This is a genomic window from Bradyrhizobium neotropicale, assembly GCF_001641695.1.
GTDB classification, from domain to species: Bacteria; Pseudomonadota; Alphaproteobacteria; order Rhizobiales; family Xanthobacteraceae; genus Bradyrhizobium; species Bradyrhizobium neotropicale.
The window spans coordinates 1-56,799 of sequence record NZ_LSEF01000063.1 but is presented as its reverse complement, the minus strand read 5'-3'; the positions used below and the strand labels follow the sequence as shown (position 1 = coordinate 56,799).

At 64.8% G+C, this 56,799-nt stretch carries 52 protein-coding genes (1 of these 52 only partly in view); 31 read left to right on the top strand and 21 right to left on the bottom strand.

Going from position 1 to position 56,799, the window contains the following annotated elements; genetic code table 11:
- Both AXW67_RS21625 and AXW67_RS21620 read right to left on the bottom strand, forming a co-directional pair.
- Positions 1–1,157, bottom strand: partial view of a sensor histidine kinase gene (locus AXW67_RS21625; protein WP_245315667.1) — the 5' portion only. Its footprint begins 844 nt before the window's first position; 1,157 of the gene's 2,001 nt are visible here — the first part of the coding sequence; it begins with the start codon at positions 1,155–1,157; the stop codon falls past the left edge of the window.
- Positions 1,158–1,241: 84 nt separating this feature from the next.
- Positions 1,242–2,237, bottom strand: coding sequence for a TRAP transporter substrate-binding protein (locus tag AXW67_RS21620; protein WP_063679580.1), 996 nt, complete (start codon positions 2,235–2,237; stop codon positions 1,242–1,244).
- Positions 2,238–2,452: 215 nt separating this feature from the next.
- On the opposite strand from AXW67_RS21620, the gene ugpB reads away from it, so the two are divergent.
- The 11 genes from ugpB to AXW67_RS21565 all read left to right on the top strand — a co-directional run bounded on the left by ugpB (position 2,453) and on the right by AXW67_RS21565 (position 14,470).
- On the top strand, positions 2,453–3,799 hold the full coding sequence (gene ugpB / locus AXW67_RS21615; protein ID WP_063679467.1) for a sn-glycerol-3-phosphate ABC transporter substrate-binding protein UgpB: 1,347 nt from the start codon (positions 2,453–2,455) through the stop codon (positions 3,797–3,799).
- Between the two features lie 172 nt (positions 3,800–3,971).
- A complete protein-coding gene (locus AXW67_RS21610) occupies positions 3,972–4,931 on the top strand; it encodes an aminoglycoside phosphotransferase family protein (protein WP_063679466.1) in 960 nt (319 codons plus the stop codon).
- Between the two features lie 323 nt (positions 4,932–5,254).
- Positions 5,255–6,877 (top strand): ABC transporter substrate-binding protein, encoded by a 1,623-nt coding sequence (locus tag AXW67_RS21605; protein WP_063679465.1) that lies wholly within the window; start codon positions 5,255–5,257, stop codon positions 6,875–6,877.
- A 317-nt stretch (positions 6,878–7,194) separates the two neighbouring features.
- A complete protein-coding gene (locus tag AXW67_RS21600; protein WP_063679464.1) occupies positions 7,195–8,208 on the top strand; it encodes an ABC transporter permease in 1,014 nt (337 codons plus the stop codon).
- Between the two features lie 65 nt (positions 8,209–8,273).
- Entirely contained in the window at positions 8,274–9,173 is a 900-nt protein-coding gene (locus AXW67_RS21595; RefSeq protein ID WP_063679463.1) for an ABC transporter permease, read from the top strand.
- Positions 9,174–9,537: 364 nt separating this feature from the next.
- A complete protein-coding gene (locus tag AXW67_RS21590; protein WP_063679462.1) occupies positions 9,538–11,424 on the top strand; it encodes a dipeptide ABC transporter ATP-binding protein in 1,887 nt (628 codons plus the stop codon).
- Positions 11,425–11,441: 17 nt separating this feature from the next.
- Positions 11,442–11,621, top strand: coding sequence for a DUF4089 domain-containing protein (locus AXW67_RS21585; protein WP_027549821.1), 180 nt, complete (start codon positions 11,442–11,444; stop codon positions 11,619–11,621).
- A gap of 7 nt (positions 11,622–11,628) precedes the next feature.
- The gene (locus tag AXW67_RS21580) at positions 11,629–13,023 is read left to right on the top strand and encodes an AtzE family amidohydrolase (RefSeq protein WP_063679461.1); all 1,395 of its coding nucleotides are present in this window, start codon (positions 11,629–11,631) and stop codon (positions 13,021–13,023) included.
- Position 13,024: 1 nt separating this feature from the next.
- Positions 13,025–13,417, top strand: coding sequence for an oxalurate catabolism protein HpxZ (gene hpxZ, locus AXW67_RS21575; RefSeq protein WP_063679460.1), 393 nt, complete (start codon positions 13,025–13,027; stop codon positions 13,415–13,417).
- Between the two features lie 4 nt (positions 13,418–13,421).
- Entirely contained in the window at positions 13,422–14,144 is a 723-nt protein-coding gene (locus AXW67_RS21570; RefSeq protein ID WP_027549818.1) for a GntR family transcriptional regulator, read from the top strand.
- Between the two features lie 110 nt (positions 14,145–14,254).
- Positions 14,255–14,470 (top strand): hypothetical protein, encoded by a 216-nt coding sequence (locus tag AXW67_RS21565; RefSeq protein WP_063679459.1) that lies wholly within the window; start codon positions 14,255–14,257, stop codon positions 14,468–14,470.
- Between the two features lie 71 nt (positions 14,471–14,541).
- On the opposite strand, the gene atzF is transcribed toward AXW67_RS21565, so the two are convergent.
- Positions 14,542–16,350: an allophanate hydrolase gene (gene atzF / locus AXW67_RS21560; RefSeq protein WP_063679458.1), complete on the bottom strand. Its 1,809-nt coding sequence runs from the start codon at positions 16,348–16,350 to the stop codon at positions 14,542–14,544.
- A 193-nt stretch (positions 16,351–16,543) separates the two neighbouring features.
- Entirely contained in the window at positions 16,544–17,050 is a 507-nt protein-coding gene (locus tag AXW67_RS21555; RefSeq protein WP_063679457.1) for a MarR family winged helix-turn-helix transcriptional regulator, read from the bottom strand.
- A gap of 161 nt (positions 17,051–17,211) precedes the next feature.
- Between AXW67_RS21555 and AXW67_RS21550 the strand changes: the two genes are divergently transcribed.
- Positions 17,212–19,065, top strand: a complete 1,854-nt coding sequence (locus AXW67_RS21550; RefSeq protein ID WP_063679456.1) for a feruloyl-CoA synthase — start codon at positions 17,212–17,214, stop codon at positions 19,063–19,065.
- A 469-nt stretch (positions 19,066–19,534) separates the two neighbouring features.
- On the opposite strand, the gene AXW67_RS21545 is transcribed toward AXW67_RS21550, so the two are convergent.
- Positions 19,535–20,041: a MarR family winged helix-turn-helix transcriptional regulator gene (locus tag AXW67_RS21545; RefSeq protein ID WP_027549813.1), complete on the bottom strand. Its 507-nt coding sequence runs from the start codon at positions 20,039–20,041 to the stop codon at positions 19,535–19,537.
- An 83-nt stretch (positions 20,042–20,124) separates the two neighbouring features.
- Between AXW67_RS21545 and AXW67_RS21540 the strand changes: the two genes are divergently transcribed.
- The 3 genes from AXW67_RS21540 to AXW67_RS21530 are packed head-to-tail and all read left to right on the top strand — an operon-like array spanning position 20,125 to position 22,951.
- Positions 20,125–21,345, top strand: a complete 1,221-nt coding sequence (locus AXW67_RS21540) for a cytochrome P450 (RefSeq protein WP_063679455.1) — start codon at positions 20,125–20,127, stop codon at positions 21,343–21,345.
- Positions 21,346–21,357: 12 nt separating this feature from the next.
- A complete protein-coding gene (locus AXW67_RS21535) occupies positions 21,358–21,681 on the top strand; it encodes a 2Fe-2S iron-sulfur cluster-binding protein (protein ID WP_063679454.1) in 324 nt (107 codons plus the stop codon).
- A 58-nt stretch (positions 21,682–21,739) separates the two neighbouring features.
- Entirely contained in the window at positions 21,740–22,951 is a 1,212-nt protein-coding gene (locus AXW67_RS21530) for an ABC transporter substrate-binding protein (protein WP_063679453.1), read from the top strand.
- 181 nt (positions 22,952–23,132) lie between these two features.
- Here AXW67_RS21530 and AXW67_RS21525 read toward each other — a convergent pair whose 3' ends face one another.
- Complete coding sequence (locus tag AXW67_RS21525; protein ID WP_063679452.1) at positions 23,133–24,395, bottom strand: NAD(P)/FAD-dependent oxidoreductase; 1,263 nt, start codon at positions 24,393–24,395, stop codon at positions 23,133–23,135.
- 299 nt (positions 24,396–24,694) lie between these two features.
- On the opposite strand from AXW67_RS21525, the gene AXW67_RS21520 reads away from it, so the two are divergent.
- Entirely contained in the window at positions 24,695–25,867 is a 1,173-nt protein-coding gene (locus tag AXW67_RS21520) for an ABC transporter substrate-binding protein (RefSeq protein ID WP_063679451.1), read from the top strand.
- A gap of 310 nt (positions 25,868–26,177) precedes the next feature.
- Here the strand turns inward: AXW67_RS21520 and AXW67_RS21515 are convergent, their stop codons facing one another.
- The 10 genes from AXW67_RS21515 to AXW67_RS42050 all read right to left on the bottom strand — a co-directional run bounded on the left by AXW67_RS21515 (position 26,178) and on the right by AXW67_RS42050 (position 36,186).
- The gene (locus tag AXW67_RS21515; RefSeq protein WP_063679450.1) at positions 26,178–28,049 is read right to left on the bottom strand and encodes a bifunctional sugar phosphate isomerase/epimerase/4-hydroxyphenylpyruvate dioxygenase family protein; all 1,872 of its coding nucleotides are present in this window, start codon (positions 28,047–28,049) and stop codon (positions 26,178–26,180) included.
- Complete coding sequence (locus AXW67_RS21510) at positions 28,046–29,104, bottom strand: Gfo/Idh/MocA family protein (RefSeq protein WP_063679449.1); 1,059 nt, start codon at positions 29,102–29,104, stop codon at positions 28,046–28,048. The genes AXW67_RS21515 and AXW67_RS21510 overlap by 4 nt, the downstream gene beginning before the upstream one ends.
- Positions 29,101–29,835, bottom strand: coding sequence for an ABC transporter ATP-binding protein (locus tag AXW67_RS21505; RefSeq protein WP_063679448.1), 735 nt, complete (start codon positions 29,833–29,835; stop codon positions 29,101–29,103). Before AXW67_RS21505 ends, AXW67_RS21510 begins: the two co-directional genes overlap by 4 nt.
- Before the next feature lie 11 nt (positions 29,836–29,846).
- A complete protein-coding gene (locus tag AXW67_RS21500) occupies positions 29,847–30,590 on the bottom strand; it encodes an ABC transporter ATP-binding protein (protein WP_063679447.1) in 744 nt (247 codons plus the stop codon).
- Positions 30,587–31,585, bottom strand: coding sequence for a branched-chain amino acid ABC transporter permease (locus AXW67_RS21495; RefSeq protein ID WP_063679446.1), 999 nt, complete (start codon positions 31,583–31,585; stop codon positions 30,587–30,589). The genes AXW67_RS21500 and AXW67_RS21495 overlap by 4 nt, the downstream gene beginning before the upstream one ends.
- On the bottom strand, positions 31,582–32,457 hold the full coding sequence (locus AXW67_RS21490; RefSeq protein ID WP_063679445.1) for a branched-chain amino acid ABC transporter permease: 876 nt from the start codon (positions 32,455–32,457) through the stop codon (positions 31,582–31,584). Before AXW67_RS21490 ends, AXW67_RS21495 begins: the two co-directional genes overlap by 4 nt.
- A gap of 162 nt (positions 32,458–32,619) precedes the next feature.
- A complete protein-coding gene (locus AXW67_RS21485; protein ID WP_063679444.1) occupies positions 32,620–33,750 on the bottom strand; it encodes an ABC transporter substrate-binding protein in 1,131 nt (376 codons plus the stop codon).
- Between the two features lie 54 nt (positions 33,751–33,804).
- A complete protein-coding gene (locus AXW67_RS21480) occupies positions 33,805–34,683 on the bottom strand; it encodes a shikimate dehydrogenase (RefSeq protein ID WP_063679443.1) in 879 nt (292 codons plus the stop codon).
- A 132-nt stretch (positions 34,684–34,815) separates the two neighbouring features.
- Positions 34,816–35,754: a LysR family transcriptional regulator gene (locus AXW67_RS21475; protein WP_027549799.1), complete on the bottom strand. Its 939-nt coding sequence runs from the start codon at positions 35,752–35,754 to the stop codon at positions 34,816–34,818.
- A gap of 255 nt (positions 35,755–36,009) precedes the next feature.
- Positions 36,010–36,186 (bottom strand): hypothetical protein, encoded by a 177-nt coding sequence (locus AXW67_RS42050; RefSeq protein WP_145927762.1) that lies wholly within the window; start codon positions 36,184–36,186, stop codon positions 36,010–36,012.
- A gap of 167 nt (positions 36,187–36,353) precedes the next feature.
- Here AXW67_RS42050 and AXW67_RS21470 point away from each other — a divergent pair, with 167 nt between their 5' ends.
- The 7 genes from AXW67_RS21470 (at position 36,354) to AXW67_RS21440 (ending at position 41,945) form a co-directional block, all read left to right on the top strand.
- Positions 36,354–37,082, top strand: a complete 729-nt coding sequence (locus AXW67_RS21470) for a helix-turn-helix transcriptional regulator (RefSeq protein WP_063679442.1) — start codon at positions 36,354–36,356, stop codon at positions 37,080–37,082.
- 86 nt (positions 37,083–37,168) lie between these two features.
- A complete protein-coding gene (locus tag AXW67_RS21465) occupies positions 37,169–37,828 on the top strand; it encodes an acyl-homoserine-lactone synthase (RefSeq protein WP_063679579.1) in 660 nt (219 codons plus the stop codon).
- Between the two features lies 1 nt (position 37,829).
- Positions 37,830–38,048 carry a hypothetical protein gene (locus tag AXW67_RS21460; RefSeq protein ID WP_027549796.1) on the top strand — a complete coding sequence of 73 codons (219 nt, stop codon included), beginning with the start codon at positions 37,830–37,832 and terminating at the stop codon, positions 38,046–38,048.
- Between the two features lie 572 nt (positions 38,049–38,620).
- Positions 38,621–39,538 (top strand): branched-chain amino acid ABC transporter permease, encoded by a 918-nt coding sequence (locus AXW67_RS21455; RefSeq protein WP_063679578.1) that lies wholly within the window; start codon positions 38,621–38,623, stop codon positions 39,536–39,538.
- Positions 39,535–40,479, top strand: a complete 945-nt coding sequence (locus AXW67_RS21450; protein WP_063679441.1) for a branched-chain amino acid ABC transporter permease — start codon at positions 39,535–39,537, stop codon at positions 40,477–40,479. Before AXW67_RS21455 ends, AXW67_RS21450 begins: the two co-directional genes overlap by 4 nt.
- On the top strand, positions 40,472–41,239 hold the full coding sequence (locus AXW67_RS21445; protein WP_063679440.1) for an ABC transporter ATP-binding protein: 768 nt from the start codon (positions 40,472–40,474) through the stop codon (positions 41,237–41,239). Before AXW67_RS21450 ends, AXW67_RS21445 begins: the two co-directional genes overlap by 8 nt.
- Positions 41,232–41,945 (top strand): ABC transporter ATP-binding protein, encoded by a 714-nt coding sequence (locus AXW67_RS21440; protein WP_063679439.1) that lies wholly within the window; start codon positions 41,232–41,234, stop codon positions 41,943–41,945. The genes AXW67_RS21445 and AXW67_RS21440 overlap by 8 nt, the downstream gene beginning before the upstream one ends.
- A 165-nt stretch (positions 41,946–42,110) precedes the next feature.
- Here the strand turns inward: AXW67_RS21440 and AXW67_RS21435 are convergent, their stop codons facing one another.
- The 3 genes from AXW67_RS21435 to AXW67_RS21425 all read right to left on the bottom strand — a co-directional run bounded on the left by AXW67_RS21435 (position 42,111) and on the right by AXW67_RS21425 (position 45,740).
- On the bottom strand, positions 42,111–42,452 hold the full coding sequence (locus AXW67_RS21435) for a hypothetical protein (protein WP_063679438.1): 342 nt from the start codon (positions 42,450–42,452) through the stop codon (positions 42,111–42,113).
- Between the two features lie 290 nt (positions 42,453–42,742).
- Positions 42,743–44,179: a glutamine synthetase family protein gene (locus AXW67_RS21430; RefSeq protein WP_063679437.1), complete on the bottom strand. Its 1,437-nt coding sequence runs from the start codon at positions 44,177–44,179 to the stop codon at positions 42,743–42,745.
- 202 nt (positions 44,180–44,381) lie between these two features.
- The gene (locus AXW67_RS21425; protein WP_063679436.1) at positions 44,382–45,740 is read right to left on the bottom strand and encodes an aromatic ring-hydroxylating dioxygenase subunit alpha; all 1,359 of its coding nucleotides are present in this window, start codon (positions 45,738–45,740) and stop codon (positions 44,382–44,384) included.
- A 116-nt stretch (positions 45,741–45,856) separates the two neighbouring features.
- Here AXW67_RS21425 and AXW67_RS21420 point away from each other — a divergent pair, with 116 nt between their 5' ends.
- Both AXW67_RS21420 and AXW67_RS21415 read left to right on the top strand, forming a co-directional pair.
- The gene (locus AXW67_RS21420) at positions 45,857–46,642 is read left to right on the top strand and encodes an IclR family transcriptional regulator domain-containing protein (RefSeq protein WP_063679435.1); all 786 of its coding nucleotides are present in this window, start codon (positions 45,857–45,859) and stop codon (positions 46,640–46,642) included.
- 143 nt (positions 46,643–46,785) lie between these two features.
- Positions 46,786–47,118 (top strand): PRC-barrel domain-containing protein, encoded by a 333-nt coding sequence (locus AXW67_RS21415; protein ID WP_027549787.1) that lies wholly within the window; start codon positions 46,786–46,788, stop codon positions 47,116–47,118.
- Positions 47,119–47,199: 81 nt separating this feature from the next.
- On the opposite strand, the gene AXW67_RS21410 is transcribed toward AXW67_RS21415, so the two are convergent.
- Positions 47,200–47,595, bottom strand: a complete 396-nt coding sequence (locus AXW67_RS21410; protein WP_063679434.1) for a group II truncated hemoglobin — start codon at positions 47,593–47,595, stop codon at positions 47,200–47,202.
- 252 nt (positions 47,596–47,847) lie between these two features.
- Positions 47,848–48,756: a helix-turn-helix transcriptional regulator gene (locus tag AXW67_RS21405; protein WP_063679433.1), complete on the bottom strand. Its 909-nt coding sequence runs from the start codon at positions 48,754–48,756 to the stop codon at positions 47,848–47,850.
- 136 nt (positions 48,757–48,892) lie between these two features.
- Between AXW67_RS21405 and AXW67_RS21400 the strand changes: the two genes are divergently transcribed.
- The 6 genes from AXW67_RS21400 to AXW67_RS21375 all read left to right on the top strand — a co-directional run bounded on the left by AXW67_RS21400 (position 48,893) and on the right by AXW67_RS21375 (position 56,791).
- Positions 48,893–50,434, top strand: a complete 1,542-nt coding sequence (locus AXW67_RS21400; protein ID WP_063679432.1) for a benzoate-CoA ligase family protein — start codon at positions 48,893–48,895, stop codon at positions 50,432–50,434.
- A gap of 85 nt (positions 50,435–50,519) precedes the next feature.
- Positions 50,520–51,338 (top strand): alpha/beta fold hydrolase, encoded by an 819-nt coding sequence (locus AXW67_RS21395; protein WP_063679431.1) that lies wholly within the window; start codon positions 50,520–50,522, stop codon positions 51,336–51,338.
- Positions 51,339–51,359: 21 nt separating this feature from the next.
- Positions 51,360–51,881: a DUF309 domain-containing protein gene (locus AXW67_RS21390; RefSeq protein ID WP_063679430.1), complete on the top strand. Its 522-nt coding sequence runs from the start codon at positions 51,360–51,362 to the stop codon at positions 51,879–51,881.
- A 122-nt stretch (positions 51,882–52,003) separates the two neighbouring features.
- Positions 52,004–53,692 carry a 2,3-epoxybenzoyl-CoA dihydrolase gene (boxC, locus tag AXW67_RS21385; protein WP_063679429.1) on the top strand — a complete coding sequence of 563 codons (1,689 nt, stop codon included), beginning with the start codon at positions 52,004–52,006 and terminating at the stop codon, positions 53,690–53,692.
- Positions 53,693–53,815: 123 nt separating this feature from the next.
- Positions 53,816–55,267 (top strand): benzoyl-CoA 2,3-epoxidase subunit BoxB, encoded by a 1,452-nt coding sequence (gene boxB / locus AXW67_RS21380; protein ID WP_063679428.1) that lies wholly within the window; start codon positions 53,816–53,818, stop codon positions 55,265–55,267.
- Between the two features lie 156 nt (positions 55,268–55,423).
- The gene (locus AXW67_RS21375) at positions 55,424–56,791 is read left to right on the top strand and encodes an IS30 family transposase (RefSeq protein ID WP_201723621.1); all 1,368 of its coding nucleotides are present in this window, start codon (positions 55,424–55,426) and stop codon (positions 56,789–56,791) included.
- Positions 56,792–56,799 lie beyond the last annotated feature (8 nt).

Sequence of the window (56,799 nt, the reverse complement as noted above, 5' to 3'; positions counted from 1 at the left end):
AGCAGCGCGCTCTCGGCCTTCTCCTTGGACGCGCGCAGCTCGTCCTCGGCCTTGCGCTTGGCGATCGCGTTCTCGCGGAACACCTCCACCGCGCGCGCCATGGCGCCGACCTCGTCGCGCGCCTTGATGCCCTGCACCTCGCGGTCGAGATCGCCCATCGTGATCGCGCGCATCGCGGTCATGATCTGCTGCAGCGGCAGCCGGATCGACAGCGCGATCAGCACGCCGGCGGTGAGGATGATGCCGAGGAAGATCACGGCGATCGACAGCACCCGCCGCGAAATGTCCGCCAGCGTGCGGTCGAAGGTCTCCTGTGCCTTCTGCTCGCGCTGGCGCATCTTGGTCGAGAGATCGTCGATGGCGCCGATCGCCTCGGCCTGGCTGGCGTCGATCGTGTTGCGGAGCAGCTCGGTGCGGCTCGTGAGCTGCTCGGACAGCTTGGCAAAGCCCTCGCGCATCGCGGTGGTGCGCGCCGCCAGCTTCTGCAGCGCCATGCGCTGCAGGTCGTTGTCGGCGAGATCGATCATCACCGGGATGGTCTTCTCGATCGTCTCGGTGTTGCGGCGCGCGTCGTCGGCGGCGGCCGGTGACAGCGACAAATAATATGAATTCGCCGCGACCAGCATCGCGGTGAAGGCCTCGCGGGATTTGCCGAGCGAGGGCCAGATCAGCGCGTCGCGGTGACCGGTGGCGCCTTCTATGATGGAATAGAGGCCCGCCATGTCCTTGGCCGGACCCTGCACCTGCTCCTCATAGGTCTTGGCAATGGTCGCCTGCACGCTGCGCAGCTCGCCGAAGCCGTTGAGGAAGCGCTCGGTGGTGCGCTCGAGCTCCTCGACCGAACCAGCCAGCATCGGGTCCTTGGCGGCGCGGTTGGTCAGCGTGCCCAGCACGGCCTCGCGCAGCAGCAGAATTTCGGCGAACAGGTCCGGGCTCGGCTGGTTGATGTAGCGGTGGATCAGGTTCTGCAGCCGCCCGGTCTCGCTTTCGAGCAGCGCCAGGATCTTGTCGGACTCGCGCACCTGGCGCACGTCGTCCCAGGCCGAGCCCAGCACCTGCGAGCCGTTCCAGATCAGCCCGACCAGCACCACCACCACGGCGGAGTTGAGCCCGGCGATCGACAGGATGCGCCAGCGGATCGGCACCGCCCGCAGCATGCCGACCAGGCGCGCGCGCAGCCGCCCGATCGGGCCGGGTAGCCTGTCCGCGTGCTCGCTGTGTCCGGGCTCAGCCAAAAAGCCTCACTCCACCTTGCGAATGCGTTCGATCAGTGCAGCCGCGGCGGGATCGCGCGCGGCCTTGGCGTAGATCGGAGCCATCGCGTCTTCGAACGGCTTGCGGTCGACGTCGCGCACGATGGTGACGCCGGCAGCCTCCGCCTTGTGCTGCGACTGCTCCTCGAGGTCGCGCCATTTCTCGCGCATGAAGCGGCTGGAGCGCAGCGCGGCCTCCTTGAAGATCTTGCGGTCGTCGGCCGTCAGGCTCTGCCAGGCCTTGAGGGAGATCACCAGCACCTCCGGGCTCATGGTGTGTTCAGTGAGCGTGTAGTAGCCGGCATATTTGTAATGATCCGTCGTCACGAAGGAGGGCCAGTTGTTCTCCGCGCCATCGAGCAGATGGGTCGCAAGCCCGGTCAGCACCTGCCCATAGGGCAGTTCGACCGGCTCGGCGCCCAGCGAGCGGATCATCTCGCTCATCAACTCCGATTGCTGCACCCGGATCCGCAATCCCTTGAGATCGGCCACACCCTTCACCGGCCGGACGCCGTTATAGATCGAGCGCGCGCCGGAATCGTAGAAGGCGAGGCCGACGAAGCCATAGGGCTCGAAGCTGTCCAGGATCTCGCTGCCGATCGGACCATCCAGCACCTTCTGCATGTGCTCGATGGAGCGGAACAGGAACGGCATGGCGAGCACATTTATCGCCGGGACGAAGTTGCCGATCAGTGCCACGTTGGTCCGGTTGAGGTCGATCGCGCCGGCCCGGGTCTGCTCGATCGTTTCCTTCTCCTCGCCGAGCTGGCGGGAGTGAAACACCTTCACCTCGTGCCGGCCGCCGGTGCGCTCTGCGATCAGGGCGCCCATGTAACGCAGCGCCTGGACGGTGGGGTAATCCTCGGTCTGGGTGTCGGCGGCGCGAAATTCGCGCGCAAACGCCTCCGTCGCGCATATCGCGAACAAAAGCACGACGAAAACCACCCCGGTCCGCGAGAGTTCGGCACGGCTCAACACTGGCACACTCAACCCCTCAGTGATGGAGTCTATGGCGGGACGAAAAGGTTCAATGCAATCTAGCAGATGGTAAAGGGAAGGCCATCCCGGGCCGTCGCGGCCGTCGATTGTGCGGTGCGTCTTAGCCTTATTCCCGGTTGAAACCGGAGGTGCTGCGCCTTAAGCACGGGATGTGCGAAAGCCGCCTTTTTGTTCGCAGCCGACGGGATGAGCGAATCGTGATGTCAGCCTCGCGCCTCTTGCAAGCCCTTGTCCAAGCCCTTGTCCAAGTCCTTGCCGCCGCTGCCGTGCTTGCCCTGACCTCGCCGGCAGGCGCCACCACCGATATTCAGCTCTGGCACGCGATGTCGGGCGAGCTCGGCCGGCAATTGGAGAAGCTCGCCACTGATTTCAACGCCTCGCAATCCGACTATCGGATCGTGCCGAGCTACAAGGGCAATTACACCGAGACCGTGACGGCGGCGATCTTCGCCTTCCGCTCGCGCGGCCAGCCCGCGATCGTCCAGGTCAACGAGGTCGCAACCGCCACCATGACTGCGGCCAAGGGCGCGATCTATCCGGTGTACAGCCTGATGCGCGACCTGAACGAGCCGTTCGCGCCAGATGTCTACCTTCCGGCAGTCTCCGGCTACTATACGGATGCCGCCGGCAATCTGTTGTCGTTCCCGTTCAACGCGTCGACGCCGATCCTCTATTACAACAAGACCATGTTCCGCGACGCCGGCCTCGATCCGGAGAAGCCGCCGCGGACATGGCCCGAGCTCGGGGCCGCCGCAAAGCGCCTGCGCGAGCGTGGCGCGGTGTGCGGCTTCACCACATCCTGGCCATCCTGGATTCATGTCGAGAATTTCTCCGCCTTTCACAACCTTCCGCTTGCCACCAGGACCAACGGCTTTGCCGGCCTGGATGCGGAATTGACCATCAACAACGCAGCCCTGGTGCATCACATCGCCCAGCTCGCGGAGTGGCAGAAGGACAAGGTGTTCGACTACAGCGGCCGCGGGCAGTCGGCCGAGCCGCGCTTTCAGAATGGCGAATGCGGCATCTTCATCGGCTCCTCGGCGACGCGCGCCGACATCAAGGCGAATTCGAAGTTCGAGATCGGCTACGGCATGATGCCGTACTGGCCGGACGTGAGGGACGCGCCGCAGAACTCGATCATCGGCGGCGCCACGCTGTGGGTGCTGCGCGACCGCCCGCGCGACGAATACAAGGGCGTGGCGAGGTTCTTCGCCTATCTGTCGCAGCCCGGCGTGCAGGCGGCCTGGCACCAGAACACCGGCTATCTGCCGATCACCCGCGCCGCGTTCGAGCTGACGCGCGCGCAAGGATTCTACGAACGCAACCCGGGCTCGTCGATCTCGTTCGAGGAGATCACGCTGCACCAGCCGACGCAGAACTCCAAAGGCATCCGGCTCGGCTCCTTCGTGCTGATCCGCGGCGTGATCGAGGACGAGCTGGAGCAGGCCTTTGCCGGCAAGAAGGACGCACAGGCGGCATTGGATTCCGCGGTCGAGCGCGGCAATAAGCTCTTGCGCCAGTTCGAGCGCGCGAGCCCGGACCGGTAGCGGCATGTTACGATTAGATCTGGCTGTAGCCGCGAAGGAGGTGTGCTCCCTCCCCCGCTCGCGGGGGAGGGCTGGGGAGAGGGTGTCTCCACAATCGAGACCCCCCTGGCGTGAACCTACTCCAATCAAGACGCGCCGGCCTTCAAAAGCACGTCGTGCCGGTCGCGCTCAGATGACTAATGATGCATCGTCGGCGCTGCCGGTTTTCGCCGACGCGGAAAGCTTTCGCGTCTGGCGTTCCGATCCACGGCTGTGGCTGCCGATCGCGATCGACATCGCGCGCAGCCATGGCCTTGAAGCTCGCGCGCCGCAGGTGTTCTCGACCGGGACCAATCTCGTCGTCGGGCTCGACGAGCAGCGGATCCTGAAGATCTTCCCGCCGCTGTTGCGCGCGCAATTCGTCTCCGAGCGCGGTTCGCTGGCGCAGCTTGCGGGCCGCCTTTCCCTGCCGATTCCCGAGATCGTCGCGGAAGGCGAGCGCGACGGCTGGCCCTATCTCGTCATCACGCGCCTTGCCGGAACACTCGGCTCGGAGGCGTGGCCGCATCTAGCGGAAGACCAGAAAGAGCGCGTGCTGCGCCGGATCGGCGAGACCATCGCGGCCGTGCAGCGCGCTCCGCTCGGGCCGCTCGCGCAAATCGAGCCGCGCTGGGACGAATTCATGCGCCGGCAGATGCAGGGCTGCCGTAGCAGGCATGAACGTCTCGGCCTTGCGCCAAAATTTCTCGCCGGCCTCGACGATCTCCTGCACGATGCGGCCGGGCTCATTCCGATGGATACGGCGCCGGTGATCCTGATCGGCGAATACATTCCGGAAAATTTCCTGCTCGCCTGCCACGATGGCGAATGGTCGCTCGCCGGCCTGTTCGACTTCGGCGACGTGCTGACGGGATGGCGTGACTACGACCTGCTCGGCCCCAGCGCCTTCATGGCAGCAGGGCGGCCCGACCGGGTGCGCAGCCTGCTCGAAGGCTTCGGCTATTCGAAGCTGGACTACGCGCTGAAGCGGCGGCTGATGGCCCTCATGCTGCTGCATCGTGCCAGCGACCTCAACAGCCATGTCTGCATCGAGGGCCGGCAGCAGAAGGCAAACGATCTCGTCGAGCTTCAGGACCTGATCTGGCCGGGGTGAGCGGCGGGCAGGAGACGTCGGTGGAGCGCGTTGAAAGGGGCGGGCTCCCCAATCATCACTGTCGTCCTGGCTTTCGCCAGGACGACGGCGATATCGGTGAATCAGCTCAACAAATGGGCGTGGGTAACTTTCAGCTTATTTAATGAGCAAGTACGCCTCTTTGTATGCAGTTGGTGAGGTGTGCGCGGCAGCCGGAAGAGGCGTAGATTTCCACATTACCCTGCAAGACCAATCTCTTAGGTCGGACCTAGGCCTCCACTAAGCCTTGGCACGAACCTTGCGATGCCAGCTCCAACCAGAAACGTTTGTGTTGGAGCCATTTCATGAAGCGCCGCGATTTCCTCAGGTCCGTGTCCGGATTGGCCGCTGGCGCGGCGCTTCCGGCGATGCCCGCCGTGATCTCTCCCGCCAGGGCCGATGCCCGCTCCGAGACGCTGCTGATCGTCTCCGAAGGCGGCCCCAACAATCTCGACATCCACGGCGTCGGCACCAACGTGCCCGGCTATGAAGTGTCCTGGAATTGCTACGACCGCCTGATCAGCCACGAGATGAAGAGCGGTCCCGGCGGGGTGCCCTATTACGACCGCGACAAGTTCAAGGGCGAGCTCGCCGAGGACATCAAGATCGACGACATGTCGGTCACCTTCAAGCTGCGCAAGAACGCCAAATTCCACGACGGCACGCCGGTCACCGCGAAGGACGTGAAGTGGTCGCTCGACCGCGCCGTCTCGGTCGGCGGCTTTCCGACCTTCCAGATGAGCGCGGGCTCGCTGACAAAACCCGAGCAGTTCGTCGTGGTCGACGATACCACCGTGCGCGTCGACTTCCTGAAGAAGGATCGACTGACGATTCCCGATCTCGCCGTGATCGTGCCCTGCGTCGTTAACTCCGAGCTGGTGAAGAAGAACGCCAGCGAGAAGGACCCGTGGGGTCTCGAGTTTACCAAACAGCAGACCGCGGGCTCAGGCGCCTACAAGGTGACGAAGTGGACGGCGGGCACCGAAGTGGTGATGGAGCGCAATGAGGATTGGGCCTGCGGTCCGCTGCCGAAGATCAAGCGCGTGATCTGGCGCATGGTGCCGCAAGCCGGCAACCGCCGTGCGCTGCTGGAGCGCGGCGATGCCGACATCTCCTATGAATTGCCGTTCAAGGATTTCCAGGAGATGAAGGCCAACGGCAAGCTCAACGTGGTGTCGCTGCCGTTCTCCAACGGCATCCAGTATATCGGCATGAACGTCACCAGGCCGCCGTTTGACAATCCGAAGGTGCGGCAGGCGATGGCCTATGCGATGCCGTACCAGAAGATCATGGACGCCGTGCTGTTCGGTCTCGGCAATCCCATGTTCGGCGCATCTGCGGACAAGGCCACCAAAGTCGCCTGGCCGCAGCCGCACAAATACAACACCGACATGGAGAAGGCGAAGGCGCTGCTGGCCGAGGCCGGTTATGCCAACGGCTTTGAGACCACGATCTCGTTCGACCTCAACTTCGCCGGCGTCAACGAGCCGCTCTGCGTGCTCGTGCAGGAGAGCCTCGCGCAGCTCGGCATCAGGACGACCATCAACAAGGTGCCGGGCGCCAACTGGCGCACTGAGCTCAACAAGAAGGAGATGCCGCTCTTCACCAACGTGTTCTCGGGTTGGCTCGATTACCCCGAGTACTTCTTCTACTGGTGCTATCACGGCAACAATTCCGTCTTCAACACCATGAGCTACAAGTCGGCGGAGATGGACAAGCTGATCGACGGCGCCCGCAACGCCGCCGCGATCGGCGACAAGGCGACCTATGACGCCGACGTGAAGGGCTTCGTCGATCTCGCCTACGCCGACATCCCGCGCATCCCGCTCTACCAGCCCTTCGTCAACGTCGCGATGCAGAAGAACATCAGCGGCTACGAGTACTGGTTCCACCGCCGGCTCGATTACCGCGCGATGGCGAAGGGGTGAGCGAACATGCTGATGGTCTGCGACGCATCGGCATTTGTTGGTCTCTGTGGCTTGAGTGAGGTGGGCACCGCTCTCTCACTCCCTCCCCCCTTGCGGGGGAGGGGCGGGGNCCACGAACTCCGACCTCTCCCGGGGCTACCCCCCTCCCATAGCCGAAGCTTCGCTTCGGCGTTGATTAGAAGGACGGCCGCCGAAGGTGGCCTACGCCTCCCCCGCAAGGGGGGAGGGAACGCAGCGGAGCAGGGGGCGGCGTTGTTGCCAATGAGCGAGAGCGCTCGCGTCGACGGCCTATCAGCATCAACAGTTCGGAGGGCCCCATGCTGCCCCTGATCGGCAAGCGCCTGATGTTCGCGATCCCCTCGCTGATCGGGGTCGTCATCGTCACGTTCCTGCTGACGCGCGCGCTGCCGGGTGATCCGGCTGCCTACTTCGCCGGTCCCGCCGCGACCAAGGAGGCCGTCGAGCAGATCCGGAAAAAACTCGGCTTCGACAAGCCGCTGGTCGAGCAGTTCTTCCGTTACGCCAACGATCTCGCCCATGGCGACTTCGGTACCTCGCTCACGACCGGCCAGCCGGTCGCGACCGAGATTCGCAATCGCCTGCCGGCCTCCGCCGAGCTGACGCTGCTCGGGCTCATCGTCTCCATCGCGATTGCCATTCCGCTTGGTGTACTCGCAGCAACGCGGCCGGGGTCGTGGATCGATCATCTCTGCCGGGTGACGACGACGGCCGGCGTGTCGCTGCCGGTGTTCTTCACCGGGCTCGTGCTGGCGTACGTCTTCTACTTCCAGCTCGGCTGGTCGCCCGCGCCGCTCGGTCGGTTGGATGTGTTCTACAGCGCACCGCCGACGGTGACGGGCTTCCATCTCATCGACACGCTGCTCGCGCGTGATCTCGAGGCGTTCCGTTCGGCGCTGAGCCAGCTCATCCTGCCGGCGGCGACGCTCGCGATCTTCTCGTTGGCGCCGATCGCGCGCATGACGCGCGCCTCGATGCTCGCGGTGCTCGCCTCCGAATTCGTCCGCACCGCACGCGCCAGCGGCCTGTCGCCGGCAACCGTCATCGTCACCTACGCTTTCCGCAACGCGATGCTGCCCGTCATCACCACGCTGAGTATGGTGTTCTCGTTCCTGCTCGGCGCCAACGTGCTGGTGGAGAAGGTCTTCGCCTGGCCCGGCATCGGCTCCTACGCGGTGGAAGCGCTGATCGCGTCCGACTTCGCGCCGGTGCAGGGTTTCGTGCTGACCATGGCGGTCATGTACGTGCTGCTCAATCTCGTGATCGACATTCTCTACGGCGTGATCGATCCGCGCGTGCGGCTGGAAGGGTAGGGCATGATCCGGAAAAGTGGACGCCGGTTTTCCGACAAGATCATGCTCCAAAGAAGAGTGCGAACATGAGCACCGTTGCGCCTGCTGCTGAACCGATTGGACCGGCCCGAACCTCAGGGTTCGCGGCGATGTTCGAGCACACGCGGTATGTGCTCGGCGAGAACAAGGTCACGGGCTTTGCCTTCGGGCTGCTGCTCCTCATCGTCTTCGCGGCATTGTTCGGCCCCTATGTGGTGCCGCACGATCCGCTCGCCTCGGATACCGCGGCCGCACTGAACCCGCCGTCGGCAGCGCACTGGTTCGGCACCGATCAACTCGGCCGCGACATTTTCAGCCGCGTCATCGTCGCAACCCGCCTCGACTTTTTCATCGCGGTCGCTTCCGTCGTTCTGGTGTTCCTGATGGGCGGGCTTGCCGGCATCGCGGCAGGCTATTTCGGCGGCTGGACCGATCGCATCGTTGGCCGCATCGCCGACACCATCATGGCCTTCCCATTGTTCGTGCTGGCGATGGGCATCGTCGCCGCGCTCGGCAATACCGTGCAGAACATCATCCTGGCCACCGCCATCGTGAACTTCCCGCTCTATGCCCGCGTGGCGCGTGCCGAAGCCAATGTCCGTCGCAATGCCGGCTTTGTGCAGGCGGCGCGTCTGTCCGGCAACGGTGAGTTCCGCATCCTGCTCGTGCACATCCTGCCCAGCATCATGCCGATCATGATCGTGCAGATGTCGCTGACCATGGGCTACGCCATCCTCAATGCTGCCGGCCTCTCCTTCATCGGCCTCGGCGTGCGCCCGCCGACTGCGGAATGGGGCATCATGGTCGCCGAGGGCGCCGGCTTCATGGTGTCCGGCGAATGGTGGATCGCGCTGTTCCCGGGCCTCGCGCTGATGATCGCCGTGTTCTGCTTCAACCTCCTCGGCGACGGCCTCCGCGACATCGTCGACCCGCAGCGGAGGACGTGATGTTCGAACGCTCCTCCCATCGCGCCGCTCTTCGCCTCTCCCCGCCTGCGGGGAGAGGCATAGGCCGCCTTTGGCGGCCGTCCCTTAAGGAAACGCCGAAGCTGAGCTTCGGCTATGCCGCCCTAGCGGACCGGGTGAGGGGGAGTCTCCGCGAACTCCTCTGCCTATTGTCCGCGCGGATAGAGGCCCCTCACCCTAACCCTCTCCCCGTCAGAACGGGGAGAGGGAAGAGGGAGCGGAGGACATAAATGTTCGAACGGTCTCAAGTGCTTGGCGCGCTTCACCTCTCCTCACGCGCATCCGTCCGGACTAGCCCCGTTCTACTTTGCATGGGGTTGTTTTCGCGATTTTTGCGGAGGCCAGCATGACCGCCCAGCCCCTGCTCGACGTCCGGGACCTCACGGTCGAATTCACCACCCGTCGCGGCATCGTCAAGGCGGTGCAGCATGTCGACATCTCCGTCGCCAAGGGCGAGACGCTGGCTATCGTCGGCGAGTCCGGTTCCGGCAAGTCGGTGACCTCATATGCGGTGATGCGCATCCTCGACCGCGCCGGGCGGATCGCCGAGGGCTCGGTGATGTTCTCCGGCATCGATGTGAAGGCCGCGACCGAGGACCAGATGCGCGATTTGCGCGGCCGCGAGGTCTCGATGATCTTTCAGAACCCGCGCGCCGCGCTCAATCCGATCCGGAAAGTGGGCGACCAGATCGAGGACGTGCTGCGCACCCATGTGCAGCAGGCGCAGGTCGCCGATCATGGCGAGAAGGCACTTCTAGCGCTGGAGCAGGTGAAGATCGCCCGGCCGCGCGAGCGCTATCACGCCTATCCGTTCGAGCTCTCCGGCGGCATGTGCCAGCGCGTCGTCATCGCGCTCGCGCTCGCCTGCAATCCGCAGCTCCTGATCGCGGACGAGCCGACCACCGGCCTCGATGTCACCACCCAGAAGGCGGTGATGGATTTGATCGTCGAGCTGACCAAGCGGCGGGCGATGTCGACCATCCTGATCACGCACGACCTCGGCCTCGCCGCAGCCTACTGCGACCATGTCGTAGTGATGGAGAAGGGCCGGGTGGTCGAGACCGCGAAGGCCGCCGACATCTTCGCCAATCCGCAGCACCCCTACACGCGCAAGCTGATGCGCGCGACTCCGCGGATCGGTGTGTCCTTGCGGGATCTATTGCCGGAGGAGGAAGGTAGCGCGGCAACTTCCTTCGCCTCTCCCCGCACGCGGGGAGAGGCCAACGCGCTCGGCAGCGCACTTGCGCGCCAGAGCGCGGCGGGTGAGGGGGACTCTCCAAGCACTCCACTCGTGGAAGCAGCCCCTCACCCCGACCCTCTCAGAGCGAGCGAAGCTCGTCTCGACCCCGCGAAGAGCGGGGAGAGGGAGAGCAGCGTCGCGAGCGGCGGAAGCGAGAAACCCCTCCTCCTCGTTGAAAAGCTTGTGAAAGAGTATCCGCGCCAGGGCGCCACCGCAGTGCTAGGCAAATTGTTCGGCCGCAGGCCGCCGGTCGAGCCGGATGTGTTCCGCGCGGTCGATGGCATCAGCTTCTCGATTGGCCATGGCGAGAGTGTCGGCCTTGTCGGCGAATCCGGCTGCGGCAAATCGACGACGTCGATGATGGTGATGCGGCTGCTCGATCAGACCTCCGGCCGTATCCAGTTCGATGGCGAGGAGATCGGCAGCATCATGCCGAGCGCCTTTGCACGGCTGCCGCTGCGCAGCCGCATCCAGATGGTGTTCCAGGATCCGACCGACAGCCTCAATCCGCGCTTCACCGCCGCGCGCGCCATCGTCGATCCGATTCTGCAGCTCGGCAATGTCAGGGGGCGCGATGCGCTGCGCGCCCGCTGCGAGGAACTGGCGGCGATGGTCGGCCTGCCCCTCAATCTGCTCGACCGCTTTCCGCATCAATTGTCCGGCGGCCAGAAGGCCCGTGTCGGCATCGCCCGGGCGATCGCGCTGCATCCCAAGCTCGTCATCCTGGACGAGCCGACCGCCGCGCTCGACGTCTCGGTGCAGGCGGTGGTCCTGAATCTGCTGGAGGACCTCAAGCAGCGGCTAGGCATGAGCTACCTGTTCGTCTCGCATGATTTGAATGTGGTGCGCTTATTGTGCGATCGTGTCATTGTGATGCGGACGGGTCGAACCGTGGAGGAAGGGTCTTCCGAGAAGGTCCTCAGCGATCCCCAGGACGACTACACCAAGCAGCTGTTGACGGCGATCCCGCATCCGCCGTTGCCGGTGCACTGAGAGACTGTGAGAGCGCGATGGCCGAACCGCTGGACGATTATATCGACGCCGTATCGAAAGCGCTGGCGCTGCCGGTCGAGGACGCCTGGCGGCCTGCGGTGCGCGCCAACCTCGAAGTCTCGCTGCGGCTCGGCCGCCTCGTCGACGAATTCGCGCTGCCGGACGAGACCGAGCCGGCGCCCGTGTTCACGGCCTGACGCCGCCATGACGATCAAGCCAGAGTCGACGGCTGCGGACATCGCGAAAGCGGTGGCCGGCGGCCAATCGTCCGCCCTCGCGGTGGTTGAAGCGGCGCTCGCGCGCATCAAGCAGCACGACACCATCCTCAATTCCTTCACCGACGTCACTGCCGATCGCGCCCGCGCCAGAGCGCGCGCCATCGATGCCGATATCGCCGCCGGCAAGAAGGTCGGCACGCTCGCCGGTGTTCCCTTTGCGGTGAAGAACCTGTTCGATGTCGCAGGGCTGCCGACGCGCGCCGGCTCGAAGATCAACCGCGACCATGCGCCGGCAAAGCGCGACGCGACGCTGATCGAGCGGCTGGAAGCCGCCGGGGCCGTGCTGGTCGGCGCGCTCAACATGGGCGAATACGCCTACGACTTCACCGGCGAGAACGTCCATGACGGTCCCTCGCGCAATCCGCATGACACCACACGGATGACCGGCGGCTCCTCGGGCGGTTCCGGCAGCGCCGTCGGCGGCGCGCTGGTGCCGATCGCGCTCGGCTCCGACACCAACGGCTCGATCCGCGTGCCGTCCTCGTTCTGCGGCATTTTTGGTTTGAAGCCGACCTATGGCCGGCTGTCGCGCGCGCGCTCCTTCCCGTTCGTCGCCAGCCTCGATCATCTTGGCCCGTTCGCGCGCTCCGTCACTGATCTTGCGCTGGCCTATGACGCGATGCAGGGGCCGGATGCGGATGATGCCGCCTGCACCACGCGCGGCGTCCAGCCGGTGACGCCGCTGCTCGGCGAATCCATCGCGGGCCTGCGCGTCGCGATCGCCGGCGGCCACTTCCAGAAGAACGTGTTTCCCGAAGCTGTCGAGGCCGTCGGCCACGTTGCCAAGGCGCTCGGTGCGACTGGCGTCGTCGACATTCCCGAAGCCTCGCGCGCCCGCGCGGCGGCCTATGTCATCACCACGACCGAAGGTGCCTCGCTGCACCTCGGTCGCCTGCGCAAGCGCCCCAACGATTTCGATCCGGCGGTGCGCGACCGGCTGATCGCCGGCGCGATGGTGCCGGCGCCGCTGGTCGACCGCGCGCAGAAGTTTCGCCGCTGGTATCGCGCACAGGTCATGGAGCTTTTCAAATCGGTCGACGTGCTGCTCGCCCCCGCAACGCCCTGTGTCGCGCCAAAACTCGGCCAGGTGAATTTCACGCTCGACGGCGTCGAGATGCCGGTACGCGCCAATATCGGCCTCCACACCCAGCCGATCTCGTTCATCGGCCTGCCCGTGGTGGCCGTGCCGGTGCCGCTCGAGCCGCTGCCGATCGGCGTGCAGATCATCACCGCGCCTTGGCGCGAGGACATTGGCCTGCGCGTCGCGCACGCATTGGAACGAATGGGCGTGGTTTCCGCGCCGCCGCCGAGAGGACTTTGAGATGGAGATCGATCTCCCCGACGTGATCGCGGAAGTGAAAGCCGCGTTCGAGCGCTACGAGACGGCTTTGGTCACCAACGACGTCGCCGTGCTCGGCGAGCTCTTCCGCAACGATCCCCGCACGCTGCGCTACGGCATCGGCGAGAATCTCTACGGCTATGAGGCGATCTCCGGCTTTCGCGCGGCGCGCTCTCCCGTCGGCCTGAGCCGCTGCACCGCCAAGACCGTCATCACCAGCTACGGCCGCGATACGGCCGTCGCCTCTACTTTGTTCTATCGCGAAACGGCGCCCGGCAAGGTTGGCCGGCAGATGCAGACCTGGATTCGCTTCCCGGAGGGCTGGCGCGTCGTCGCCGCCCATGTCAGCATCATCGACGAGTCGAAAGAGACATGAACGCATGACGCTCGACGACTTTCCGCCAGGGGCACTGCCAGCCGAACCGGTGGTGCCGCGTGTCGACCGGCCGCAACCGACCGTGCACAAGGTCACGCGCGCCGAGGAGCTGCGGCTGCAGCTCGCCGACGAGATCGTGCGCGGAACCTTGGCGCCCGGCGCGCCTCTCGACGAGACCGACATCGCGCGCCGCTTCAACGTCTCGCGCACGCCGGTGCGCGAAGCGCTGCGCCAGCTCGTCGCGAGCGGCCTCGTCGAGGCGCGCGCCCATCGCGGCGCAGTGGTGGCGCAGCCCTCGATCGAGCGGCTGACCAGCATGTTCGAGGCGATGGCGGAGCTCGAGGCGCTGTGCGCCGGCCTTGCCGCCGAACGCATGTCGGCGGCCGAGCGCCATGGTCTGGAGGCCATCCACGAGGAGCTCAGGGTCCTGAGCTACACCGGCAATCCCGAACGCTTCCACGAGGTCAACGAGCGCTTCCACAACGCGATCTATGCCGGCTCGCAGAACGGCTATATCGCCGAGATCACGCTTGCGACGCGCGTCCGTGTCCAGCCGTTCCGCCGCGCCCAGTTCCGCAACCTCGGGCGCCTCGCCAAGTCGCAAGCCGAGCACGACCGCGTCGTCGTCGCCATCATGCGCGGCGACAAGCAGGGCGCCGCCGCCGCCATGCGCGCGCATATCGAACTGGTGCGCGGGGAGTATGAGATCTACGCGGTGTCGGTTTAAGGCAGCGACGGTTATCACACTCTCGATGTCGTCCTGGCGAAGGTTCCCGGGCTAGGAACCGTCACTCCCGCCGATCGTTTCCTCGGATCGCCCCGATGAGGAGAAATACGATGGCGTCCTCCGAGAAAGTCCCCAGGCGTCACACCCAAAAGATGAAGCAGCGTCTCAAGGAGACGGTGACGTATCTGCGTGAAGACATCCGCAAGGTCGATGAGCCGCGGCTCGCCGCGATGCTCGAGACTTCAGCCGAAGTCCTGTCCGGCCTCATCAAGGCGTTCGACGATTACGAGAAGAAGAACGGATCCGCCTGGCGCAAATCGGCGTGAATGATGTCTCAGCCCGTCATGTCGGGATGCGTGCGCGGCACGCAGCCCCGGAATGACGCTGTTGAGAGAGTTTACGCCGTCGCCCTCTCCGCCATATACGCGCGCCAGCCGCCATAGGCGGTGATGTCGCGGGCATCGGCCAGCACTTCGGGCTCGACGATGAAGCCCTTCACGCTGCGGCCATCCGCGAGCCTGACCGTGCCGATCGAGAGCGGCGCGGGAATCGCGTTGACGAATTTGCCGAAGGCGGATGCCGAGAGCGACCAGATCTCCAGCTCGATCGCCGCGCCCTTGCCGGCTTCGACGCGCAGCATGCCCGGCTTCGGCGGCGTGGTCTGGAGCGCATAGAGCTTGTAGTCCGGCGCGGTTTTGGTCGCCTCGATCAGGCGTCCGTTCAGCGCCGTCAACTCGCCGTTCAGCGCCATGCCGGAGAGATGCGCGCCGACCACCGCGATCGGAATCTCGTCGCCAGTGCTTGCAGGCAGCGGCGCGAGCGGTGCTTGCGCAACGCCCTTCGCACCGAGGCTCAGCTTCGTATCCACATGGAAGACGCGGCCAATGCTCGCAAGGAAAGCATCACGTCCCGCGGGTGCTAGCAACGTGATGCCGAACGGAATGCCGTCAGCACGCATCGACGCCGGCAGCGCCAGGCCGCAGAGGTCAAGCAGGTTCACAAAATTGGTGTAGGTGCCGAGCCGGCTGTTGAGCTCGACCGGATTGGCCAGCACTTGCGCGGTCGAATAGACCGTCGGCGCCGTCGGCAGCACCAGCGCGTCCAGATTGGCGAAGGTGCGCTCGGCGACCTTGCGCAGGCCCTGCAGACGGTAGAGCGCGGAGAAGGTCTCCGCTGCCGTCAGCCGAGCGCCGGCCGCCGTAATCTCGCGCGTCACCGGATGAATCGCATCCGGCGCGGAGGCGAGCAGATTGCGAATCACGAGATAGCGCTCGGCGACCCAGGGCCCCTCATAGAGCAGCCGCGCCGTCTCGTAGAACGGCTCGAGGTCGAACTCGACGAGTGTTGCGCCAAGTGCGGTCCAGCGTTGCAGCGCCTCGCCGTAAGCTGCTTCCGCCTTCTTGTCGCCGAAGAAGATCAGCTGCCCGTTGCGCGGCGTGCCGAGGCGCAGGTTTGCCGGGAACGGCGTGAGCGGCTGAAGCGGCCGGTCGCGCGAAAACGGATCGGCCTGATCGGGCGCCGCCATCACGGAGAGTGCGAGCGCGGCGTCGTCCACGGTTAGCGCGAACACCGAGACGCAGTCGAGCGTGCGGCACGCGGGCACGACACCCGCGGTCGAGATCATGCCGAGGCTCGGCTTCAGCCCGACGATGTTGTTGAGCATCGCCGGCACGCGGCCTGAGCCGGCCGTATCCGTGCCGAGCGACAGCGGCACCAGCCCCGCGCCGACGGCGGTCGCCGATCCCGAGCTCGATCCGCCCGGGATCAGATCCTCGCGGATCGAATTCCTGGGGATGCCATAGGGCGAGCGCACGCCGACGAGGCCGGTTGCGAACTGGTCGAGGTTGGTCTTGCCGATGACGATGGCGCCGGCGGCGCGCAGCCGCGCCACCAAGGTGGAATCATGCGTCGGCGTGTAGGCGAAGGCCGGACAGGCCGCGGTGGTCGCAAAACCCTGCGCGTCGATATTGTCCTTTACCGCGACCGGCACGCCGTAGAGCGGCAGGCTCGCTGCGTCCTCTCGCGCGGCGAGCTTCTCGGCCTCGGCGATCGCATCCGCCTCATTGCGCAGGCTGATGAAGACCGCGGGATCCCGGTGGTCGCGGATGCGCTGATAGCTGCGCGCGACGGTCTGCGCCGGCGTGACCGTGCCTGCGCGGTGCGCGGCCACAATCGTGGCGATCGTTTCAGGCTGTTCGGCCCCCATGTCGACAAAACTCCGGCAATTCGTCTTCGCCCGGATTGAAGCAAGCGATGTGCCATTGTGTACAGAAGCCGGGCGGGGCGGGTGCTCTAGATATTATCGATTTATCATGGCTTTAGGCGATATTTAGATGGCCGACCGGTCACCGCATCGGCGCCTTAATCGGGGCACCTGCCCAAATCCTGGGCAGTCGGGATCAGGTGAAGCAGGCGAGGATCCGGAGCAGGTGCTCCCGGTTCTCCTTGCCGATCTTCGCCTCGACGTGCCGCTCGTGTTCGGCGGCGAGGCGCTTGAACTTCGCCAGCGCTGTTGTGCCCTGCGCGGTGAGATGCAGCGCGTGGGAGCGCCGGTCCGCCTTCGACTTGATCCGCTTCACCAGCCTGCGGGATTCGAGGCTGTCGAGCAGATGCACGAGCCGGGCGCGCTCAATACCGAGGCGTTTTGCCACCGCCATCTGGGTAAGGCCCGGATTGGCGCCGATGACCGTCATCGCCGAATACTGCGTCGGCCGGATGTCGACCTCGCTGAGCGTCTTGACGAAGTCCTGGAAGATCCAGATCTGGAAGCGCCGCACCGCATAGCCGGCGTGGCCGACCAGCGCGTCGAGGTCGATCTCGTCCGCGTCGTTCGGTCGCGCCGCGCCGTTGCCGTCACGCTTGCGCGCCGGAACGCCGGTCTGTCGATGAATCGCTCTCTCCGACACGTGGCTTCTCCGCCGAAATCGCCTCAAGCCTAGCGGCTGCCGGCGGCGAAGGAAAGATTGTTGTTGACGACAACAATTGCGATGCCCAACATTATCGCCGAAGCAGCCCGGTACGAGGCTGCGGCCGATCCCGGCATTCGACCGGGCGAGGAGGAAAACACATGACAGCCACCGCACGCGGTGATGCTTCCAGCCTGTTCGCAATGCCGAAAACCGTCGCCGAGCATCGCGCCGACGGCAGCATCGTGCTGCGCTCACCCGAACGCCTGCGTGAGGGCGCGCGCTGCATCGGCGACTGGCTGGAGCAATGGGCGCGGCAGACGCCCGACGCGATCTTCCTTGCCGAGCGCGGCAGTGTGGAGGCGCCCTGGACCACGGTCAGCTATGCGCAGGCCTTGCGGCAGGTGCGCGCGGCGGCGTCCTGGATCCTGGCGCAGGGTCTGAGCGCGCAACGTCCTGTCGTCATCCTCTCCGACAACAGCATCGACCACGCGCTGCTCGCGCTCGCCGCCCAGCATGTCGGCGTGCCCTCGGCTGCGATCTCGCCGGCCTATTCGCTGATGTCCAGGGACTTCGACAAGCTCAAGAGCATGATCGCGCTGCTCGAGCCCGGTGCGATCTATGTCTCCGCGACAAAGCCGTTTGCCGCGGCGCTGGCCGCGATCAAGCCGCGGCATCGGGCGCAGATCATCAGCGGAAATGCCGATGACGTCGATGCGCTCGCGTTCCGCGCGATCGCGGCAACGACCGAGACACCCGATGTCGCAAAAGCCTTCGCGACGGTGACGCCGGACACGATCGCAAAATTCCTGTTCACGTCGGGCTCGACCGGCACGCCCAAAGCCGTCATCAACAGCCAGCGCATGCTGACCTCGAGCCAGGAGGCCAAGGCGCAGACCTGGACGTTCCTCGCGCCAGGCCGTGGCGATCTCGTCATTCTCGACTGGCTGCCCTGGAGCCACACCTTCGGCGCCAACCACAATTTCAACCTCGTGCTGCGCAACGGCGGCTCGCTTTATATCGACGGCGGCAAGCCCGCGCCGGGCCTGTTCGCGACCTCGCTTGCGAACCTGAAGAGCGTGATGCCGACGGTCTATTTCAACGTGCCGCGCGGCTTCGACATGCTGATCGCGGCGCTGCGCAGTGACGAAGATCTGCGGCGCCGCTTCTTCGCCGAGGTGAAGTTCGCCTTCTATGCCGGCGCCGCGCTGCCGCAGAATCTCTGGGACGCGCTCGAACAGCTCTCCGTCGAGACGGTCGGCCGCCCGCTGCCGATGGTGTCGGCGTGGGGCTCCACTGAAACCTCGCCGCTCGCGACCGACTGCCACTTCCTCGCCGAGCGCTCCGGCAATATCGGCGTGCCGATCCCCGGCACCGAGCTAAAGCTCGTCGCCTCCGGCGACAAGCTCGAGGTGCGTGTGCGCGGGCCCAACGTCACGCCGGGCTATTGGAAGGCGCCGGAGCTGACGAAGCAGGCCTTCGACGAGGAAGGTTTTTACCTCATCGGCGATGCCGTGAAATTCGCCGACGCCGAGCGACCCGAACGCGGCCTGTTCTTCGACGGCCGCGTCGCGGAGGACTTCAAGCTGAATTCCGGCACCTGGGTCAGCGTCGGCACGCTGCGCGTCGCCGGTATTGCCGCGCTGGCGCCGCTCGCGCAGGACGTCGTCGTCACCGGTCATGGCGGCGACGAGGTGCGCTTCCTGGTCTTCCCGAACATCGCGGCCTGTCGCGCCCAAGCCGGTCTTGCCGAGGCGGCAGGCGTGAGTGACGTGCTCGCGCACGACCAGGTCAGGACCGCGATCGCGCAGGGGCTGGCCAGGCTGAAGCAGCAGCAGGGCGCGAACTCCTCCGGTCATGCGACGCGGGCGCTGCTGCTCGCCGAGCCGCCATCGGTCGATGGCGGCGAGATCACCGACAAGGGCTACATCAATCAGCGCGCCGTGCTGACGCGCCGCGCGGATGCTGTGGCCCGGCTGAACGACGATGCGTCGGGCGAATGGATCGGCTTGTAGTTATCCGCCGATCAAACGGAGTTTGCGCCGTTTTCACCTCTCCCCCGAGAGAGTTTGGCGGGCAGCCTCCTTCCGGCCCATCCTTCGAGACGCCCGCTGTAGGCGGGCTCTCAGGATGAGGTCTTGTTGCACGGCGAAATCCTAGATCCTCATAGTGAGGAGCGCCGCCTTACGGCGCGTCTCGAACCATGAAGGCCCGAGTGCGTTCGCGCCACTCCCCCTCCCCATGAGGGCGGGCGAGAGGGAGTGACGCGGCGCGGCTTTAGGGCAGCATGCTTGCCGGATCGCCGAACTTTAATTCTTTTGTTGCCTAGGCAACTAATTTGTGCGAACCGTTCCAAACAAGGATGACGGCGGGGGGAACCGCTGCGCCTGATCTGGAGGAAGCATGTTCGGCAGGAATGGTGCCACCGGCAAATTCCGGCGCATGCCCGACGACGACAATGGACCGCGCGCCCGGCGCGGCGTGTCAGCCGTCGGTGCCGGCCGTCACCGCGCCGAGATTTTCGTGCAGGCGGCGGATCAGGCCGATCAGCACCTCGCGCTCGTCCTTGCTGAGGCAGGACAGCAGGCGCCGTTCGCGGTCAAGGGCCGCGACGATGACCTTGTCATGGGTGGCGCGGCCCTTCGCCGTCAGCGAGATCGAATGGGTCCGGCCGTCGTTCGGGTCGGTGCGGATCGACACCAGCCCGCGCTTCTCGAGGCCCGACAGCGTCCGGCTCACCGGCCCCTTGTCGAAGCCGATGACGTGGCAGATGCGCGCGGCAGGAATGCCGGGCTCGATCGCCAGCAGCGACATGATCCGCCATTCCGTGACGTTGACGCCGAAGTGCCGCTGGTAGAACGCGGTCGCACTGTTCGAGAGCTTGTTGGCGATGAAGGTGATGAGGGCCGGGACGTAACGGTCGAGGTCGAGCGTCGGTCCGACCTCAGTGGCCGCAGGCTTCTGTCGGGGTCTGGTCGAAGGCGGAGGCATAGCGGGCTTTTGATTTTTGGTGTGCCCGCAGACCTAAGGGCATGCGCTCGCGTTTCACAAGATCAAAGTGAGGGAGAACTTCAATGAGTGCATCCGCCTCTCCTGTATCCACCGGCTCGCCGGGGATCCCGCATCTCGACGTCGATCCCTTTGCGATGAATTTTTTTGCCGACCCCTATCCCACGCATGAGGTGCTGCGGGAGGCGGGGCCGGTTGTCTATCTCGACAAGTGGAACGTCTATGGCGTGGCGCGCTATGCCGAGGTCCATGCCGTCCTGAACGATCCCGCGACCTTCTGCTCCAGTCGTGGCGTCGGCTTGTCCGATTTCAAGAAGGAGACGCCGTGGCGGCCGCCGAGCCTGATCCTCGAGGCCGATCCGCCCGCGCACACCCGCACCCGCGCTGTGCTGTCAAAGGTGCTGTCGCCGACGGTGATGAAGCAGGTGCGCGACCGCTTTACCGCGGCGGCCGAAGAGCGGGTGGACGCGCTGATCGATAAGCGGAGCTTTGACGCGGTCGCGGATCTTGCGGAAGCCTATCCACTCTCGATCTTCCCGGATGCGCTCGGCCTCAAGCCCGAAGGCCGCGAGCACCTCATTCCTTATGCGAGTGTCGTATTCAACGCCTTCGGCCCGCCCAATCAGTTGCGCCAGGAGGCGATCGAACGTTCGGCCCCGCACCAGGCCTATGTCGCCGAGCAGTGCCAGCGAGAGAATCTCGCGCCCGGTGGCTTTGGCGCCTGCATCCATGCGCATGTCGACGAAGGCGCGATCACCGCAACCGAGGCGCCGCTGCTGGTGCGCTCGCTGCTGTCGGCCGGTCTCGACACCACCGTCAACGGCATCGGCGCCGCGATCTATTGCCTCGCCCGCTTTCCCGATCAATGGCAGCGCCTGCGCGACGATCTCTCGCTCGCGCGCGGCGCGTTCGAGGAGGCGGTCCGCTTTGAAAGTCCGGTGCAGACATTCTTTCGCACCACGACGCGCGAGGTCGAGCTTTCCGGCGCGACCATCGGCGAGGGCGAAAAAGTGCTGATGTTCCTTGCCGCCGCCAATCGCGATCCGCGGCGCTGGGACAAGCCCGACAGCTACGACATCACACGCCGCACGTCGGGCCATGTCGGCTTCGGCTCGGGCATCCACATGTGCGTCGGTCAACTCGTCGCCCGTCTCGAGGGCGAGGTGATGCTGACGGCGCTCGCCAAGCGCATTGCGAAAATCGAGATCACCGGCGAGCCGAAACGCCGCTTCAACAACACGCTGCGCGGGCTCGACAGCCTGCCGGTCACCATCACCCCGGCCTGACGAGGAGCCTTGATGCCTGCGATTACCTTCATCCATTCCGACGGCAAGTCCGACCGCGTCGAGACCGGCGACGGCGAAAGCGCCATGCAGGCTGCGACCCGTCACGGCCTCGACGGCATCTTGGCCGAGTGCGGCGGCAACGCTATGTGCGCGACCTGCCACGTCTATGTCGACGAGAGTTGGCTCGCCCGGCTGCCCGCGATGGCGGACGACGAGGACGCGCTGCTCGACGGCGCCGCCGCCGAGCGCAGCCCCGCGAGCCGGCTGTCCTGTCAGATCGTGATCACGCCCGATCTCGACGGGCTCGTGCTGAGGCTGCCGGAGCGACAGGTCTGAATTTTCGACCGTGCCGACAACGAGCGACGCGGCAAACAATCGAACAGGGGAGGGAACTATGAGACATCTGAAGTGGACGCTCGCGCTGGCCGCGAGCCTCCTGAGCGGCGCGGCCAGCGCCGAGATCTCGGACAATGTCGTACGCGTCGGCGTGCTCAACGACATTTCCGGCATCTTCCAGGACACCAACGGCATGGGCTCGGTCGAAGCCGCGCGCATGGCCGCCGAGGACTTCAACGGCGGCGGCAAGAACATCAAGGTCGAGATCGTCTATGCCGATCACCAGAACAAGGCCGACGTCGGCAACGCGATCGCGCGCAAATGGCTCGACGTCGAAGGCGTCGACGCCATCGTCGACGTGCCGAACTCGGCCGTCGGCCTCTCCATCAACGCGCTGCTGCGCGACAGCCGCATGACGTTCCTGGCGTCCTCAACCGCAAGCTCGGATCTCACCGGCAAAGCCTGTTCGCCCAACACCATCCAGTGGGTCAACGACACCTGGGCGACCGGCAACACCACGGCGGCCGCGATGGTGTCGCGCGGTGGCAAGGAGTGGTATTTCCTCACGGTGGACTTCGCGCTCGGCAAGGGCATCGAGTCGGAGGCGCAGAAATACATCGAGGCGCATGGCGGCAAGGTGATCGGATCAAGCAAGCATCCGCTCGGCACCTCCGATTTCGCCTCCTTCCTGTTGCAGGCACAGGGCTCGAAGGCGCAGGTGATCGGCCTCGCAAATGCCGGCGGCGACACCATCAACGCGGTGAAGCAGGCCGCGGAGTTCGGCATCCAGCAGAGCGGCCAGAAGCTCGTCGCCTTCCTGCTCTTCATCAACGACGTGCACGGCATGGGCGTCAAGGTCGCCCAGGGCCTCCAACTCATGGAGGCCTTCTACTGGGACATGAACGACGACACCCGCGCCTTCGCGAAGCGTTTCGCCGCGCGGCCCGGCATGAACGGCAAGATGCCGAGCGGCAATCAGGCCGGCGTCTACGCCTCCACGCTCGCCTATCTCAACGCGGTCGCCGCCACCGGCAGCGACAACGCCAAGGACGTCGTGCCCGAGATGAAGAAGTTCAGGGGCAAGGACAAGCTGTTCGGCGACACGGCAATCCGCCAGGACGGCCGCGTTGTGCACCCGATGTATCTGTTCGAGGTGAAGAAGCCGGAGGAGTCGAAATATCCGTACGACTATTACAAGCTGATCTCGACGATCCCCGCGGACCAGGCGTTCCGTCCGTTGACGGAAGGCGGGTGTGAGCTGGTGAAGTAGCTCTTCTAGCCACGAACTCTTATGCAACCCTCTCCCCTTGTGGGAGAGGGTGGCTTCGCGAAGCGAAGCCGGGTGAGGGGTTGTCTCCGCGAACGAATCTCTCGCAATTGAACGTGCCGATAGAGACCCCTCATCCGGCGCTTCGTGCCACCTTCTCCCACAAGAAGGGGAGAAGGGAAGGCTACACCACCTTGCTGCTGCCCTGCGTGATCAGCCGCGCGGCGCGCTGGTCGCGGGCGTAGATCCAGAGCCAGCTCAAGGCGACGCTGAGACGGTGGCGCAGGCCAATCAGGAAGTAGATGTGGGCGATGCCCCAGATCCACCACGCGATCGCGCCGCGCAGCTTGATGCGACCGAAGTCGATCACCGCGAGCCGCTTGCCGATCTGCGCCAGGCTGCCGGCGTGCTTGTAGCGGAACTGGCCGGTTGCTTGGCCGCGCAGGCGTGCCTTGATGGTTTCGGCGACGTGGCGTCCCTGCTGCTTGGCGGCCGGCGCGATGCCGGGCACCGGCTTGCCCTCCCAGGCGTTGATGCTGACGGTGTCGCCGATCGCAAAGATCTCGGGATGGCCGGGGATCGTCAGATCAGCCTCGACCTGCACGCGCCCGGCACGATCGGCTGGGGCACCCAGCCACTCGGCGGCGGGCGAGGCGCGCACACCGGCAGCCCAGATCCGGGTCTTGGCATTCAATCGCTGCCCGCCATAGACCACGCCTTCGCGGTCGATGTCGGTGACGGGCTGTCCCAGCACGACCTCGACGCCAATCTTTTCCAGCGAGGCCTGCGCATAGGCCGAGAGATCGTCGGCAAAGCCGGCCAGCACGCGCGGGCCCGCCTCGATCAGCACCACGCGCGCCTTCCGCGTATCGATGTTGCGGAAGTCGTCGGGCAAAGTGTGATGTGCCATCTCGGCGATGGTGCCGGCCATCTCGACGCCGGTGGGGCCGGCGCCGATGATCGCGAAGGTGAGCCGGGCCGCGCGCCGCGCCGGATCGGTCTCGCGCTCGGCGCGCTCGAACGCGACCAGGATGTGCCGGCGCAGCGTGGTCCCGTCCTCCAGCGTCTTCAGGCCCGGCGCCCACTGCTCCCATTCATCATGGCCGAAATAGGCATGCCGCGCGCCGGTCGCGAGCACGAGCGTGTCGTAGGGCACCTCGCTGCCATCGTCGATCAGGACGCAGCGCCGCTCGGCGTCGACGCCGCTCACCGTCGCAAACAGCGTCGTCACCTCGCGCCGATCGCGCATGAGGTGGCGGACTGGCCAGGCGATCTCGCTGGTCGCGAGCGAAGCTGTCGCGACCTGGTAGAGCAGCGGCTGAAACAGATGATGGTTGCGGCGGTCGATCAGCGTGATCTCGACCGGCGCGCCTGTGAGCCGGTAGGTCGTCTCCAGGCCGCCAAAGCCGGCTCCGACGATGACGACGCGGTGGGGTGTCGTGGTCATGATGCGTCCTCGAATCTCGCTATCTCTTCTCTTCATTTAAGAGCGGATCGGGCGCCGCGGTCCAATAGCAGTCATCAATTGGGGAATAGGCGGGATGTATCGATATCCGCGAAAAAGCGCCGCAGGCTTCGCCAAAGTGAGTAGAATTATATTTCTTGCCATCCCCGATTGGGGCGAAATATGGTGCAGGGGCGGGCGCTGAGCCATTGGCGGCCCGACAGATTTTGCGTTCAATAGAGACGACCCGGGGCGGCGATCACTCCGTTTCCGGGATCAATAATTCAAGGAGGGGAGTGATTATGAGGACGGCATTCTGGCTGGCGGGTGCGGCTGCGCTCGCGCTGGCAAGCCCGGCATTCGCCGGCGACACCATCAAGATCGGCTTCGTTTCGACGTTCAGCGGCCCGACCGCCGTGATCGGCAACGACATGCGCAACTCGTTCGAGTTGGCGCTCGATCATCTCGGGCGCAAGATGGACGGCAAGCCGGTCGAGGTGATCTACGAGGATGACCAGCAGAAGCCGGATGTCGGCAAGCAGAAGACCGAGAAGCTGGTGCAGTCCGACAAGGTCGATTTCATCGTCGGCTACATCTGGTCCAACGTGCTGCTGGCCTCGCTGAAGACCGCGGTCGATTCGAAGACCTTCATGATCTCGGCCAATGCCGGTCCGTCGCAGCTCGCCGGCGAGCTGTGCTCGCCCTACGTATTCTCGACCTCCTGGCAGAACGACCAGACGCCGCAGGCGATGGGCCTCTACATGAACCAGAAGGGCGTGAAGAGCGTCTTCCTGATCGGGCCGAACTACGCCGCCGGCAAGGACATGCTCGCGGGCGTGAAGAGCACCTTCAAGGGCGAGATCAAGGGCGAGGAATACACGGTCTGGCCGAGCCAGCTCGATTTCTCCGCCGAGCTCTCCAAGGCGCGCGCCTCCGGCGCCGAATCGATCTTCGTATTCTATCCGGGCGCGGCCGGCGTGCAGTTCCTCAATCAATATGCGCAGGCCGGCCTGAAGAGCACGATGCCGCTCTACACCGCCTTCACCGTCGACGAGCTCTCGCTGCCGCTGCAGAAGGAGAATGCGCTCGGGGTTCCCGGGGCGCAGGAATGGGTCAACGACCTGCCCAACGAGCAGAACAAGCGCTTCGTCGCCGACTATCGCAAGAAATACACCGGTCTGCGCCCGACCTATTACGGCGCCCAGGCCTATGACGCCGCCCAGCTCATCAACAGCGCGGTGGTCGCGGTGAAGGGCGACACCGGCAAGAAGGATGCGATGAAGGCCGAGATGGAGAAGGCCAACTTCAAGTCGCTGCGCGGCGCCTTCAAGTTCGGCAGCAACCACATCCCGGTGCAGAGCTTCTATCTGCAGGACGTGGTCAAGGACGCCGAAGGCCAGCTCTCGCTGAAGACAATCGCCACCATCGTCGAGAACGACCAGGATCGCTTCCACGACAAGTGCCCGATGAAGTGAGCTGAGGTCTCCTCTCCCTCTCCCCGTTCCTACGGGGAGAGGGGCGGGGTGAGGGGCTGCTTCCGCGAGCACGCTCGGTGTTAGGTTCGCGAAAATTCCACCTCTCCGTCATTGCGAGCGAAGCGAAGCAATCCAGAATCTTTCCGCGGAGAGATTCTGGATTGCTTCGTCGCTTTGCTCCTCGCAATGACGGCGCGGATTGTGCGTTCGCAATCGCGCTCATGAGACTCGCGGAGAGTCCCCCTCACCCGGATTGCATCTTCGATGCAATCCGGCCTCTCCCCGCAGGCGGGGAGAGGCGAAGAGGCACCTACACCCGTGGCACGCTGGCGGGCCGCACTTCGCGCGCTTGCGCGGCGAGACGGATCCCCGCGTTGGCTGCGCCAAATCCCCGATAGCTCCTTCGCTCGACGATCTCGAAGAAGAAGCGCTCGTCGAAAATGTGGGTGTAGACCTGGAAGAACTCGCCGTCGCCCTCGCGGTCATAGAGGATATGATTGGCGTGAAGCTTCGCCATGACCTCCGGTGCAAGGTCGTATTTGGCTTCAATGTCGTCGTAGTAGTTGTCTGGAATATCGAGGAAGTCGGCGCCGCGTGCGCGCATCGCGGCAACCGTCGCAAAGATGTCCTCGCACGAGAACGCGACGTGCTGCACGCCCGAGCCGAAGAATTCCGAGATGAACCGCGCCGGCAGCGTGCGGTTGGCGGATGAGCCGTTGAGCACAAAGCGCAGGCTCCGGTCGCCATTGATGACGGCCTGGCTCTGCACGAGCCCCCTGGGATCGGCGATCTCCATCTGCGGCAGCCGCGTCAGATCGAGAATGCCGGTGTAGAACAACAGCCACGACAGCATCTCGTCATAGGGCATCGACTGCGCGATGTGGTCGACGGCGAGCAACGCGTCCGCATTTGCGTTGCCCGCAATCGTCTCGAAATCCGTGTCCCAGTTCTTGCCGGCTTGATCGAGGAAATACAAAAGGCTGCCGCCGACACCATGGATCGCGGGGATCTCCAGCTCGCCCGGCCCGACCGGCTGATAGAAGGTGCGCGCCTTCAGCGTCTCGGCTCGCTGCATGGCGAGGCCGGCATTGTCGACATCGAGCGCAATGGCGCAGACGCCGGGGCCGTGCGTGACGTAGTGCGAATGCGCGAAGCCGTCGGTCTCGCAATTGATCACCAGCTCGACCTTGCCTTGCGACCAGCGCTCCACCGCCTTGCTGTGGTGCCTGCCAGTCTTGCGGAAGCCGAGCTGCGCGAACAGGCGGGCGAGATCGTCCGCCTTGGTCTCGTTGACAGCAAACTCGACGAAGCCGGTGCCGCGGCTTTTGGCCTTCGGCGCGAGCGGCTCGCCGATCAGCTTCGGCCAATCCGGTGCAAGCTGGTCTTCCAACAGAATGAGTGAGCGCAGGCCGTCGATCGCGGTCTGCGCGGCCGAGCCGGCGCGGAACTGGTCGTTGAAAATCTCCAGCGACAGCGGCCCGGCATAGCCGGTCGCCGCGATCGCCTCCATGAACTCGCCGACCGGCAAATCGCCCTGGCCGGGGAAGGAGCGGAAATGCCGGCTCCACGACAGGATGTCGAGCTCGAGCCTCGGCGCGTCCGCAAGCTGCACCAGAAAGATCTTGTCACCGGGGATCGACGCCATCGCGCGGGTCGGAAAGCCCGGCGCCAAGGCGTGAAAGCTGTCGAGGATGACCCCGATCGCGGGATGATCGGCGCGCCGCACGATCTCCCAGGCGTCGCGGTAGTCGTTGACATGGCGCCCCCAGGCCAGCGCCTCGTAGCCGACGCGCAAGCCACGCTCGACCGCGCGCGCGCCGAGCTCACGAAAATCGTCCGCGGCGCGATCGATGCCGCCGAGCGAGCTTGGGGAGACGTTGGAGCAGATCAGAAGCAGGTCGGTCCCGAGCTCCTGCATCAGGTCGAACTTGCGCTCGGCGCGGGCGAAATTGCGGGCGCGTTGCGGCTCCGGCATGCCTTCGAAATCGCGGAACGGCTGGAACGCGCAGATCGCGAGATTGAGATCGCGGCAGAGCTTTGCGATGTCGCGGGGGCCTGCGCCGAAGGACAAGAGATCGTTCTCGAAAATCTCGACCGCGTCGAAGCCGGCCGCCGCGATGGCGCGGAGCTTTTCATCTAGAGCGCCGGAGAGGGAGACGGTCGCGATCGAGCGCTTGTTCATGCTGCCTGCTCCATGATCCGGCCCGGCGATATGATGAGCCCTGTGCGGGCGGCTTCACTGACGGCTTCGACGACGGCCAGCGTTCCCATCGCATCCTCAACGGAAATCAGCGGCTGTTCGCGGCCTGCGATGACGGACAGGAAATGCCGGAGCTGCTCGGCGAGCGGATCGTACCTGGAGAGTGCGACGGCCTCGCGAAGCAGCGGCGCGTGCCAGCCGGGATTCTTCGGATAGGACCACAGCTCCATGGTCGGCACCGACAGCGAGCCGTTCGTCGCGGCGAAGACGTAACAGGGCTGATCCTGCTTCGGATACGCCGCGTTCTCGCCCGAGCTCAGCTCCCAGCTCCATGGCGCCGGTGTCGCGTCCGATACGGTCACCGTTCCCAGCGCGCCGCTGGCGAAGCGCAACAACAGTGCCGCGGTGTCTTCGACTGGAAAGCCGCGGACCATGTTCGAGGTCAGCGCCTGCACCTCGGCGATCTCGCCGCAGATGAAGCGGAGGTTGTCGATGTCATGGATGAGGTTGATGAGGAGTGGCCCGCCGCCCGCTTCGCGCCGCCAGGCCACCTCGAAATAATCGTCGGGCTTCTTCAGGAGCCACAGCCCGGCCACGGCAGTCAGCCGGCCGAGCTTTCCGGTCGCGACTGCCTCACGTGCAGCCTTGATGATCGGATTGTGCCTGCGGTGATGGCCGACCAGCATTGGCGCGCCGGTTCGCTTGACGGCAGCGCACAGGCGCTGCGCGGCGGCAACCGTATCGGTCACCGGCTTTTCGATCAGCGCCGGCACGCCTGCCGCTGCGCAATCGAGCGCCATCGGCAGATGCAGTGTGTTCGGCGAAGCGATGATGAGGCCGTCAGGCTTCTCCTGCTCCAGCAGCGCGCGATGGTCCGCGTACCAATTTACATTGCGCGCCTGCGCAAAGTCTTTTGCCGCAGGCGAGGGATCGGCAATGCCGGCAAGCACGCAATCCCTTGATGCCTCGATCAATTCGACATGACGCCGGCCGATCAGGCCGGCGCCGGCAACGGCGATGCGCATTTGCGCGCTCATGCCGCACTCTCCTCCATGGCGCCGCCGAGGAAAAGTTGCCCGATGCGCGGGTCGTTCAGGATGCGCTTCGCGCCGCCGACCATGCGGGTCTGGCCAAGCTCGAGCACGATGCCGAAATCGGAGATCTCCAGCGCCGAGCGCGCGTTCTGCTCGATCATCAGGATGGTGACGCCGCGGTCGCGCAGGGATTTGAGGATATCGAAGGTCTGCTGCACCATCAGCGGCGACAGGCCGATCGAGGGCTCGTCGATCAGCACGAGCTTCGGCTCAAGCAGGAGCGAGCGCGCGATCTCGAGCTGCTTCTGCTCGCCGCCCGACAGCGTCGAGGCCTGCTGCGTGGATTTACGCCGTAGCGCCGGAAACAGGTCGAGCGCGGCCTCGATCCGGCTCGGTAAGTCGATGCCCTTCGCCGCGACGCCGCCGAGCTCGATATTGTGGCGGACCGACAGCTCGGGGAAGATGTTGCGGCCCTGCGGCACGTAGCAGATGCCGGCGTTGAGCAGCGCGCGCTGGCTCAAGTTCGTGACGTCGCGGTTCGCAAAGCTGATCTTGCCCTCGCGCAGCTTCAACAGGCCGAAGATCGCCTTGAACACCGTCGACTTGCCGGCGCCGTTGGGACCGATGATGGTGGTGATGGTCGCCTGCGGCACGGCGAAGGTCGTGCCGTTCAGGATGGTCATCTTGCCATAGCCGCCGACGAGATTGTGAACCGAGAGGATCGGATCGCTCATGGCTCGCTCCCTCAATGTCCCAGATAGGCTTCGATCACGGCGGGGTTTTTCCGGACTTCGTCCGGCCGTCCCATCGCCAGCACCTTGCCTTCCGCCATCACCATCACGCGCGAGCACAGCGACATCACGAATTCCATGTTGTGCTCGATCACGACGAAGGTGGCGTTCTTCTCGCGGTTGATTGCGACGAGGCGATCCTTCAGGTCGGCCAGCATCGACGGGTTGACGCCGCCGGCGGGCTCGTCGAGCAGCACCAGGCGCGGTCCGCCCATGAAGGCCATGGCGGCGTCGAGCAGCTTCTGCTGGCCGTAGGAAAGGCCGCCGGCCGGCTCGGCGGCGAGATGATCGAGCTTGAAGAAGCCGATCATCTGGTCGGCGGCGCCCGTCAATCCGGCGTCGGAGCGGCCGACCAGGCGCGAGGCCATGTTGCCCTGGTGCTCCTGCCCGGCAAGGATCAGGTTCTCGCGCACCGAGAGCTTTGGAAACACCTGCAGGAGCTGGAAGGTGCGGCTGACGCCGAGCTTGTTGAGCTCGGACGGGCGCAGGCCCGTCACCGTCTTGCCGTCGAGCTTGACCTCGCCGCTGCTCGGGGTGAGCTGGCCGAGGATGCAGTTGAACAGGGTCGACTTGCCGCAGCCGTTCGGCCCGATCAGGCCGAGGATCTCGCCCTCGCGGACGTCGAAGCTGACGCCGTCGACGGCGCTGATGCCGCCGAAATTTTTCTTGATGTTGGTGACTTCGAGAACCGCACTCATTGCGCCGTCTCCAGGCGTGATTTGGCAACGGCGCGCAGCGCGGAGGCTGCCTTGGTGCGGCGCGCGGCCATGTAGCGATCGAGGATTCCGAGAATGCCCGTCGGCGACCAGATCAGCAGCAGGATCACCGCGATCGCATAAAGCATCAAATAGTAGCCCTCGGTGAAGCGCAGCCATTCCGGCAGCAGCACCGCGATCATCGCCCCCAGGAACGGGCCGAAGTAGAAGCCGGCGCCGCCGACGATCACCATCATCAACAGGTCGAGCGAGAGCGACAGGTTGAACGGTACGGGGTCGATATATTGCGTCAGCGGGGCATAGAGCGCGCCGGCGACGCCGCCGAGTGCCGAGCCGATCGCAAAGGCCATCAGCGTGTAGCGCCGCGTATCGACACCGAGCGACTGCGCGCGCAGCGGATTTTCGCGCAGCGCCATGAAGGCGCGGCCCCAGGGCGAGCGGATCAGCCACCACACCGCGACCGACACGATTGCGAGCGAACCGAGGCAGACATAGTAGAACGGCAGCGGCTTGTTGGTCGCGAGGCCAAAGATGTGTGGCCGCGGAATGTTGGAGATGCCGTAGATGCCACCGGTGAGCCAGCTCTCGTTGCGGAACACCAGGAAGGCGAGGGTGGAGAAGGCGAGCGTGACGAAGGCGAGGTAATGGTGCTGCACGCGCAGCGCCGGATAGCCGAGCACCCAGCCGACCGCGAAGCTCGACACGATCGCCACCACGATCGCCGCCGGCAGCGGCCAGCCATGGGTCGTCATGATCGCGGCGGCATAGGCGCCAATGCCGACGAAGGCGCCCTGCGCCAGCGAGACCTGGCCGGCATAGCCGAGCGTGAGGTTGAGCCCCATCGCGGCGATGGTCATCACCGCCCACTGGCTCAGGATGAACAGGCCGTAGCGGTTGAAGTTCATGGGGACCACGATCAGGCCAGCGACGACGGCGAGGAGGAGCGCGATCTTCAGGGGTTTGGCAAATCCGCTCATACCGTGCGCTCCTCGGCGCGGCCGAGCAATCCTTGCGGCCGGAACAGGATGACGACGATCAGGAAGATCAGCGGCACGGCGGCGCGATATTGGGTCGAGACATAGCTTGCCGCGAGATTGTCGAGCACGCCGATCAACAGGCCGCCGGCGATCGCGCCGCGCACCTGGTTGAAGCCGCCGACGATCGCGGCGATGAAGGCGGCCTGGCCCAGCACCTCACCGGAAGAGAATTTTGCCAGATAGATCGGCGTGATCAGCAGCGAGGCCAGCGCGACCAGGAAGGCGTTGATCAGGAAGGTCAGGAGGATCATCCGCTCGACGGGCACGCCAATGATGCGCGCCACCGTCGGGTTCTGCGCCGCCGCCTGCATCTGGTGGCCGAGCGAGGTGCGGTTCAAAAGCGCGGTCAGGCCGAAGACCGCGAGAATGGCGACGACGAGCACGCCGATGCTCTGCAGCGAGACGGCGTGACCGAGCACCGAGATGTCGCCGGTCGGCACGATCGAAGGGAAGGGCGAGGCTTCGGCGCTGAAGAACTGCTTCACCGCCTCCTTGATGCCGATCGCCAGTGCCATGGTGGCAATCGCGAGCGGCAGCACGCCGTGACGCATCATCGGGTCGACCAGCAGCATCTTGAAGGCGAGGCCGAGAAGGATCATCGAGAGCAGGATTCCGAGGATGATCGCGAGCCAGAATGGCGCTCCCACATGCATCGCCGCCAGCATCAGGAACGCCGGCAGCATCACGAACTCGCCTTGCGCGAAGTTGATGGTCTGCGAGGTCTGCCATAATAGCGTGAAGCCGACCGCCACCAGTGCGTAGATGGCGCCTGCGGCAAGTCCCGCGACCAGAAGATCGAACAGATTGGACATGGGTTCTCCCGGGCCGCGCGGCCCTGATGACTTGTTCGAAGCGAGTACCGGGTACTCTTCACCTCGCCCCGCTCTCTCTTCTCCCTCTCCCCGCTCTTCGCGGGGAGAGGGAGAAGAGAGGCAGGCCTCTCCCCGTAAGAACGGGGAGAGGGAGAGGAGACCTCACTTCACCTTCGGCAGCACCTGCTTTACGACCTGCTTGCCTTCCACGACCTCGACCAGGAAGCTCTGGCGATCGATGTCGCCGTTCTGGTCGAAGGTGACGTCCATCAGGATGCCCGGCTCGTCCGCGGCCTTGATCGTCAAGCCGTGCAGCGTGTCCGCGAACCCCTTGGAATCGACCTTGCCCATCTTCTCGGTGGTGGCTTTCACCATGTAGACGGCGAGATAGCCCTTCAGGCCGTTGTGGTCGGGCACGTAATTGTACTTCTTGGCGAACTTGTCGCGGAACGCCTTGATCAGCTCGACAGGCGCGTCGGTGGTGAGGCCGACATGGCCGCGCGCGCCGTTGGCGGCGTCGCCCGCGAGCTCGATCACCTTCTGGCCGATCAGCGTGGTCTCGCCCATCAGCGGCGCGGTCACGCCCTGGCGCTTCAGCTCCTTGAGGATGCGCGCGCTCTCTTCCTCGTTGAGATAGACGAAGACGGCGTCGGGATTGGCGGCCTTGATCTTGCCGACGTCGGCGGCGAAGTCGGCCTGGCCGGCTTCGGTCGAGAGGTCGGCGACGACCTTTGAGCCGAGGCGGTCGAGCTCCTTGACGACGACGTCGCGCCCGCCGCGGCCAAAGTCATTGTTGACCCAGACCACTGCGACCGTCTTCGCCTTCATCTCGTCGTGGATGTACCTTGCGACCTTCGGCATCGAGGATTGCTGGCCGAACGAGGTGCGGAACAGGAACTTGTTGCCGGCCTGCGTCAGCTCGGCGGCCTCGCCGCCCATGATCTGCGCGATGCCGGCTTCGGCTGCGAGCGGCGCTGTCACCTTCACGGAGCCGGAGTAGCCGGGTCCGAGCAGCACGTAGGGCTCGGCGTCGAGCGCCTTCTGCACTTGGGCACGGGCGACACCAGGGTTGGATTGCGAGTCGGCGTGGGTGACCTCTAACTTGCGGCCGAGCACGCCGCCCTTGGCGTTGATCTCCTCGATCGCGAGGTCGATGCCATTCTTCCAGTTGGTGCCGACGGTGGCGCCGCCGCCCGAGAGTTCGGCGACATCGGCGAGCTTGATCGCCTGGCCATGGGCGCCGGTTGCGGCAGCAAAGGCAAGCAGGGCGCCTGCCAGAATGGTCGATCTCATCGTCTCCTCCAGTTCGCTTGATGGTGTCAGCGGCCTTGTGTCCGGCCGCTTGGGTTACGCTGCGTGATAGGTTGAGCTTCGTGTCGCCATCACCTCGTCGAAAGCCTCTCCCATGACTTCGGTCGATGGGGCAAGGCCCGTGAACAGCTCGAAGGCATCGGCGGCCTGATAGATCGCGAGCTCCCGCCCGGTCATGATGCGCGCGCCATTGGCGCGCGCTGCCGCCAGCAGCGGCGTGATCAGCGGCGAATAGACGGCGTCGGCGACCCACAATCCCTCGTGCAGCAGCGTGGCCGGGACCGGCATGCCCCGGTTCGGCAGCATGCCGACCGGTGTACCGTTGACGAGGCCGGTTGCGCCATCAAGCGCATCCTCGACGCTTCTAGCGACCCTGGCACCGCTTCGCGCTGCAAGCAGCGAGGCGAGTTTCCCGGCGCGCGCCGGCTCGCTGTCGAAAATGCGGATGTCGGCCACCTCCAGGCTCGCCAGCGCGAAGGCGATCGCCTTGCCGACGCCGCCGGCGCCAATGACGGCAACCGCGTTGGCAGATGGCGCCAGCAGCGGCGCCACTGCGCGGGCAAAGCCCGTGGTGTCGGTGTTGTGGCCGATCAGCCGACCGTCCCTGACGACGACGGTATTGACCGCGCCCATGGCGGCGGCGCCCGGCGCCAGCTCGTCGAGCAGCGGGACCACCGCCTCCTTGTAGGGATAGGTGACGTTGATGCCGGCGAAGCCGAGACGGCGCACGCCCTCGAGCAGCGTGCTGAGCAGTGCGGCATCCGCGCCGGCGATCTCGATGAGCTGGTAATGGCCACGCAAGCCGAGCGCCTCGGCGGCGCGCTCATGCATGGCGGGAGAAGCGGAGTGTGCGATCGGCGCGCCGAGCAGGCCGGTGAGGAGCTTCTTGCTGGTGGCGGGTCCGCGCTTCGACATGATCCACTATCGTCTCGTGAGGGGCGTTGTTTCCCGGCCATTAGCGGGGAAATCCGCGCAATTCCAAGAGTGACGATAGACTTTCCCTTGCCTAACACAATTACTCATTTATCCGGCAAACCTAACATGGTGTTATTTTCGCCGGCCGCGCGCCGCGCCGCCTTTTCCATTGCTGCGGGAGGGCTCGACAGCGCGCATCTCGGCGCGCAGCGCCTCGATGAAATATTCGACGTGGAGCGACAGCGGCGCGCCGCGCTTTACCGCGATGTAGGTGTCGAACCGCGTCGGCTCGGTGATCTTCAACAGCTCGATTCCGGGGTAGCCGCCATGGGCGACCGTGAACTGGTCGATGATGGCGATGCCGAGCCCCGCCTTCACCAGCGCGCAGACCGTGGTGCCGAAGCGCGCGCGGATGGTGATGTTGTAGTCGAGCCGGTGGCGCGCGAAGATCTCGGCCATGATCCGTCCATAGGGATCGTTGGGATCGATGCCGATCAGCGGATAGCGGGTGATCTCGGCCGCCGAGACCTGCTTCCGCCCGGCGAGCTCGTGACCGGGCGGCACAATGCAATAGAGCTCGCCCGAGGCGAGCGGCATGAAGTCGAGGCCGGAATGCTCGAGCCGGTAGCTCATCGCAACGCACTCGCCACGGCCGAGCAGGAGGTAGTCGATGGCCTCCTCGAGCTTGAGGATGTTGATGTCGATGCCGAGATCCGGATAACGGCGCCGGACGCGCTCGATCGCGCGCGGCACCATCACCTGCGAGATGCTCGGCACCGAGCCGATGCGCAGCTCCGACAAGCCGCCGCGTCCGATCTTGGAGATGATCTCGGAGAGATCGTCGACCTTTTTGTAGACGCCGTTGATCTGCTCAAAAATGTTCTCCGCCTCCGGCGTCGGGAAGTAGCGGCCGTTCTGACGCTGGAAGAAGCGGATGCCGAGCGAACGCTCGGTGTATTTGACCAGCCGGCTGATGCCGGGTGCCGACACGTTGAGCAGCTTCGCCGCGCCGCCGATGGTGCCCGTCACCATCACGGCACGGATCACTTCGACCTGGCGCAGCGTCATCATGTCCCGGACATCCCGAAAGGCGATCGCGGCGATCATCTCACGAGCAATGTGAGGACTTCCAGCGGCAAATGCTTGTCAACATGGAGAGCCGCGCGGCGCTTCACCCTCCCCCTCCAGGGGAGGGTAAGCGAGGGCGCGGCTCGCAACGGCGGAGCAACGCGGTCAGATTGTTGGACTAAAATCGGCGCGTACAAATGGAGAGGCGGCGGCGTCGCGCGATGGGTTTCATCGGCAACGTTGCAGCAACAGCGCGGCTCAGTTCGCCGGGCCCTCGGGGGAAGCGCTGTCGGGCAGCTTTGCGCGCTCGCTTTCCAGCACTTCGCGCGCGAACTCGATGATCTTCTGCTTGTTTGCCGTTTCGCGGACGGCGAAAAACACGCGGTTGAGTTCGAGGCCGAGCACGCTGTTGAGGGCGATGTTCTCGTCTTCCATCGTGGTTTCCCGCTTCGGACGATCGGAGGTGTATCTTGACGCCCATTCTTCCACAAGTAGATTAAATCTTCGGCGCGCGTGTCGCACCGGGAAACTACGGGAGCAGCGAATTGAGGCAGCCCCCAAAGACGTGCTATACCGAACGGCAAGGGACGGGAATCTCGCTGATGTCCGCCGTTGACTATGGCCGGGAAGCGCTCGACTTCATCGAAGGTCTGGGAGCCTACAGGAGGGTCCCGGATGCCATGGATGCGCTTGAAACAGCGTTCAACCGCTTCGGGTTTGAGCACATGATCGTGACGGGTTTACCGAATCCCGATCAGCGCTTCTCGCAGATGGTGCTTGCCAAGCGTTGGCCAGCGGAATGGTTCAAGATCTATACCGAGAGGAACTTCGACCGCGTCGATCCGGTCATCCGCAAATGCCGGCAGACGGTGAATCCGTTCGAATGGTCCGAGGCGCCCTATGATGCGGAACTCGAGCCCGGAGCTGTCGAGGTGATGCGGCGGGCCGCCGATTTCCGTATGTCGCGCGGCTTCGTCGTGCCGATTCATGGCCTGACGGGCTATGAGGCTGGCGTCTCGCTCGGTGGCGTCAACCTCGATCTCAATGCGCGCAGCAAGCCGGCGCTGCATCTGATGGCGATGTACGGCTACGACCACATTCGGCGTCTGCTCGATCCGGTGCCGCATCCGTCGACGCGGCTCACGCCGCGCGAGCGCGAGGTGATCGCCTGGGCCGCGCAAGGCAAGTCCGCTTGGGAGATCGGCGAGATCCTGAGCATTACCCAGCGCACCGCAGAAGAGCACCTTGCAACCGCCGCGCGCAAGCTCGGCGCGGTCAACCGGACGCATGCGGTTGCGATCGCGATCCGCCACAGAATCATCAATCCATGAGCCTCTGCGCCTACTGGGAAATTTCCCAATAGTCGTGCCGGGCTTTTTTTCCGAGGCTTCCCCCATTTCGAGCTATGGGGGACTTCATGATTCATGTGATTTCTGCCGACAATCGACACCTCTATGAAGAGGTGATCGAGCGGCATTTCCAGGTGAGGCACGAGATCTTCGTCGAGGAGCGCAAGTGGGAAGCGCTGCGCAGGCCCGACGGCCGCGAGATCGACGCCTATGACAATGAGGACGCGATCTATTTGCTCGCCCTGGAGGACCGCCGCGTGCTCGGCGGCTCTCGGCTCTATCCCACCACCAAGCCGACGATGATGAGCGAGGTCTTTCCGCATCTCGCCGCGGTGCGCGGCTGCCCCGCCGATCCGCTGGTGTGGGAGTGGTCGCGCTTCTTCGTCACGCGCGATCGTCGCGACGGCGCGTTCAACCTGCAACTGATGGCCGCGGCGCAGGAGTTCTGTCTCGAACAGGGCATCGAGCGACTCTGCCTGGTCATGGAGACCTGGTGGTTGCCGCGCTTCCACGACATCGGGTTCGTCGTGACGCCGCTCGGATTGCCGGCCCTGATCGAGAACTCGTGGACCATGGCGGCAACGATCGAGGTTCGCCAGCAGTCGCTCGATGTCGTGCGGGAGCGCATCGGGATGACGCAGGTCATCCAGCAGGACGGTCCACGCATCGATGCCATCGCCCGTGCCAACAGCTGCGGCCTTGCCGCAGCGCAACGAAAGACCGCCTGAGATGTCGAATATCATGCGGGACATCCAGATCATGGCACAGACGAAGGACGAGAATCTCGGCTACATGTCCGACATGGCGCTCGAGCTCGCGCAGATGGCAGAGGACTCCGGATTGGCGACGCTCGCCTATCTGTTCCGGATGGCGGCGCTGGAAGCTTCCACTGTGGACACCGTCATGGCCGAACCGGACGACTTTTCGCACCAGATGACGTCGCATTAGACGCATCCTCTTCCTTTCCCGAAGGACACGCTTTCAACCTCCCCCGCAAGGGCAGGGCTAACGCATATGCTCTTGCGGCGCGAACGCGCTCGGCCTTCATGGTTCGAGACGCGCCGTAAGGCGGCGCTCCTCATCATGAGGGTCTAGGATTTCGCCGCGAAATAAGACCTCATCCTGAGGAGCCCGCCAAAAGCGGGCGTCTCGAAGGATGGGCCGCTAGGAGCCTACCTGCCACCGAGGTGATCACGCGCATCCCGTCGTCCCACCTGCGCGCAATGAGTTGCAGCCGGACGTCATCAGCAACCTGACCGTTCAACATCCACCAATCGCTCCGCCGTGGAAGCCGTAGGTGCGGCAGCTTGACCCATTCGCGCGGCAACTCTCTTGCGAGGCTGCTCGGCTGCGGGCATCGAGCTGCAACAAAGTGCATGTCTGGCGCAGAATCGCTCTTGCCTCGGAACGATACTGCCATTACCCATTTTTCTGCCTTGAAGAGGCGGGGGGAGCTCTTTCACTGATGGCGACCGTGTTCGAACATCGGCGCGACTCTGCGTGCGCCTGAAAGAGTTTTGATGCTGCTCGTCGTCGAACAATTCTTGAACGGATTGCAGTTCGGCCTGCTGCTGTTCCTGCTCGCCGCCGGCCTGACGCTGGTGTTCGGGATCATGGATCTCGTCAACCTCGCACACGGCTCGCTCTACATGATGGGCGCCTATTTCGCCGCGACCTTCGCGGCGTGGACCGGCAGCTTCGTCCTCGGCGCGCTGATGGCGCTCGGCGCGACACTGCTGCTCGGCATCGCGCTAGAAGTTACGGCACTGCGGCATCTGTACGGACGCGACCATCTCGACCACGTGCTGGCGACCTTCGGCCTGATCCTGTTCTTCAACGAGGCCGTGCGACTGATCTGGGGCCCGGCGGGCCTCGCGCTGCCGCTGCCGGCCTGGCTCACGGTGCCAGTGCCGATCCTGCCCGGCATCCACTATCCGGCCTATCGGCTCGCGATCATCGTGGTGGCGCTGCTGGTGGCGCTGCTGCTCTATCTCGGCGTGATGCGCACCCGCATCGGCATGCTGATCCGGGCCGGCGCCTCCAACCGCGAGATGATCGGCGCGCTCGGCATCAACATCAAGCTGCTCTACACGCTGGTGTTCGGCCTGGGCGCCGCGCTCGCAGGCCTTGCCGGCATGATGCAGGCGCCCATCCTCACGGTGCAGATCGGCATGGGCGAGAACATCCTGATCCTCGCCTTCGTCATCATCGTGATCGGCGGCATCGGCTCGATCCGCGGCGCCTTCCTCGCCGCGATCTTCGTCGGCATGATCGACACGCTTGGCCGCGCCTTCCTGCCCAACCTATTGCGGCAGGTGCTGAACGGCGCTGCCGCCTCCACCGCTGCGCCCGCGCTGTCGTCCATGCTGATCTACCTCCTCATGGCGATCGTGCTGGTGGTGCGGCCGGAGGGGCTGTTTCCGGCCAGCCGTCGATGAAGGGTTTGAACGTGAGCAAGGCCGTCACGGCCCTGATGCTGGCGGGCCTCGTGCTGCTGCCTCTGTATTCGTCGCTGTCCGGCAACATCTTCATCCTGACACTGTTCACCCGCATCGTCATCCTGGCGTTGGCCGCCGCGAGCCTCAACCTGATCATGGGCTATGGCGGCATGATGAGCTTTGGCCACGCCGCCTATCTCGGCATCGGCGGCTATGCCGTCGGCATTCTGGCGCAGGAAGGCGTCGGCTCCGGCTTCGTCCAGTTTCCGGTCGCGCTCGCGGCCTCCGCGCTGTTTGCGCTCGTGATCGGCGCGCTGAGCTTACGCACCCGCGGCGTCTATTTCATCATGATCACGCTCGCCTTCGCGCAGATGGCCTATTACGTCGCCTCGGGCCTCGCGCGCTACGGCGGCGACGACGGCCTCACGGTCTACAAGCGCAGCGACTTCTCCGGCCTGATCAACCTGTCGGACCGCGTGCAGTTCTACTATCTCTGCCTCGCCGGCCTCCTCGGCGTGATCTTCCTGATCTGGCGCGTCGTCAATTCGCGCTTCGGCCTCGTGGTGCAGGGCCTGCGCTCCAACGAGCAGCGCCTGCAGGCGATCGGCTTCCCGGCCAAGCGCTACCAGCTCGTCTGCTTCGTCATTGCCGGCACCATGTGCGGGCTCGCCGGCGCGCTGCTCGCCAACAACACCGATTTCGTCAGCCCCGCCGTGATGTACTGGACCCGCTCCGGCGACCTCATGGTGATGGTCATCCTCGGCGGCATGGGCACGCTGTTCGGCCCGGTCATGGGCGCGGTGGTGTATCTGCTGCTGGAAGAATTTTTGTCGCAGATCACCGAATACTGGGCTCTGATCATGGGCCCGCTCTTGCTGCTGATCGTGCTGTTCGGGCGCGGCGGCATCATGGGCCTGCTCGGGAGGCTCAATCGTGGCTGACCCGCTGCTTCGCGTCGAAAAGCTGGTGCGCCGCTTCGGCGGCATCACGGCGACGGATAACGTCTCGCTCGACGTCGCGGCCGGCGAGCTGCACGCCATCATCGGCCCGAACGGTGCCGGCAAGACCACGCTGATCAGCCAGCTCACCGGACATCTTGCCCCGCATGCCGGTACCGTCTCGCTCGGCGGCCGCGACATCACCTATCTGCCGGCCTATCGCCGCTGTGCGCTGGGGCTTGCGCGCTCGTTCCAGATCACCTCGCTGCTGCTCGATTTCACCGCCGCCGACAATGTCGCACTCGCTGCGCAGGCGCATGCCGGCACGTCGTTCCGCTTCTTCGCCAATGCGCGCAAGGAGAAAGGACTGCGCGATGCCGCGCACGCCGCGCTCGACCGCGTCGGCCTGTCCCATCGCGCCGATGTCGTGGTATCCCGGCTCAGCCATGGCGAGCGGCGCGAGCTCGAGCTCGCGGTCGCGCTCGCGAGCAAGCCGAAACTGCTGCTGCTGGACGAGCCGATGGCGGGCCTGGGCGTCACCGAATCCCAGCGCATGGTGAAACTGCTGCAGGAGCTGCGCAAGGAAGTCTCGATCGTGCTGGTCGAGCACGACATGCCGGCGGTGTTCGCGCTCGCCGACCGCATCTCGGTGCTGGTCTATGGCCGCGTCATCGCCTCGGGTGATCCGGCCGCGATCCGCCAGAACGACGAAGTCAAGCGCGCCTATCTCGGCGACCAGCATGTGGTGACGCACCATGGCTGACACGCTGCTCGACGTCGACGGCATCGAGACCTGCTACGGCCTCTCCCAGGTGCTGTTCGGCCTGTCCCTGTCTATCAAGCCCGGCGAGATGGTCTCGCTGATGGGCCGCAACGGCATGGGCAAGACCACGACCATCCGCTCCATCATGGGCCTGACGCCGGCGCGCGCGGGGGCGATCCGTTTTGCCGGTGCGGAGGTGCGGCAGCTCCCGTCCTACAGGATCGCAAAGCTCGGCGTCGGACTGGTGCCCGAGGGACGCCAGATCTTTCCGAACCTTAACGTGCGCGAAAATCTCGTCGCGGCCGCCGCCGATCGCTTCGGCAGCGACAATCCCTGGACGCTCGCCGCGATCTACTCGCTGTTTCCGCGGCTCGCCGAGCGCGCCTCCAACATGGGCAACCAGCTTTCCGGCGGCGAGCAGCAGATGCTCGCGATCGGCCGTGCGCTGATGACCAACCCGAAGCTCCTGATCCTGGACGAGGCGACCGAGGGCCTGGCGCCGCTGATCCGCGAGGAGATATGGAACTGCCTGTCGATGCTGAAGAAGCGCGGGCAGTCGATCCTTGTGGTCGACAAGAACGTCGACCACCTCGCCCGCATCTGCGACCGCCACTACATCATCGAGCGCGGCAAGACGGTGTGGAGCGGCACATCGGACGAGCTGATGGCCGAACCGGATCTGCAACACCGGTATCTCGGGATTTGAATTTCGATTGACGGCTGGAGGGGCGGCACGCGTGCGTCGGTCGTGGAAGACGCTGCCGCGGCCTCGTCATTGCGAGCGTAGCGAAGCAATCCAGTATCTTTCCGCGGAGGCAGTCTGGATTGCTTCGCTTCGCTCGCAATGACGGAGGAGAGGACTACCTGCCATTCACCAATAGATCCCGTGGCGGTGCAGCTCGCGGACGACGCGGGACTCGGCCGAGGGCGCGCGGTGCTTCGGCTTGGTCGTGGTCGCGGTTTGCGTGGGTGCGGCTGAACTCGTCGCGGCTGGCGCTGTCGTGGCTGACGTTGTCGACGTCGGCGTCGTGGTTGCCGTCTGCGTGGTCGTGGGCTGTGGCGTGGCGAGAGACTGCGTCGTCTGAGGTGTGCTGGCCGCCGGCGTGGCCGGCTGCTCGGTCGCTGGCTGGCTGGCCAAACTCAGGCTCCGCGAGCCGGCATTCGCCTGGGTCGCAACAAGCGCCACTGCGGCGATCAACATGAGCTTGCGCATGGAAGCCCCCGTTATCTGGTCAATCCACCTTACCTAAATAGCGTTCGCCCGCTATCGGGACAGGTGATGCGTACCGATTTCAATCAGGGTTGTCCGGCAGGACAGGCGATAAATCAGGCTGAACAATTGGTCCCACATGATCGAACTCCACTGTTTGATCACTTGGCTGCACGCTAAGGCCGCAGTCTTTCCGGCGGTTTTCGCGGCGTCAGGAAAATGGTTTCGTCGGCGGGGGGAGTTATGTCGTCGGAGCAGGCGGGACGAAGTCGTCTCACGGGGGTGTGAGGGGATCAAAACATCTCGAAATATTCGCGGTGCTCCCAGTCGGTGACCTCGGCGAGGAAGCGGTCGATCTCGGCGTTCTTGATGTGGGTGTAGTAGTCGACGAACTCGGCGCCCAGTTTCTCGCGGAAGAACGGATCGTCCTTGAGCGCAGCGACCGCATCGCGCAATGACTTCGGCAGCAGCGGGGCCTTGGTCTCGTACGGCGTATCGGCCGACGGGCCCGGATCGAGCTTGCGGTCGACGCCGTCGAGGCCGGAAAGGACCTGCGAGGCCATGTAGAGATAGGGATTGGCGGCGGGCTCGCCGACACGGTTTTCCAGGCGTGTGGCCGTATCGTTCGCTCCGCCGAGAACGCGGATCATCACGCCGCGATTGTCGCGGCCCCAGATCGCGCGATCCGGTGCCAACGAATAGGAGCGGTAGCGCTTGTAGCCATTGATGGTCGGCGTGGTGAACACGGTCGCGGCGCGGGCGTGGTCGAGCAGACCCGCAAGATAAGCGCGGCCGAATTCGCTCAGCGGCTCGCCGCCTCCCTTCGCCATGAACAGGTTCTCGCCGCTCGCGCGCGAGACGATCGATTGGTGCAGGTGCCAGCCGCTTGCGAACAAATTGGCCAGCTTCGGCCGGCACATGAAGGTGGCGTGATAGCCGTGCCGCCGCGCAATCTGCTTCACGGCAGAGCGGAATAGCACCATGTTGTCGGCGGGCTCCAGCCCCTTCTTCGGCTGGAAGGTGAACTCGCACTGGCTTGGTCCGAACTCGACCTCGACGGAGCGCAAGGGAAGCCCGAGCGCGACGATGTCGCGGCGCAGGATTTCCAGCACCGGCTCCATCTGATCGAAGCGCTGTTCGGTGAGATATTGATAGCCGTGGCTGAGCAGGCTCACCGAGGGCGGCGTGCCGGGCTGGCCGGCGTCCTCCGCGCGCATATGTGCGTCGTCGAGCTTGAAGATGTGGAATTCGACCTCGAGCCCCGCGACGAAATCGTGGCCGCGCTTGCCGAGCTCATCGAGCGCCTTGCGATAGAGCCCGCGCGTTGCGAACGGCACGGGCCGGCCGTCATTGAAATAGAGGTCGCACAGCACCCAGCCTGTCGCCGGCGCCCAGGGCAGCACGCGGAAGGTGGAGGGGTCGGCGACCATCAGCACGTCGGCCGCGCCCTCCATCTCCTTCATGCCGAACCCGCCGCCGGCGGTGAACACCGGAAACACCGTGCGGTGCGAGGTGTCCTTGGCGAGCATCGTCGTGGTGATGGAGCAGCCGCTTTCCAGCGAGGCGATCGCCTCGGAGGCGATGATGGTCTTGCCGCGCAAGATGCCGTGCTGGTCCGGGAAGGCGAGGCGGATGACCTCGAGGTTCTTCTCCTCGACGATGCGGGAGAGCCGCGTCGCCGCGTCCTTCTGCTCATCCGACCACAGCGCATGACGCGCGATGAACGTCACTCCAGAACTCCTTCAGTCGTTGGGTGCGAAATATGCGCCGCATGCTCCGTCACTGCGAGCGGAGGATAGGCTTTCACGCTCGCTCCGCTGCCGTAGGGTGGGCAAAGCGAAGCGTGCCCACCACGCCCCGTTGTCCGCATGGAAGGATGGTGGACACGGCGCATTGCGCCTTTGCCCACCCTACGGGTTCCGCCCATGAGCCTCACTCCGCCGCCGTCAAATGGTGCACCTTGCCTTCGATCTCCTTCGGCACCGGCGCGGTCCAGGGTGCGCCGCGGCGGCGCTTGACGTCGACTTCCATCCAGTAGAGCTCCCAGCCCTGGGTCGGCCCGATGCCGTCCATGGTGGCCGGCCCCTGGATGCTGCGGGCCTTGCTCTCGTCCAAGAACAGCATCGGCCGCTCGCCGCCCACGACCTTCTCGATCTCCTGCCGCAGCAGACGGCGATATTGCACGATCGCCTTGTCGCTCTGGCCGAGATGCTCCTTGGTGCGGTCCTGGATCGCGCCCATCGATTCCACCGCCCACTGGTCGTGGACGTTGATGTCGGTGCCCATGCCGGTGTAGGTCGCGGTCGCCTGCTCGTGCGGATCGAAGCCGTAATCGTTGCTCTTGTTCTTGCGCGAAGTGTAGTCGGGCAGCTCGTAGAGCTCGAGGCGCTGGTCGCGCATCTTCTGCTTGTCGACCGGGTTGGTGTAGCTGGTGAAGATCGCGTACCAGTAGCAGTTCTCGTCGTCGACCGGCACGTGCCACTGCGTGATCGTAATCTCCGTGCTCATGGGGATGACGAAGCCGTGCGGGAAGAGCTGGTTGGTCACCCGCACATGGGTGCGCTCCTCGTCGATCTCGCGCAGCGCGATCAGCCGCAGGCCGTATTCGGTGTGTTCGACATTGATGATCGGGCGGTCGTATTCGCGCAGGATTTTCGTCATCGGCAGGTCGCTTCCTGCTGACGCGCCGCGGAACTGCTTGCCGTAGGCGGTGGAGGTGTCCTCGTCCTCGAAGAAGCGGTGCAGATAGGAGGCGTGCGCGGGATCGATGCCGACCTCCAGCGCCTGCAGCCAGTTGCAGGCCATGTGACCCTTGAACGCAAAGGTGTGCGTGCCCGGTGCGACGAAGCAGTCGAGCTCCGGAAAGGCGGGCGGGGTGCCCTCGCCGAGATAGGCCCAGAGGATGCCGCTCTTCTCCACCACGGGATAGGAGCGCTGGCGAATGTTCTGGCAGAGCTTCGAGTCCTTCGGCTCCGCCGGTGTCTCGATGCACTGGCCGGTCGCGTCGAACAGCCAGCCATGGAAGGCGCAGCGCAGGCCGCCATGTTCGAGTCGGCCGAAGGCGAGGTCGGCGCCGCGATGCGCGCAGTGGCGGTCGATCAGCCCGTAGCGCCCCTGCTCGTTACGGAACAGCACCAGGTTTTCGCCGAGCAGTTTGACCGGGCGGATCGGACGCGCGCCTTGCAGCTCATCGACCAGCGCCGCCGGCTGCCAGTAGCTCCGCATCAGCTTTCCGCAGGGGTCCTTCGGCCCGGTGCGGGTGATCAGGTCGTTCTGCTCCTGGCTCATCATGGCGGTCGCGTCCTTTTTCCGGAGGGGCGTTGTGTTCGCCTATTGAACTAATGGGCGAATTATGACATGACTTGGATCGGCAGCAAGCACTATTTTGCAGGAATCTCCCGACACCCATGCCCAAGCTGAAGCGGAGCGAGACTGACGAGCGCGCGACGGATTTCGTCGAAAGCCTCGATCGTGGCCTGCGCCTGCTTCAGTGCTTCGGCACGACCGCGGGCCCGATGACGCTGAGCGATCTCGCCCGTGCCGCCGAGCTGCCACGCGCCACGGCGCGCCGGATGCTGTTCACGCTTCGGCGCGGCGGCTTCGTTGCCGGTGACGGCAAGCTGTTCTCGCTGACTCCGCATGTGCTGACGCTAGCGGCCTCGTATTTGCGGTCGAGCCAGCTCGTCGCCGTGCTTCAGCCCGTGCTCGACCGCGTCGCGACCGCGGCGCAGGAGATCTCCTCGCTTGCGGTGCTTGATGGCGACGACGTCGTGTTCATCGCCCGTGGCGGTCCGGCGCGCGTGTTCTCGGGCGGACTGGAGATCGGCTACCGGCTGCCGTCGTTTTGCACATCGGTCGGCCGCGCCATGCTCGGCCAATTCGAAGATGCCGACCTCGCTGTGCGCCTGAAGGCCATGAAGCGCGAGACGCTGACGCCGCAGACGGTGACCGATCCCGAGGCGCTGCTTGCACGCATCATCGCCGACCGCGCGCAAGGCTATTCGCTGGTCGACCGCGAGGCCGAGCCGCATTTCCGCTCGATCTCCGTTCCCCTCCGCCGCTACGACGGCGTGATCGTCGCCGCCATCAACATGGGCGCCCATGTCGATCGCGTGCCGTCGCAGGAGCTGCTCGACCGATTTCTGCCCTTGCTGCGGGAGGGTGCGGAGTCGGTGCGGTCGCAGTTGCTGTAGCTGTGTCGGGTGGGCTAGCGAAGCGTAACCCACCACTTGTGCAGCAAGGATCGACGGAGAGGTGGGTTACGCTGACGCTAACCCACCCTACACTCCTGCCGTTTGTGCTATAATGTGCTCCACACAAGACCAGGGAGCACGCCATGCAACACACCATGGTTCCCAGTGATCGCGTGGAGCACGTCGCCGTCTATGGCTGTGACGGCACGAAGCTCGGCACGATCGAGCGATTGATGCTCGATAAAGTGAGCGGAACGGTCGCCTATGCCGTGATCAAGACCGGCCGGCTGCTCGGCACTCACCACCATTATCCCCTGCAGTGGAGCGCGCTGAAATATGATCCGGGACGTCAGGCCTTCCAGGTTGAGCTGACGCCGGAGCAATTGAGCAGCGGCCCCTGCGAGGTCGATGGCGATGAATTCGACTGGGGTGACCGCTCGCGGCCCTACCAGCATCCGAATTACTGGTCGATCTAGGCGATCGCATTCATTCGTTCTGATTCTCCGCCTCGCGCTCCATGTCGCGGCCGCGAGATCTTTCCCCGCTGATCGGCGCTCTCACTGCCGGTTGCGCATCCAGTCGGCGAGGCCGGACAGTGCGCGATCGAGGTCCTGTCGCGCGATGGTGTGTGCGACCGTCTCCTCCAGCGCGCCGCGCATGCAGAGCAGCCAGGCATCGCGTTCCCCATCGCCGATGGCAAAACCGATGTGGCGCTGGCGCAGCCGCGGATGGCCTTTCTCGACAGAGTAGACCCGAGGGCCCCCGGTCCATTCGGTGAGATAGCGCTTCAGCACGTCCTTGATGTCGCCGAGGTCGGCCGCATGCATGGCGCGGATCACTCTCGCCTCCGGCAGCGTATCCATGCGTTCGTAGAAACGGTCGACCAGCCGATCGATCGTGGCACTGCCGCCGATCCGCTCGAACATGGAAACCGCGGCGTCGCTATCAGTCATTCGTCATCCCAAGGCTTGCTGTTGGGCCGGATATAGTGGCATTGCGGCGCGCCCACAAACTCCGCCGTCGTCCCGGACAAGCGAGCGTCAGCGAGCGCTGATCCGGGACCCATATCCACACGAAGTTGTTTGGCGAAGACTCCTGGTTGCTATCTCACGCAACGTCTTCCCCTGGGGTTATGGGTCCCGGATCTGCGCTTCGCTTGTCCGGGACGACAGCGGAGAGGCTGGATGGCGCGGAGGATCAACCGCCTACAGCGCGACGCTGCGCAATCCAAAACTGCGGGCTTCGTTCTGGAGTACGGGGCGCACTGCGTCGATCAGGCGGGCGGCGGCGGCGTCGACGGAGAGGCCCGCGGTATCCACCACCGCCGTCGCACGCGAATACAGCGGCTCGCGGCTCAGCAGAATGTTGCGCAGCTCCGTCATCGCGGAGCGGTCGTCGGCCATCGGGCGCAGATCGCCCTGGCGGCGCACGCGCGCCATGTGCTCCTCGGGCTCGGCCTTCAGCCAGATCGTGTAGAACGACGACAGGATCTGGTCGAAGGTCAAAGGCTCCGAGACGATGCCGCCGCCGGTTGCGAGCACCATCAGCTCGTTGCGCGCCAATAGCTGTTGCAGCGCCGCCTGCTCCATGCGGCGAAAGCCTTCCTGGCCGTAGAGTGCGATGATCTCGGCGATCGAAAGCCCGTTCTGCTCCTCGATCGCCTTGTTGAGCTCGACGAAGCTCCAGCCGATCTTCTTCGCCAAAATCTTGCCGAGCGTGGACTTGCCGGCGCCGCGCAAGCCGATGAGCGCGATGCCGCAGAACGGCGCGCGCCGCGGCGCGGATGCGCTGCCGCCGGCGAGCAGATCCTTGGCTTGCGCGATTTGGGTAGGCGTCGCCTTGCGCAGGAGATCGCGAAACATCTGCCAATCCGGCGTCGGATCGGCGCTAGGAAGCAGATCTTCGAGATGCGCGCCCATCGCGTCAGACACGCGGCGCAAGAGCACGATGGAGACGTTGCCCTTGCCGCTTTCGAGCTGCGCGATGTAGCGCTCCGAGATTCCCGATACCTTGGCGAGCACCTTGCGCGACATGCCGCGCAGCGCGCGCATGGTGCGCACGCGCTGGCCGAGCTGTTCGAGAAACCGGGATTCGGCGTCGGGACTGTCGGTCATGGACTACAGATCATGGGCCTTCTTTAGCGGAGGTCCCGCGGCGCATTTTAATGAAACATAATGCCTGATAGCATTGACAGCAAGCCGTCACAGTGTCTTTCTATGAATTATAATTCTAAATTCTGGGGAGAAGTCCGTGAGCGAGGGATCCTATAACGCGGTGACCTGGCTGCTCGATCGCAACGTCGAGCAGGGCCGCGGCAATAAGCTGGTCTTCGACGACACCGTCTCGCGACTCACCTATGGCGAGCTGCAACGCGAAACGCGGCGCGCCGCCAACATGCTGCGCCGTCTCGGCGTCCGCCGCGAAGAGCGCGTGGCGATGATCATGCTGGACACGGTCGATTTCCCGATCGTGTTCCTGGGTGCGATCCGCGCCGGCATCGTGCCGGTACCGCTCAATACGCTGCTGACCGCCGATCAGTACGCCTACATCCTCGCCGACTGCCGCGCGCGCGTGCTGTTCGTGTCCGAGGCGCTCTATCCCGTCATCAAGGACGTCGTCGGCCGCATGCCGGACCTCGAGCATGTCGTGGTGTCCGGTGCCAAGATGAACGGCCACAAGCAGCTCGCTGAAGAGCTCGCGGGCGAGAGCGATCAGTTCACGACCGCCGCGACGCATCCCGACGAGCCGGCGTTCTGGCTCTATTCGTCGGGCTCGACCGGCATGCCCAAGGGCGTGCGTCATCTGCACTCGAACCTGCAGGCAACCGCCGACACCTACGCCAAACAGGTGCTCGGCATCCGTGAGAACGACGTCTGCCTCTCCGCGGCAAAGCTGTTCTTCGCCTATGGCCTCGGCAATGCGCTGACCTTCCCGATGTCGGTCGGCGCCAGCGTGGTGCTGAACAGCGAGCGGCCGACGCCGGCGCGGATGTTCGACCTGATGAACCGCTACAACCCGTCGATCTTCTACGGCGTGCCGACGCTGTTCGCGGCGATGCTCAACGACGAGACGATGAAGAGCGAGCGCGGCGGCAGCGCTTTACGCATCTGCACCTCGGCCGGCGAGGCGCTGCCTGAGTCCGTCGGCAATAGCTGGAAGGCACGCTTCGGCGTCGACATTCTCGATGGCGTCGGCTCGACCGAGCTCTTGCACATCTTCCTGTCGAACGCGCCCGGCGACATCAAATACGGCTCGTCGGGCAAGCCGGTGCCGGGCTATGCGGTGCGGCTCGTCAACGAAGCGGGTCAGGACGTCGCCGACGGCGAAGTCGGCGAGCTCCTGGTCGATGCGCCCTCGGCCGGCGAGGGCTATTGGAATCAGCGCCACAAGAGCCGCCGCACCTTCGAGGGGCCGTGGACCCGCACCGGCGACAAATATGTCCGTGATGCCGATGGCCGCTACACCTTCTGCGGCCGTGCCGACGACATGTTCAAGGTCTCCGGCATCTGGGTCTCGCCGTTCGAGGTCGAGAGCGCGCTGATCACGCATCCGGCCGTGCTGGAGGCCGCCGTCGTGCCCGAGGCCGATCCGGAAGGCCTGTTGAAGCCAAAGGCCTTCGTCGTGCTGCGCCCCGGCGCCAAGACGGCGGATTTGCAGGAAATGCTGAAAGAGCACGTCAAGCAGAAGATCGGCCCGTGGAAATATCCGCGCTGGATCGACGTGGTGGAGTCCTTGCCGAAGACGGCGACGGGGAAGATTCAGCGCTTCAAGTTGCGGGAAGGGACGAACTGAGCGTGCAGGCCAGTCGCGCCCAAGCTCCGCTGCGCACCCTCCCCTGGAGGGGGAGGGTGCGGACGGAGCGAATAGGAATAAGAACATGACAAACCTCACCCCCACAGGCTTCCTCACCATCGACGGCGCCAGCCTCGAATACAAATGGCTCGCGCCGCAAGATCAGAACGCGCCGACCATCGTCATGCTGCATGAAGGGCTCGGCTCGGTCGGGTTGTGGGGCGACTTCCCGGAGAAGCTGCAGCAGGCCACCGGCGCCGGCATCTTCGTCTATTCGCGCGCGGGCTATGGCCAGTCGAGCCCGGCGAAGTTGCCGCGGCCGCTCGACTACATGCAGCGCGAGGCGATGGATGTGCTGCCGAAGATCCTGGAGGCAATCGGCTTCATGCGTGGCCTCTTGCTCGGCCATTCCGATGGTGCCTCGATCGCCGCGATCTATGCCGGCGCGCATCAGGATCACCGCCTCAGCGGCCTCGTGCTGATCGCGCCGCATTTCATCGTCGAGGACATCTCGGTGAAATCAATCGCCGAAATCAAGACCGCTTACGAGACCACCGACCTGAAGACAAAGCTCGCGCGCTGGCACAAGGATGTCGACAACGCCTTCTATGGCTGGAACGGCGCCTGGCTCGATCCGGAATTCCGTGACTGGGACATTTCCGAGTACCTCGCCTACATCCGGGTCCCCGTCCTGGTCCTGCAAGGTGTCGATGATCAATATGGGACACTGCGCCAGGTCGAGATTGCGCAGGAAGAGTGTTATTGTCCGGTAGATTTGAAAGTCATTTTAGGCGCGGGGCATTCCCCGCATCGTGAAGCGCCGGGAGCGACGCTTGACGCGATTGTACAATTTGCAACGGCGGCCCTGCGCGACGACTGGGGATTTCAGGGACGCGCCGCATGATCTGTTGGAGGCGCACTTTCGATGAGTGTGCCGCCAACCGCGAGCGGCCCGCTGCCGTGGCCGCAATGGGCCTATGTGCCGGGCGAGACCAGCGCAGTCGATGCCGATTACGAGACGCTCGCCATGGCCAAGGCGCTCGTGCCGGCGGCCTTCCGCGGCCATGTGCCGGCGCGCCATCCGGCGCTGCGCTACGGGCTCGCGCTCAACGACCGCGGCTATTTCTGGGAAGCGCAGGAGGTGCTGGAAGCGGTGTGGGCTGCGGCCCCGCAAGGCGGCCGCGAGCGCATCCTGCTGCGCGCCTGCATTCACGTCGCCAATGCCAATTTGCGGCTGCGGATGCAGCGGCTGCATTCGGCCGCGCGTCTGTTCGGCGATGCGCTCGGCGAACTGCGCGGGTTGAACTCGCGCAAGGCAGCCCCCGTCGGTGACGGCTTTGTCGAGCGCTTTCCGGTCGCGGCACTGGTCGCGTTGCTCCTGGCCAAGCTCGGTGCCGAGAGGCTTTCCAAGGCCGATTGGATTTCCTTCGGCGCTATCTTGCGCTGAGAAATCTTTATGAAGCAAAGTGCATGTAGCGCCGATTAAGGGCTAGACGGGTCTAAAAAGATGCACTATTGTGCATCTAACGGTTAAAGACCGAGGCTCATAATCAAGCTCAAGGGTGGCCCATGGCCGGGGAAGATCGTCGCCTCGCAGGCGGTGCGACATTCATCGATTTCCAGACCGATCCGTCCCGCTACCGGCACTGGAAGCTCGCAATTGAGGGCGACGTCGCGACGCTGACCATGGATGTCGACGAGAACGGCGGCCTGTTCGAGGGCTACCTGCTCAAGCTTAATTCCTACGATCTCGGTGTCGACATCGAGCTGGCCGACGCGATCCAGCGGCTGCGCTTCGAGCATCCGGAGGTGAAGGTCGTGCTGTTGCGCTCGGCCAAGAACCGGGTGTTCTGCGCCGGCGCCAATATCCGCATGCTCGCCGGCTCGACCCATGCCCACAAGGTCAACTTCTGCAAGTTCACCAACGAGACCCGCAACGGCATGGAGGACTCCTCGGAGAATTCCGGCCAGCGCTTCATCACCGTGGTGAACGGCTCCGCCGCCGGCGGCGGCTATGAGCTCGCGCTTGCGACCGATCACATCATCCTCGCCGATGACGGCTCTTCCGCTGTCGCGCTGCCTGAAGTGCCGCTGCTCGCGGTGCTGCCGGGCACCGGCGGTCTCACCCGCGTCGTCGACAAGCGCAAGGTGCGCCGCGACCACGCCGACTTCTTCTGCACCATCGAGGAAGGCGTGAAGGGCAAGCGCGCCGTCGCCTGGCGCCTGGTCGACGAGATCGCGCCGAACTCCAAGCTCGAGGCCAAGATCGCCGAGCGCGCGAAGGAATTCGCTGGCGCCTCGAAGCGCAACGGCAGCGGCAAGGGCATTGCGCTGACGCCGCTCAAGCGGACGATCGACGAGAACAGCGTCCGCTACGGCTTCGTCAGCGTCGATATCGACCGCGCCGCCCGCATCGCCACCATCTCGATCAAGGCGCCGGAGGCCGCGCCGCCCGCCGACATCGACGGCATGATGGCGCAGGGCGCCTCGTTCTGGCCGCTCCAGGTCGCGTGCGAGCTCGACGACGCCATCCTGCATCTGCGCATCAACGAGCTCGAGATCGCCATGCTGGTGTTCAAGAGCCACGGCGATCGCGCCCATGTGCTGGCCTGCGACGCGTTCCTCGAAGCCAACAAGGCGCACTGGCTGGTCAACGAGATCCGCCATTACTGGAAGCGCGTGTTGAAGCGCATCGACGTCACCTCGCGCACGCTGGTGACGCTGGTCGAGCCCGGCTCCTGCTTTGCCGGCACGCTCGCCGAGCTCGTCTTCGCCGCCGACCGCTCCTACATGCTGATCGGCGCGCGCCAGGGCGACAACCGCCCGCCGCCGTCGATCGAGCTCTCCGCCATGAACTTTGGCCCGTATCCGATGAGCCACGGCCTGACCCGGCTCGAGTCGCGCTTCCAGGCCGATCCGTCCGATGTGGAACGCGCGGAGGCCACCGTCGGCACGACTCTCGACGCCGAGGCGGCCGAGGAGCTCGGCCTCGTCACCTTCGCGCTCGACGACATCGACTGGGACGACGAGGTTCGTGTGTTCCTGGAGGAGCGCGCGAGCTTCTCGCCCGATAGCCTCACCGGCATGGAGGCGAGCCTGCGCTTCGTAGGTCCCGAGACGATGGAGTCGAAGATCTTCGCGCGTCTGACCGCGTGGCAGAACTGGATCTTCCAGCGCCCCAACGCCGTCGGCGAGGAAGGCGCGCTGCGCCGCTACGGCAGCGGGCAGAAGCCGAAATTCGATATGACGCGGGTGTAACGACATTCACTGTGTCATGGCCGGGCTTATCCCGGCCATCCACGTGCTTGGCTCAAGAAGCAAGAACGTGGATGCCCGGCACAAGGCCGGGCATGACGGAAAGAGATCGCAAGGAGCACGGCCATGAACATGAACATCATGAACGTCGACTACTCGACCAAGATTCCGAACAACGTGAACCTCGCCGAAGACCGCCAGGTGCTGAAGGCGCTGGAAGGCTGGCATCCTGGCTACATGGACTGGTGGAGCGACATGGGGCCGGAGGGCTTCCAGGAGTCGCTGGTTTACTTGCGCACCGCCTATTCGGTCGATCCGCGCGGCTGGGCCAAGTTCGACTATGTCCGCATGCCCGAATATCGCTGGGGCATTCTGCTTGCGCCGCAGGAAGAAAACCGCGTCGTGCCGTTCGGCGAGCATTATGGCGAGCCGGCATGGCAGGAAGTCCCCGGCGAGCATCGCGCCATGCTGCGCCGCCTGATCGTGATCCAGGGTGACACCGAACCCGCGTCCGTCGAGCAGCAGCGGCATCTCGGCAAGACCGCGCCCTCGCTCTACGACATGCGCAACCTGTTCCAGGTCAATGTCGAGGAGGGCCGTCACCTCTGGGCGATGGTGTACCTGCTCCAGAAATACTTCGGCCGCGACGGTCGCGAGGAAGCCGACGACTTGCTGCGCCGCCGCTCGGGCGATGCGGACGCGCCGCGCATGCTGGGCGCCTTCAACGAGGCGACGCCGGACTGGCTGTCCTTCTTCATGTTCACCTACTTCACCGACCGCGACGGCAAGATGCAGCTGCACTCGCTCGCGCAGTCGGGCTTCGATCCCTTGTCGCGCACCTGCCGCTTCATGCTGACGGAAGAAGCGCACCACATGTTTGTCGGCGAGACCGGTATCACCCGCGTCGTGCAGCGCACCTGCGATGCGATGCGGGAGGCCGGCATCACCGATCCGACCGACATCGCGAAAGTCCGCGCGCTCGGCGTGATCGACCTGCCGACGATCCAGAAGAAGCTGAACCTGCACTACACGCTGTCGCTCGATTTGTTCGGCTCGGAGGTTTCGACCAACGCTGCGAACGCTTTCAACGCCGGCATCAAGGGCCGCTACCACGAGACCCAGATCGAGGACGATCACCAGCTCAAGAACGCGACCTATCCGGTGCTGAAGTTCATCAACGGCGAGATCAAGCTGGTCGACGAGCCGGCGCTGACGGCGCTCAACATGCGTCTGCGCGACGACTACAGCCAGGACTGCGTCAAGGGCATGCTGCGCTGGAACAAGGTGATCTCGACCGCGGGCTACGACTTCAAGCTGACGCTGCCCAACGTCGCCTTCCATCGCCATATCGGCGAGTTCAAGGACATCCATGCGACGCCCGACGGCATCCTCATCGATGATGCCACCTGGGCCAAGCGCCGGGACGAGTGGCTGCCGTCGACCAGCGACGGCGACTTCATCACCTCGCTGATGCAGCCCGTCACCGAGATCGGCAAGTTCGCCTCCTGGATCTCGCCGCCGAAAGTCGGCATCGACAACAAGCCCGGCGATTTCGAGTACGTGAAGATCGAGTCATAAGGGTTATGGGCTAACGCCCTTGCAACACAGAAGCTGTCATCACCCGCGAAAGCGGGTGATCCAGTATTCTAGAGGAGGTCGTGGCTGCGCAGAAATGCCGCGGCGTACTGGGCGGATTCAACCGCTCGTCGCAACACTCGAGCAAAAGAGGTTGCGATGGAGAAGCGTGTGCGGACAGATCGTCCCCGAGAGGTCCTACGAGAAGATTATAGACCGTTCTGGACTGCGATTGCCTTGGGGCGATCGAGCGGGGATGCTGCGGTTGAGGCCGGGGTGTCGCCGTCGGTCGGAGTACGCTGGTTCCGGAGGGCGGGCGGTATGCCGCCAACACATTTGTCGCGATCGTCCAAACCTCGGTCGGAGCGCTACCTGTCGTTCGCCGAACGTGAGGAGATTGCCATCTTGCGCGCGCAGGGGCATGGGGTGCGAGCCATCGCTCGTCAGCTCGGCCGGCCTCCATGCACGATCTCCCGTGAGCTCCGTCGCAATGTGGCGCGCCGCCATGGCGCTCCAGAGTACCGGGCGACCACGGCACAATGGCATGCTGATCAGTCCGCCCGACGGCCCAAGTTTGCGAAGTTGGCAATCAACCCGACCCTGCGGGATTATGTGCAGGACAGGCTTGCCGGTATGATCGCTAAGCCAGACGGGGCGCTCCTCGTTGGCCCGAAGGTCGTGTGGAAGGGCCGCCGGGCGGTGCATCGGCAAAACCGACGCTGGGCGACGGCATGGAGCCCGGAACAGATTTCTCGGCGACTTCGGCTCGACTTTCCCGAGGATGAGACGATGCGCATCAGTCACGAGGCAATTTATCAGGCCCTTTATGTGCAGGGTCGAGGAGCTTTGCGCCGTGAACTGACGGCCTGCTTGCGCACTGGGCGGGCCTTGCGGATGCCGAGGGCGCGCGCCCGCAAAGGCAGAAGCTTCATTCCTTCCGAGATCATGATCAGTCAACGTCCGGCGGAAGCTGCCGATCGAGCTGTGCCGGGTCACTGGGAAGGTGACCTCATCATGGGCCTCGGTAGTTCCGCGATCGGCACTTTGGTGGAGCGCACGAGCCGTTTTACCATTCTGCTGCATTTGCCGCGCATGACCGGTCAGGAACAGGATGCTCGCGTGAAGAATGGACCTGCACTCGCCGGACATGGCGCTGAGGCGGTGCGAGACGCCATCACCCGCGCAATCTTCACCATGCCCGAGCGACTGCGGCGGTCTCTAACCTGGGATCAAGGAGCTGAGCTGGCTCAGCACGCGCGTCTGAAGATCGATGCAGGCGTGCAGGTCTACTTTTGCGACCCTCACAGCCCGTGGCAGCGCGGCACCAACGAGAACACGAATGGGTTGCTGCGCCAGTACTTTCCAAAGGGGACGGATCTCAGCATGCACGATGCCGATGATCTGGAGGCCGTGGCTCTTGCACTCAACACAAGGCCCCGCAAAACCCTCGGCTGGAAAACACCGGCAGAAACCCTCGACGAATTGCTCCGAGTGAGCGATACACGGAGTGTTGCGACGAGCGGTTGAATCCGCCC

Coding starts and splice junctions, on each gene's coding strand:
- AXW67_RS21530 (WP_063679453.1), top strand. CDS start 21,740: ATGAGACATCTGAAGTGGACGCTCGCGCTGGCCGCGAGCCTCCTGAGC.
- AXW67_RS21515 (WP_063679450.1), bottom strand. CDS start 28,049: ATGAACAAGCGCTCGATCGCGACCGTCTCCCTCTCCGGCGCTCTAGAT.
- AXW67_RS21605 (WP_063679465.1), top strand. CDS start 5,255: ATGAAGCGCCGCGATTTCCTCAGGTCCGTGTCCGGATTGGCCGCTGGC.
- AXW67_RS21610 (WP_063679466.1), top strand. CDS start 3,972: ATGACTAATGATGCATCGTCGGCGCTGCCGGTTTTCGCCGACGCGGAA.
- hpxZ (WP_063679460.1), top strand. CDS start 13,025: ATGGAGATCGATCTCCCCGACGTGATCGCGGAAGTGAAAGCCGCGTTC.
- AXW67_RS21580 (WP_063679461.1), top strand. CDS start 11,629: ATGACGATCAAGCCAGAGTCGACGGCTGCGGACATCGCGAAAGCGGTG.
- AXW67_RS21415 (WP_027549787.1), top strand. CDS start 46,786: ATGCAACACACCATGGTTCCCAGTGATCGCGTGGAGCACGTCGCCGTC.
- AXW67_RS21520 (WP_063679451.1), top strand. CDS start 24,695: ATGAGGACGGCATTCTGGCTGGCGGGTGCGGCTGCGCTCGCGCTGGCA.
- AXW67_RS21395 (WP_063679431.1), top strand. CDS start 50,520: ATGACAAACCTCACCCCCACAGGCTTCCTCACCATCGACGGCGCCAGC.
- AXW67_RS21465 (WP_063679579.1), top strand. CDS start 37,169: ATGATTCATGTGATTTCTGCCGACAATCGACACCTCTATGAAGAGGTG.
- AXW67_RS21405 (WP_063679433.1), bottom strand. CDS start 48,756: ATGACCGACAGTCCCGACGCCGAATCCCGGTTTCTCGAACAGCTCGGC.
- boxB (WP_063679428.1), top strand. CDS start 53,816: ATGAACATGAACATCATGAACGTCGACTACTCGACCAAGATTCCGAAC.
- AXW67_RS21545 (WP_027549813.1), bottom strand. CDS start 20,041: ATGCCTCCGCCTTCGACCAGACCCCGACAGAAGCCTGCGGCCACTGAG.
- AXW67_RS21410 (WP_063679434.1), bottom strand. CDS start 47,595: ATGACTGATAGCGACGCCGCGGTTTCCATGTTCGAGCGGATCGGCGGC.
- boxC (WP_063679429.1), top strand. CDS start 52,004: ATGGCCGGGGAAGATCGTCGCCTCGCAGGCGGTGCGACATTCATCGAT.
- AXW67_RS21600 (WP_063679464.1), top strand. CDS start 7,195: ATGCTGCCCCTGATCGGCAAGCGCCTGATGTTCGCGATCCCCTCGCTG.
- AXW67_RS21510 (WP_063679449.1), bottom strand. CDS start 29,104: ATGAGCGCGCAAATGCGCATCGCCGTTGCCGGCGCCGGCCTGATCGGC.
- AXW67_RS21450 (WP_063679441.1), top strand. CDS start 39,535: ATGAAGGGTTTGAACGTGAGCAAGGCCGTCACGGCCCTGATGCTGGCG.
- AXW67_RS21590 (WP_063679462.1), top strand. CDS start 9,538: ATGACCGCCCAGCCCCTGCTCGACGTCCGGGACCTCACGGTCGAATTC.
- AXW67_RS21470 (WP_063679442.1), top strand. CDS start 36,354: ATGTCCGCCGTTGACTATGGCCGGGAAGCGCTCGACTTCATCGAAGGT.
- AXW67_RS21420 (WP_063679435.1), top strand. CDS start 45,857: ATGCCCAAGCTGAAGCGGAGCGAGACTGACGAGCGCGCGACGGATTTC.
- AXW67_RS21455 (WP_063679578.1), top strand. CDS start 38,621: ATGCTGCTCGTCGTCGAACAATTCTTGAACGGATTGCAGTTCGGCCTG.
- AXW67_RS21495 (WP_063679446.1), bottom strand. CDS start 31,585: ATGAGCGGATTTGCCAAACCCCTGAAGATCGCGCTCCTCCTCGCCGTC.
- AXW67_RS21480 (WP_063679443.1), bottom strand. CDS start 34,683: ATGTCGAAGCGCGGACCCGCCACCAGCAAGAAGCTCCTCACCGGCCTG.
- AXW67_RS21505 (WP_063679448.1), bottom strand. CDS start 29,835: ATGAGCGATCCGATCCTCTCGGTTCACAATCTCGTCGGCGGCTATGGC.
- AXW67_RS21565 (WP_063679459.1), top strand. CDS start 14,255: ATGGCGTCCTCCGAGAAAGTCCCCAGGCGTCACACCCAAAAGATGAAG.
- AXW67_RS21475 (WP_027549799.1), bottom strand. CDS start 35,754: ATGATGACGCTGCGCCAGGTCGAAGTGATCCGTGCCGTGATGGTGACG.
- AXW67_RS21390 (WP_063679430.1), top strand. CDS start 51,360: ATGAGTGTGCCGCCAACCGCGAGCGGCCCGCTGCCGTGGCCGCAATGG.
- AXW67_RS21570 (WP_027549818.1), top strand. CDS start 13,422: ATGACGCTCGACGACTTTCCGCCAGGGGCACTGCCAGCCGAACCGGTG.
- AXW67_RS21490 (WP_063679445.1), bottom strand. CDS start 32,457: ATGTCCAATCTGTTCGATCTTCTGGTCGCGGGACTTGCCGCAGGCGCC.
- AXW67_RS21435 (WP_063679438.1), bottom strand. CDS start 42,452: ATGCGCAAGCTCATGTTGATCGCCGCAGTGGCGCTTGTTGCGACCCAG.
- AXW67_RS21525 (WP_063679452.1), bottom strand. CDS start 24,395: ATGACCACGACACCCCACCGCGTCGTCATCGTCGGAGCCGGCTTTGGC.
- AXW67_RS21485 (WP_063679444.1), bottom strand. CDS start 33,750: ATGAGATCGACCATTCTGGCAGGCGCCCTGCTTGCCTTTGCTGCCGCA.
- AXW67_RS21585 (WP_027549821.1), top strand. CDS start 11,442: ATGGCCGAACCGCTGGACGATTATATCGACGCCGTATCGAAAGCGCTG.
- AXW67_RS21595 (WP_063679463.1), top strand. CDS start 8,274: ATGAGCACCGTTGCGCCTGCTGCTGAACCGATTGGACCGGCCCGAACC.
- atzF (WP_063679458.1), bottom strand. CDS start 16,350: ATGGGGGCCGAACAGCCTGAAACGATCGCCACGATTGTGGCCGCGCAC.
- AXW67_RS21375 (WP_201723621.1), top strand. CDS start 55,424: ATGGAGAAGCGTGTGCGGACAGATCGTCCCCGAGAGGTCCTACGAGAA.
- AXW67_RS21425 (WP_063679436.1), bottom strand. CDS start 45,740: ATGATGAGCCAGGAGCAGAACGACCTGATCACCCGCACCGGGCCGAAG.
- AXW67_RS21550 (WP_063679456.1), top strand. CDS start 17,212: ATGACAGCCACCGCACGCGGTGATGCTTCCAGCCTGTTCGCAATGCCG.
- AXW67_RS21500 (WP_063679447.1), bottom strand. CDS start 30,590: ATGAGTGCGGTTCTCGAAGTCACCAACATCAAGAAAAATTTCGGCGGC.
- AXW67_RS21535 (WP_063679454.1), top strand. CDS start 21,358: ATGCCTGCGATTACCTTCATCCATTCCGACGGCAAGTCCGACCGCGTC.
- AXW67_RS21440 (WP_063679439.1), top strand. CDS start 41,232: ATGGCTGACACGCTGCTCGACGTCGACGGCATCGAGACCTGCTACGGC.
- ugpB (WP_063679467.1), top strand. CDS start 2,453: ATGTCAGCCTCGCGCCTCTTGCAAGCCCTTGTCCAAGCCCTTGTCCAA.
- AXW67_RS21460 (WP_027549796.1), top strand. CDS start 37,830: ATGTCGAATATCATGCGGGACATCCAGATCATGGCACAGACGAAGGAC.
- AXW67_RS42050 (WP_145927762.1), bottom strand. CDS start 36,186: ATGGAAGACGAGAACATCGCCCTCAACAGCGTGCTCGGCCTCGAACTC.
- AXW67_RS21540 (WP_063679455.1), top strand. CDS start 20,125: ATGAGTGCATCCGCCTCTCCTGTATCCACCGGCTCGCCGGGGATCCCG.